We start from the raw sequence: 57671 nt of genomic DNA on the forward strand, positions 1-57671 counted from the left end.
GCTTCAACGGGGCCGCCGCTCATGAGCGGCGGAGAGTGTCGCTCCTGTGTGCTTGCAGAATCAAGGCTTCCATCCGCACTTGGCGAGCGGTTGGGAGGATTGAGTCTGCCGGCACAGAGGGGCGAGCGGGATTGTGGGCCATTGCCTTCATTTTCAAGGCGCGAGCGCGTCCGGGGGCTGGAAGCGCCACCGGGGCGCTCGCGATGAATGATTTGGAGATGTGAAAGATCGAAAACCAAGACGTGGGTGTTCTACACCACGTAGCAGGGCGCATCAAACCGCGAGTAAGGCAGCCCGAGCGAGGAGATCACCCGGTCGCCGCGCCCCTCGGCGGGGCCGAGGGAGACGAAGAGGACTTGATCCTCGTCCTGTTTGATGAGCGCCTTCAGTTCACGCTGGAGCACGGTCAGCTCACGCGGGGTGAGGTCGCACTCAAAGACGGAAAATTGGAGATGGGTGCCGTGGTTTTTGCACACCTTGAAGACCTTCTTCAGCCGCTTGTCGTTCGCGATGTCGTAACACACCAGGTAGGTGTGGCGGGCGCTGATCAGAGTGGAGCGGTCGGACACGAGATTCCAAATTTGAGATTTCAAATCAGCCATCGGACTACCGCGTCACCATGGGCACATAGTCAGGGATTTCACCGGTCAGCCAGCGGGCGAGCAGGCGGGCCTGCAGTTCCAGCACACGGCGGTAGCTCACCTTGTAATCGAAGACCGGGTGCGTGATCAACGCGTTCATGCGTTGCTCGTAGGCATGAAAAAAGGCCTTCCGTCCGTGCGGCGTCAGGTTCACGGCCTCTCCGGCGCGGACAAAGTGACCCGGCGTGACCATGCGATTGTTGATCGCGGTCAGCACGGCGCTTTCGGCGACCAGTGGGCGAAATTCCTCCATGAGATCGAGCGCCAGCGCGGGCCTGCCGTGTCTCGGCTGGTGGTAAAAGCCCACATAGGGATCAAAGCCCACCGCCAGAGCGGCGATGGTGCAATCCTTCGCCAACAGGCTGTAGGCGAGCGATAGCAACGCGTTCACCGGATCAGTCGGCGGGCGGCGTTTGCGATGCGTGAAGTCAAAGGTGAAGGCCTCCGTCTCCGCCTTCCGCCGCTCTTGCGTCTTCGAGTTTGTCTCCAGGCCGGGGATTTCATCCTCCAGGTCGTCCTCGCCCACTTTGATCATCCCGGCGAAGTGCTGGAAGTAGAGCGCCGCCGCCGCGCCTTCCATACCGAGCAACTCGTCCAGCCCACGAGCATTCGACACGCGTCCGGCGATCTCTTTCAGGCCCACCACGGCGGCACTCGGCGGCTGCGTGTGCAGGCGCATGAGCATCGTGCGGTGGTTGCGGATCTTCGCCTGCACGATCTTCTGCGCCACCGCCAGGCATTGCAGCGGGTTCGATGCCACCGCGAACTGCTGGATGCGCGTGTGTACGTTCTTCAGGCCATGCCCGCGAGTCAGACCATAAAACCAGCCGCCCATGCTGAAGTAGGCCACAGGGATTTCCTGCTCGCAAAGTTCCTGCACGGCCTGCGTGCTGAGCTGGATGTTCCCAAACAGCGCCACATGCGTCACATCGTTCAGGCGAATTTCGTCAATCACGCTGTCACCATCCTTGATGACGAGTCGCTCGGACTTGATGCCCACGCGATGCCCCTGCGTGTTCAGGTAGAGCGCTCGCTCGTCATCGCGTGCGGCGATCAGGCGACGTGGGACAGGTGTCCCACCTGTCGCCGGTGTGGCGGGCATTTTGCCCGCCTTTGCTTCGGACACAGCGGGCAGGATACCCGCTTCACTCGTGACAGGCAGAATGCCCGTCCTACCCGCCAGCATCCGTGTCTCGTCCGGCAGACAAACAGGCGCAAGGGAGCAGCGGACGCACTTGGGACTGTTCACCAGCGGCGGCGGGATCGTTGGCGATGCGGCCAGTTCGCGGGCCTCGGCGATCTGGGCGATGATCCACGCCTCCAGCTCCGGCGTCATGCGCAGGGGCACGCGCTGTTTCGTGGCGCGGTAGTAAATGACACCTTCATCGCAGGTGTAGCCGTTGTCCCGCAGGATGAGGATTTGCAGACCGAGCTGCATCTTGTCCGCATCCCACAGCTCGTTCGACTCCAGGCCGACCTTCGGCGCACCGGCTTTGTAGTCCACCGGCGTCACGCTTTGCACCTCACGACTGGCAAAGAGATCCTCGGCACTGCGTGCGGTCATCTTCACTTCGATCAGGTCCATCTTCGCCACCACGCCCAGGCGTGTGGAGCTGAGCATGGCGGAGCGGGAGTGGATCGTCTCTTCCTTGGGCGTGCTCTCCTCTGGCGCGTGCGTTTTCAGGTCGGCGAGGTCGGATGTAGCCGCGCCTGCAAAGGCGTGGTCAGTTGTAGCGTGGCCCGGACCTTCCACCATTCCCCTATCCGCAGGCAGGATGCCTGCGTCACTCGTGTCAGGCGGGACGCCCGACCTACGCCGGGCCTTCGGCAGCGCTCCTTTGCCGCGATCCACCTTCTCATGAATGGCAGAGCCGCGCTCCGTGTCCGCGTTGCTCACGAAGACACCCTCCACCTGCTCATAGTAAAACAGGCGCGGGCAATACACGAACTCGTTGAGCATCCGGGCACGCAGAGGCTCTGCTGAGATTTCAGATTTGAGATTGGAGATTTCAGATGGGGAGCCTGGTGCTGAGGAGATTTCAGATTTGAGATTTGAAATTTCAGATGAGGAATCTGAGATCAGTGATCTGAGATTTGAGATCGTCGGGGCATCCTCGGCCTCATTTTCTCTCCGCACCCGTGTGATGCCCCAGAGGTCCAGCTCGGGATGATCCGCCGGCACCGGCAGCGGCTCCGGGATGAGGAAGTCCTCCCAGCGCACCCGGTCGGGTGGGACCATCGCGCGGGCGGAGCGGGAGTGCATGGATTTCAGATTGAAGATTTCAAATTTCAGCGGGATGCTGAGCCTGTTGGCTTGCGGGTAGGCTTGGTCGTCGAGATGAGATGTCTCTGGCCCTTGATGTCGCTCTTCTGCAAGGCGTCTGCCCATGCGCGAATCTGACGGCTGCAAGACTCCGAGAGGGCTAGGATGTTTGAAATCTGTGGCTTGTAGTGAGTCAAAGCGGGGCGTCGGTCAAAAAAGCGCATCATGCTACGCACTTCTCCGGCAGAACCGCGTGCGATGTAGAGATAGGCCAGCAGCTCCTTCGTTGTCCCTCGCTCGAAACCCTCGGCGATGTTGTTGCTCACCGATAGCGAGCAACGATCTAGCTGATCGTGTTTTCCGCGAGTGACGCGAGCGCCTGCCTCCAATAAAAAATCCTCGGCCATCTCCGCCAAACGAATGGCGTCCTGCCACACGGGCACGTCCTCAAATCGCTTGTAGGTCATAATTAAGGATAATCTGTGATCTTCGATTTCAAATCTCAAATTCACTTGGCCTCTGACGAGATTTCAGATCTCAAATTTCAAATCTGAGATATTCCACTGGGTTCGCAGTCAGATGCCCGTGGGCAAAGATGTGGCGGATGCAGGCATCAGCGGATCTGAAATTTCAAATTTCAAATCTGAGATCCACCTGAGCCCGCCAAAACAGGCCGCCAGCCGCAGCCGGTTCGCGAAGCGGTAAAAATCAAACTTCGTGCCGATGAAGCCCAGCCCTGCCAGCGAATCTCCCGCCGCCTTCACCAACACCCGCCCCCGATGAAACCCCGGCAAGGCTTCCTCCAGGTAAGGGTAGGCGGCGGAGTTCGGAGGTTCAGGTTCAGCATTCATCGGTGACGTCTCCTTCGCTCAGGCCTGGCTGAGACGGCACTCCCAGACTTGCATCAAAGGCTGCCAGTCCTGGCGGTCCGCCGCTTCCAGCGCTGCGAAGTAGGCGGCCCGGCCCTCCTCGGTTTGCGGGGCCAGTTCCACCCGTGGCAGGTCCAGGCGGCGCAGCAGTTCCAGCAGGAACACACGAATCGTCCGCCCATTGAAGTCCCGGAAGGGATGCACGGTGAGAAACCTGCCCTCGGCAAAGGCGAGAAACTCCAGCAGCAGCCCCGGATCACCGGAAACCGCGCCTGCCCAGCGCGCCTGGAGATCCAGCCCATAGTCCCGCATCAGCGTGGCCAACTGCCACGGCGCAGGAGGGGAAAGCCTGCCCACCGTCACTTCGATGTCACGCCAGCGCCCGGCCCAGTCTGGCATCAAGTCACCCGCGATGCCCCGGTGAATGTCCTTCACCAAGTGCTCATCCAGCGCTGCTTCCGCGAAACACTCATGCTCAAACAGCTCCAGCTCCAGCAAGGCCACACGTTCCGCCAGCAGCGGTGCCAGCTCGGCATAGCTCAGGGTTCCGAGCCGGGTTTCGATGAACCGGGTGGCATTTTCCGGGCGTGTGTCGCGAGTGTCTCTCGAATCAGCTCGATGTCCACCGGCTCCCGCTCGAAGGCCATGCTCTGCGCCACATCCAGAGCAATCGCCTCCCGCCGGATTTGAAGCTTGCGCTCCGCCGGAAGACTCCGCCACTGGGCGATGTTCTGGGTCCACGTCATGACTCATGGAGTATGCGGTGCTGGAGGTGAATGTTCAAGAGTTGAAACAAAACTCGCGCCTTCACCCACACCCGCCCCCGATGAAACCCCGGCAAGGCTTCCTCCAGGTAAGGGTAGGCGGCGGTGGAGGATTCAGGCATGATCGACGGGGACGAAGAGGCCGAGGCCGAAGTGGGAGCTGTGGCCTAGGGCTGGCATGGGAAGTGTTACGGGTTCGTCAAAGGTTAGCTGCATGAAGAAGCCGATGCGGCGCTGGTGAGCCTTCATTGAGTCGCTGCTGTTTTGGTGTGCGGCAACCTCAATGGCTTGGTCGAATGGCAACGCGGAGAGGTCATCGCCCTCCGGGGCACGGACGATGTCCCAAGCTGGCATGAGTGGGATCTCATCCGTGCTTGTTGTCGGTACCGAGGAATGCTGAAGCGCCGATAGCCGCTGGATCACGACCGGGGTGCCGACTCCGACTTCCCTCAAAGCCTTGGCAAGTTGAAGCTCCGGTGTGGCGTTGGCTTTGGCCTTCGGATTGGATTTGTCACCACGAAAGAAGTGGCCCGGCGGGATGAAGGGGGTGGTGCTCTGCCAAACGCGGCTGCGAAGCGGTTGTGTGGCACAATCACCCGTGGCGAGCTTGACGTCAGGGGGCGGCTCTTGGCCCATTGCGATGAGGACAGGATTCACCGGGAAGCGCCCCTTGCCCCAACTGAGCTGGCGGATGCGAAGCAGGACATCCACCTCGGCACGGGTGAGGCCCATCGGGCACCAAAGGTGCAGGTCTGTTAGCATTCCTGGTTGCGAGTCATCTTGCGCCATCGGCAGGTAAAAAGCGTGCTGGTGGCCTTCGAGTGGGCCGTTGGTATCCTTGCCGAGCAGAGCCGGACTTTGAGAGCCGTTGCCGTGGACTTTGCAGAGATGATGATTGGCTGCGGCTCGAAACAGCTCTGCCAAAGTGACAGTGAACTTCGGGGCGATAGGCACACGGCATTGCAGGGAGAAGCGCAGGTAGCGGGCAACTTTCGGACCATCCGATGGTGCTGGCTTGCTGGGCTTCTTTTCGGTGCGGGGAGTTTTCACCACCCACTTCTGCGGCCAGCCCTCCGGCATTTCGTAGGACACGAGGCAGCCGCCATCCACCTGCATGTCGGTGGCGAGCATTTGGTTCACGAGATGAATGGGCGCGTTCTCCACTTGGGTGTCGGAGGTTCTGCGCTGCCAAAGGTCGGTGAGTTGAAAGCTTGATGGATCAGGGCAAAAAACGTCACGACAATTTGGGGCGATGCGTCGATGCGGCTCGTCGCCTTCTGAGAGACAGGGCTTGCACCAACCAAACTCTTTGGGTTCGGGCCAGTTGTCAGGCTGAAGCGTGGCTTCGCAGATGGAGTCTGCCCTGCCAAAATAGGAGACGTGTTCCAGCAACGTCGTCAGAAGAGCTTTCTGCGTGTCATCCAAAGTCAAAGCACCCCAGCGGAAGCAAATTGGCAGTGAAGTAGCAGCGAAGTGGTTTTCGTGACGCGTGGTTCCGTAGCTCGCCGTCGCTTTGTCCCCTTTGCCGTAGTTAGGCTGATAGTGAACCGTCTGGGAGAAGCTGACTTTGCCAATGCCGATGAGCGGGAGGCGTTTCCCGAGTGCCTCTATGAGTGCTCTCAACTCCTCGGAATGAGCCATGCCAGGATGAGAGCGGAACCAAGCTGAGGCAAGAGAACGGAGCAGTCGCCAAGGGCTGGGAGGCCATTCAGCCTCCTTAACCCTTCCTGGGTTTTGCCCCCACGGATGCGCGTGGTAGCGATCCCAGTAGAGTTTGATCTGGATTGTGGTCATGGCCGCTTAGAACTGGAGGGTGAGCGGCGAGCGGCCAGTAGGAAGATGAGCGTTGGGGATGACTCCATCAGTGCCGACAAGAGACACTGAGGCGATTGCAGCATAGCCGAAGTCACCCTTTGATGAGGCCGTGCCCTCAATGGAGTATTTTGGAGAGACCTCGTCACCGGCGTCATCCCGCTTGATCCGCAACTTGCACTCTGTCCGCAGACTCAACTCATGTTTGAGCAGATCAAGGAAGGTGGCGACTTTCCAGAGGGCGATGGCAAGCAGCAGTTGGAGTCTCGCGGACTGATGTGGGCCGGGCTGATCATTCTCTCCCACGCTATCGAGACGAAGTGAGGCCAGCAGTCCGACATCAATAGAAAATCTGACTTCGATCTTCTTGGCGGTGATGCGGGCTTTCTGGAAGATGGCTTGGCCTGACGCACTCTCGACATCGTTTTGACTGAATTTGATCCCTGGGACAGTGACTCGATTGCAGTCAAAACCAACGATGGAGGCGCTGAGAGCGCGAGGTAAACGGAGGCCAACGAACTTGATTTGCTCGTTAGAAATCTGGAAGCCGTGAATCAGTGACATCGGGTCGAGACTCATGACCAGAGGGAAGACATTTGGGATGTTTGCCACGGGCATGGACTTGCCCCCGTCAGTCATTGCCAACGTTGTCTTGATGTGGTCAGCAAGGGTGGTTTCACCACCACCTTGAGTGAAGTTTGCTTTTCCTTTCGCAAGGAAATCAGAAGCAAAGCGGTGACCGTCGATGGTTGATGCTGTGGTGAATTCCTTTTTGGTTTCTGCTTTCAAGTAAGGCAAGCCTGCAAAGGTGGGCTTCAAGCTGCCGATGTATTTGTTATCAAAACACACTTCTTCCAAGCGGTTCGCCATGGAGGCTTCGGATTCGATGAGGCAGATGAGTCCGTTTTTGCCGCTGGGGTCTGGATATAGAACGGGACCGAGGTCGGGGAAGCCGGTGGGCTGAATGAGGGAGCCTTCGTTGGAGGGTTCCAGTTCAGCAGTAATGAGGATGCGGCGGCAGCCTGCGGGAACGGTAAAGCCTCCGAAGGTGAAGGGCAGTGCAGGTGCTGGCTGTGTTGTGGGTTCGGTGGTGTTGGACATGACGGATGTGTTTGTTGGAGTTGAGGTGAGATTTAGGCAGAGAAAGGCAGGGTGATCGCCCGGCGGAGTTGCCACTGATCTTCCCAGGCAAGGGGGATGCAGACGGCGGCGGCGAGGCGGGCGGGATCGACGAGAGTGTCAGTGAAATTCAGGTCGGTGGGGTCGAGACGGATGACGTAGCGCCCGCTGAGAATTTCCTTTTCCTGGCGGGATTCGGCTCCCCAGGGATTCTGAACACCCCAGATGCCGATCCAGCGTAGCGCCTCGCTCACGGCCACGGGCAGGCTGCTGGCGGAGCGTTGGCAGAGATGGGAGATCGGCTGCTGGCTGCGGCGTTTTTTCCATGCACTTCGGTTCTGTCTCTGCCACTCACACTCCAACTCCAGCAGGGTGCGCAAGGCAGCGTAGGCTAAGGGTATGGCGGGTGACGTCTTGGATTCACCGTCTTCGGCAAGATCGAGCGGCGCGGCATCGGCTGCTGCAAGAGCTTTAGCTGTCTCCGCTTCACCATCATCATCTCTGCCATCGGCCTTCTTCTCGAAGTGCCAGCCGATGAGACTGAGCGCTTCGATCCAGCGGGCGATGAGGTGATCATCCAGCTCATGATTCAGAAAGGCCATCACATCCGACAGCCGTGCCTGATGCACGCCACGCAAGGCGGGTTGGTCGTCTTTGAGCGAGTCCATGTAACGCCGCTGGAGCACGACGGTGAGGTCGTGGCAGAGATCCGTGCCCGTCCAGACGGCTTGGTAGCTTTTTTCTTCCAGTTGCCAACGTCCAAAACTGTAGGCGAGTGGTAGCAAAGAGCCGAGCATGGGCTGAACTTTGGAGTTCCGCTTTTGATCATGTTGAAGCATCAACCCAGGGATGGATGCGATAGCACGAGCAACGCGGAACTCGGGAATTGCCTCCAGATCCTTCAAAAGCTCATGCCAATCATTAATGGGCAGTTTGTCGAAGAAAGTACCTATACCATGCACCTTCGCACGAAAGGTTTTGGAGATGGCTAGCTGGCGGCTGGCTTTGAAAATCGACTCCAGCAAGGCCATGCAATGATGCGCTGTGGGATCGAGGGCCGCTGTCTCCATTGCGGCATTGATCTCGGCCCGAACAGTGTGGGGGCCATCCTTTTCGATTTCCCCAGTTTTCTTATTTCGGCTAAAATCAAACTGATCAATAAAACAGCTCTCATCCAATGGCGAGAGGGCGCGGTTTAGCTGAGTAGCGGCTTTGTTGTTACTGGCAGCGATGTAGCGTCCGGTTGTAATCCAAGGGACTTTACTGCCTTTCATTCTGAAGCGGAACTCCTGCCACCCTGCGAAACCAGCATCCACTCCTTGAGAGTTCATCGCCCGGACGAATTCTGCCGAAAACCGGGCTTCCTTGCCTGAAAGCCGCGCTTGAGCGTCGGTGATGAAGCTGGCGAGTTCGTCGAAGGTGGTTTTGCGATCCCAGAGCGGAAACCACAGGGAGGAACTGGTGCCCGTTATTGTATTCTCATCATCCACCATTTCTTCGGCAGAATCGAAGACGAAAGGGAAAGCCGCGAATCGCTTGGAGTTGGCCCCGAGCGTGCGGGACGCCCCTCCCCGCATGGCGAAGGCTCCTTCAACAGCGAGAACGTAATCAAGCGGATAGATTGGGTAATCTGACTGGACCCACCCTGAACCGATATTATATGACTTGAATGCGTCGGGGAAGAAAGGTGAAGCACCATCCTTGGGAGGAGCGTCTTCTGAGGCTAACCCAAAGAGCGAGCCTTTGACGTTGTTCTCGGCAGCCACTTTTGCAGAGAGGAAAAAGCCCCAGAAGGCTCTGAATACTTCGCTATTTCCCGCTTTACCTCGATTCAGGAACAAGGGGCTGTCCATGGGCCTTGCCGACGCTCTTGTTGTGAAAACAGAATCCATGGCTTGCGATGCCGAGTCGGGAACTTTATCCCTGAATTGCTCAAGTAGCGCGGTTCCGTTTGTTTCATCAGCTTGGAAGTCGGCGAAGAAATCACGCCCCAAGTTAAGTGACGTCAAAGCATCTGGGTGCGATGCTAGCTCATTTGCCAGCAGAGCCATAACTGCCTTTTTACCTGATTCCTTGATCTGAACTGAATACTCAGCACCGGCCATTGGAGCTAGACTGCTGAGAGCGGATTCGTCCTTGAGGTCAAAAGTGAATTCGCTTTTACCTGGAATAAACTTTTTGATCACAGAGTCGGTAAACTTGATGCAGCGCTCTAAATTTGGGCGCTGATCCGACATTGCCCCAAATAGCTTTGTACGAGCGGCGTCTGACCATGAAATTTGGACCGTAGTTTTGGGCTTCTTTTGTTTCCCGATTGTGACGATGACGGAGATGTCATCTGTTGGTTTTAACTCATTCTCTGCCAGCTTTAACTCGAAAGGCTTTTCAGGCATCTCTGGAACTCCATCTCCCTCAGGTTTTGGAAAGCCGTGTGCTAGTAGCGCCTCTTTGTTGGCTTGCCAATAATCATGCCATGACTTCGGGGCACAGCGAAAGATGACGATTTTCTTCTCATCCATTCCACCGCCAGTGTTCCACGGCGAAAATACTGGTGTTGGCTGATAGTTCTTCTCAAAGAAATCCACCAACGACTCCATTGTGGGATACTTCGGCGAACGGAGGTAGAAGATTGCGTCATCGGGGTTCCACCAGCCTTCGGCATCGGGATCGCGGTGCTCAGGAGCGGCGCATTTCGAGACGACGCGGAGGATGCCCATGGCCTTGAGGTAGTGGCCGAGGATGTCGTGGCGGCAGCCAGGGAGTGGAATGGGTGAGGACATGGAGTTCAAGCAGTTGGGGTGTCCTTGGCGAGAATGGATGCGCGGATGTCCGCAGCACGGAAGAGAGACTCGAGATAGGCGAGGCGGAAGGGTCCGTAATGTTCCAGGAGTCGCAGGACGCCACGGGTGTAACTTTCGTTGCCATCGGCATCGCGGCCCATTTTGCGGCCGTCGGTGGAGAGTGTGGTGGGGCCGAGGGTTTCAGTGCCGATTTGCACGGCTTCCAAGGTGTCGCCGTTAGCGATGCCTCGGACAGAATCGGCGTCTTTGGCCTCTTTGTGGTTCTTGGGTAGTTCGTCGCGCAGGACTTTCCGCACATGACCATGGTGGGCCATGATAAGGTATTCGGATAGGAGGCTGGTGATGGGGCGGGCGGTGCCTGGACCGTGCTTCGCTATCTCTGACTGCCGGAAGGCTAGCGCGGAAGCGACTTCATGGGCGATGCCTGGTTTGAAGCTGCGACGGAGTTTTGTGATCTCACGCTTTAGTTCAGTGCCGGTAAACTTGGGGTTTCCGTCAACGTCTTTGAGTTTGAGGCTGTCCGACAATTGAAATTTGGCAAGAGGCTGATGCTCAGAAGGAATGACGATGTTGGCCTCATTGAGTGCCTTGATGGCTGCGTCTCTCCATGAAGCGTGGTTTTTGCCGAGATCGTGCCAGTGGATGCCCTGAGCGCAGGCTTGACGTTCTTCAGGCAAGAGGAGATCGGTAGGCAGTTCTCGGAGGATGCCATCAAAGGCAGAATGCACTTCTTGTGTGTGTTTTGAGATGCTTCGCCATCCGTTTTCGAGGCTGGATAGCATGTCTTCGTCCGACATTGTAGGGCGGGGCTCGAAGAGATCAGAGACAGGCTGATCTTTCTCATTCCCCGTCCAACCGGCATCCACGGAGTAGCCGCCCGCTGTGGATGGAAGCAGGATGGTCATGCCGGGATACACATCACTGTCTCTGACGCTGATCCAGCCTGCCTCTTTGCCTCGCCAGACCCAGCCTTTGCTGAGAATGGCGCGGGCATCCTTGACCTTGCCGAAAGGCACGGAGCAAAGTTCCTGGCGCTGGAAATCGGGTTGGTAGTTATGATCGGGCTTGGAGCCATCCCATTCACGCCAGAGCACTTGGAAGTCGGTGTCAGTATCGGTGCCGCGAACGAAGGGTGAGACATCGGTGAACCCCAAGGAAAGATTGGCATCCGTGTCGAAGAAGTCGAGCAACTCGTGGCGCTGAAGCGAGTAGGGGCAACGCTCGATGGACTTCTCAATAGCGGGCTGGATGCGCTCTAGTCCTCGTGGGGATGCGTCGGTTTTTAGGGACTTGAGAGCGGTGAATGCGTCGTGACACTTTTCCCAATTGTAAGGGAGGTGGGCAATGGTGGCCGTTTTCGTCTCGTCCGCCATTTGCTCCTTAGTGCGCTTGGCTCCGTCTCTGGGGTCGGGAGCTTCTATGCCAAGCACGACAGCCTGTGGGTCATAGTTGAGTTCATTGAACTCGCCATTGCGATTCAGTCTGCCCAAACGCTGAACGATGGATGCCAGCGGTGCGATTTCCGTCCAGAGAATGGCGCTCGAAACGTCCACGCCAGCTTCGATGACCTGGGTGGCTATCACTATCTGGCTGGAGTGTGCTGCTTTCAGCCGTTGAGTTTGCTCAAGGCGCTCGTTGGGCCGGAAACGCGAGTGCATGAGGAGCAGGTCTTCGGCGTGGTTCTCACCTAGCGCCGCTTTGATGGCGGCATAAACGCGGACTGCACGGTCCACGGTGTTTACGATGATCAGTGTCCGGCGGGGGATGTCAGCGGGAGCTTGCTGCAAACTTTGCACCATTTCACGATGATGCTTCACAATGTCTGCGATGAGCTTGGCATCTGGCTGCTTGTCTTTGCTGCCAAAGTTCTTGTCCTGCTTTGGTACGAGTTTCTTTCTGGCTCCCAATCGTTGAGCGATTGGACCGCTGGTGGCGATCTTTTCATCTTTGAGATTGAAGATGAAATCGGTGGGGCGTTCTATATCACGCCACTCGCGGGTTTTGAGCAGCTCTGCATTAACCGTGGCAGAGGCATACCAAGTGACCGAGCGGCTGCCGGGCATTGAGCCGAACAGCCCCGGCCCTTCGCGGCGAAATGCTTCTAACTGACATGCCGTGCTCAGCCCTGGCCCCATGAGTTGCGTTTCATCCAGCACCCAGAGGCAGTCGTTGTTCAGCAAGCCGAAGTGCATCGGCCAGCGGTAGCGGCTCATGCCGTAGCCGCGATTCAGGGCGCGAGAAAGCAGCATGTCCTGGGTGCCGATGAGGATGGCGTCGCGTTCGGGATGCAGGTCCCACGGTTCGGTTTCCTCGCCACCCATGAGGATGTGGACTTTAGGATGTTCGCCTCTGATGAGTCCTGCGCCGGCGAGGTTGGTGATCCATTTCTCGGCCTCACCCGCCGTTTGCTCCACCAGCGTGCGCATGGGCAGGCAATAGACGAGGCGGCGGGGCCAAGTGGAGTTGGGTTGCTGTCGGTTCCAAAGCCACGAAAGAACGACGGCAGCGGTCTTGCCCAGGCCAGTGGGGACGCTGATCAGGCGGCTTTCGCACGGACCAGACGACCGGAGCCAATCGCTTTCACTTTGGCCTTGCTGCTGTTTGCCACAGGCGAGGCGCTTTTGGTAGTCGTAAGGCTGGCGTTTGTCATCGAACGCAGCGGAGAAGAAGGTTTTGAAGTCTTCGGGCATGGCGAGTCAGGCTTCGGAGGGTTGATTTTGCAGCCAGGCGGCGGTGTCTCGCTCGATGAGGGCTTGCAGATCCTCGGGCTTGGGGAGGGCGACGAGATAGCGTGAGACGAAGAGTTCCTGGTCCAGCCCGGCGGTGGCGTAGTCCACGCGGGTTTGCTTCTTGTCGGTGCAGAGGATGAGTCCGACGGGCGGCTGATCGCCAGGGGCCAGCATGTTGTCCTTCCAGTAGTTGAGGTAGAAGTTCATCTGGCCCGCATCGCCATGTTTGAAGGGGCGGACTTTGAGGTCGATGAGCAGATGGCAGCGGAGGAGGCGGTGGTAGAAGACGAGGTCGAGGTAATCATGCTCGTCGCCGACGGTGACGCGTTTTTGCCGGGCCTCGAAGCAGAAGCCGGTGCCGAGTTCGAGCAAGAAGGACTGCAAGTGATCGAGGAGAGCTGTTTCGAGGTCTTTCTCCAGGTAGTGCGGCTTTTCGGCCAGCCCGACGAACTCGAGAATGTAGGGATCACGGATGAGATCGGCGATTTGCCCGGGTGTTTCGAGTGCCTGCTGGCGGGCGTGCTCAAGGACGGCCCGTTTGTCGGTGGAAAGGCCGGTGCGCTCGTAGAGCAGGGAGCCGATCTGGCGCTGGAGATCACGCACGACCCAATTTCCTTTCAAGCACTCGTTTTCATAGAAAGCACGCTTCCAGGGGTCGTCGATGCGAATGAATTCGAGGAAATGAGTCCATGACAACCGCAACAGAACCTGAGCGGGCAAGGGCGTGGGGGCGGCTCCTGCTCCAGCATCGGCGGGCTGCGGCGGTGCTTCAGTGGCAGGGGCGGTCAAAAGGCCAATCGGTGATTGGCCTTTTTGAAGGTGGGTCAGCAGGGCTTGAAATTGGCCAATCGCTGATTGGCCCATTTGGGGATAGGTGCGGTAGAAAGTGCGGCAACCTTTGAGAGTGCTGAGTCCGAGTCCGGTCATGCCTTTGGCGGCAAGATCGTCGCAGAGGTTCCGCAGCATTCGCTCGCCATAGGCAGCCCGGTCGTCGCCGTGCTGCTCGAACTCAACAATGAGGCAGCCGACCGTCCAATTGCGAAGGACGTGGAGGTGATTGACGGCCTTGGCCGTGCCGCGAAGAGCAGCGCTGTGAACGTTACTGACGGTGGAAAGCAGGTCGGTGTAATTCATGGCTGGAATCGAGGCTTGACGATCCAAACTGGGACTGTATCGGTAAAAGTCAATACTTCCCTAAAACCCATCAATCTACAATGAAATGTTCTTTCCATGATCCCGCACCGATGACGCTTGTCAGCGGTGTTCAAGGTGATGGCCCCGTTGAAGGATTGTTGACTGCTGGGTGGCCTTCCATGCCTCTGAGCACTCTCCGCGCTCCTTCGGGAGCGCGGCCCCTTTCTCATCCTCCCAGCCGCATCTGGCAGGCTCAGGCGGCGGCCAGTTCGAGGGCCTCCACCTCGGCGATTTCGATGCGTTTCGAGGTCGCCGGAATGCCGCGAGGCAGGCGAACCGGGATTTCCTCGCTGACGCCATCCACGGTGAGGGTGACGACGCCTTCCGAGGCGGAACTGCTGAAGGTTTCCTTCAAAATGAGGAAGTCTGGTCCCATCTGGGCCACAGGCACCTCCACCCCACCGAGGCGCAGGATCATGCGCACGATGGAGGAGTGGCCGATGGAATTTTGAGCTGCCATGTGGAAGAAAGATTTGCTGCCTGATGCTGAAGCCTACGCCTGGAGGCGAGGGCTGGAGCTGAGCGGACGGCTCGGGGACGGCGCTGATGGTAATGTCTGGAAGGTGCGCGGCAAGCGCAAGCGTGTCTCGTGGGCGCTGAAATTGCAGGCCGGGACGGCAGGCTACCAGAGGGAACGAGACTGCTACGAGCGCCTGGGCGAGCATGGAGTGAGCGAGATCGCCGGATTTCATGTGCCGCAGCTCATCCGCAGCGATGACGAATCGAACGCCATCGAGATGTCCATCGTGAGCCGCCCTTTCATGCTGGACTTTGCCCAGGCGTATCTGGATGAGGTGCCAGAATTCCCTGACGAGGTGTGGGAGGAGCGACTGGAGACGTGGCAGGAGATCTATGCGGAGGACTGGCCTCAGGTAAGCCGTGCTCTCCGGGAGCTGCGATGCCTCGGGATTCACTACCTGGATGTGCATCGTCAAAACATCGCGCTGGCTGGATGACCACATTCCTGTCTCGCCCACAGGCAGCAGAGAATTCATTTCCTGAGATCGTCGCATGGAATTCACGATGACATTCAAGTCGTAATCTGAGCAATCGTCCATAAGTTTATTATGGTGATCTGGTTCACACCGCCATGACGCGGACGCGCTCTGGGTTGGCTTCGAGGATTTGCAGGTGCGTTCCCTCGGGGAGGAGGACTTGCAGCGGCTGCGGCCAGGGAACGATGGCCGTCTGGCCGCGTTCCAGCCGGATGAGCGGCTCGTCGGGCGAGGGTTTTTCGAGATAGGTGACCACAGGACGCGGAAACCCCGCGTTCTGGCGAACGCGCCTGCACGCCAGGCTGCCCGCCGCCGTCATGCCCAGCAAGGCGGCGAGCAGGGCCAGTCCGGCCATGCCCGCGAGGACCGTCCCGACCAGGCAGAACGCAAAGAATGCTTCAAGCGGCTGAGGATGTTTCATGATGCGTGATTTCAAAAACTGACCCCGCCCGCAGCGATGCGGGCGGGACTTCCAAGCACTGACCCACTGACTCTCTGGCTCACTGACCCACCGGCTCCTCCAGGCTACTGCTTCGCTTCCTCCTCTTTGACGATCTCACTCATGGGCTTGACGGCGTCGGCGAGCACGTCCGGCGGCGGGGGGATGGCCGAGGCCAGGACCCGGGAGGCGCGCACTTTCCGTGCGATGGCCCCACCGGTGGACATCATTCCCGCCGCGCTGGCCGCCACGCTGCCGCTGTGGCTAGCGCTGATGCTGAGGGAGGCGGCGGTGGCGATGGCGTCCTGGTTCGCGGCGAGGAAGTAGAACTCCCAGCCCTTCGCATCGCGATGGTGGGCGATGAGGTCGCTCACGTGCGCGAGCGTGTACTGCCGGGAGGCGTTTTCCTCCCCGTCGGTGAAGATGGCGACGATGACCTTCGCCGGCTGGTGCGCGGGCGGCAGCTTTTGCAGGCGGATGTCGAGCTCCTTGAGGGTGCGGCCGATGGCATCGAGCAAGGCGGTGCCGCCACGCGGCACAAAGGTGGCGGCGGTGAGCTGCGGCACTTCCTGAAGGCGCAGGGCATTGACCGGAACCTCATACTGGTCGTCAAACTGCACCAGCGTGAGCCGTGCCTCTCCCGGCACGGTCAGCTGGACCTTCAGGAAGTCATTGAAGGCGGCGACGGCAGCCTCCTGGAGGGGCTGCATGGACCCACTGCGGTCCAGAATGTAGGCGATTTCGATGTGTTTTTCGGCGGTGACGGAGGGTGCGGAGGATGTGTTGCTCATGACAGGCGCATCTTGCCACATGGGGTTGGACATTTGCTGGCTGACACCCGCGACTTTTCATGCTTATTTACTCCACAGATCTTAAGCTTCCTGCCATGCATGTCCGTGCCCCTTCCCTTCCCGTTTCCCGCCCCAGCCGGGTGCAGCCCGCCGCGCGTCTGGGTGTCCGCCGCACGGTGGACTGGCGCGTGGGCCGCATCATCAGCATCATCGCCTCCGGCCAGTATCCGAACTGCCAGACGCTGGCACGGGAGATCGAGGTGTCAGCGAAGACCATCCAGCGGGACCTGGATCACCTGCGACATCAAAAGGACCTGCCTCTGGAATACGACGAGGTGCGGCACGGCTTTTACTTCACCCGGCCGGTGAGTGAGTTCGCGCCGATGCAGCTCTCCCGTGGCGAGCTGGTGGCGCTGTTTGTGGCGCTGAAGGCGCTGGAGCCGCTGCGGGGCACGCCTCTCTACAAGCAGGTGGCGCAGAGCCTGAACAAGATCGCCGGGGCCTGCCCGGAGGCGGTGTCCATCCACTGGCAGGACCTGAATGCCGCCTGCTCCGTGAAGGATGCCGGTGCCATGCAGGTGGATGCCACGCTCTTTTCCACGCTGCTGGACGCGGCGCTGAACCGCCAGGAGGTGGCCTTCTTCTACCGCAAGCTCAGCGGCGGCGGCCGGGGCGAGCTGCGCCGGCTGCAGCCCCATCACGTGGGGAATCTGATGAACGGGTGGTATGTCATCGGGCATGACCTGGACCGGGGCGGCTGGCGCACCTTTGCCCTCCAGCGCATCAGCGGCCTGGAGGTGCTGAAGACGCGCTTCGTGCGCGATCCAGCCTTCCACATCCGCGATCACCTGAGCACCGGCTTCGGCGTGTGGAGCTACGGAGCGGAGGCGGAGACCTTCGAGGCCTGCATCCGCCTCACCGGCTGGGCCGCCCGCTACGTGGCGGAGGGCCGCTGGCACCGCAGCCAGAAAATCACCCCGCTGAAGGACGATGGCAGCGAGATCGAATTCCGCGCCGAGCTGGCCGGGCTGGAGGAGATCACCCGCTGGGTGCTCGGCTTCGGCCGCCATGCGAAAGTCGTGTCGCCCAAGAAACTCCGCGACGCCGTCCACGCCGAGGCCCGCGCCATGCTGGAATCGTAGATGGGAGCGCGGACGCCCTCGCGCCGTCGTCCGCTGCCCCCGTTCACCTTTTCGGCTGCCGCGTTTGCCGAATCTCCTCACCGCACCTCAAAACGCAGCAGCGTCGCACGTGCGGCCTGCCCGGGCTGGTCGCGGTCCACTTCAAAGGGGTGCTGAAGGTTGTTGCCCGCCAGGTCTTCCAGCAGCGGGTCGATGTGAATCGTGTGCTCACCTGCCTGCCACGCTTGTGCGGGCGTGAAGATCCACGAGCGCGCATCGGCGGCGGCTTTCACCTGCCCTTCGACCGGCTTGCCGCCCAGACTGACCTCCAAAGCGGACAAGAGCATCGCAGAATCGAGCGGTTCATCGAACCGGACGCTCAGAATGTCCCGGCTTCCCGCTTTGGGGGCCATGACCGTCCAACTCAAGGGATCAGGGCAGCCATGATCAGCCGCCCCCGCAGTGACATCGAAGGTGACATCCTTTCCCAGCGCCACTCCAGCCGTGGAACGCCAGTCTCCCGCGACCCTCAGCGAGCACTGTTCCCCTTCCCGCAATACGGGCCCTTCGTCGCGATTGAGGTTCACGCCTGTCTTCTGCCGGCCCGGATGAAACCACAGCGTCAGCCGCCGGCCATCCGGCGACCACAGCTCCGTCTCGCGAAACGCGCCTGCCACGACACCACCGTCCTGACGGTGCAGGAAGATGCGCTCCAGAAACACGCCCTGCTCCATCGGTTGCGTGAAGTGCAGATACACCTTGAGCGCGTTCGCCGGCAAAACAGCGGGCGTGGGTGCCAGGCCCACGGCCGGCACTTCGGTCTTGAGCGGATCGAAGCGCCATGGCTCGCGGTGCCAGCGGCCATCGGCCGTCTGAAACTCGATGCGATAGGTCTCTCCTGCCACCAGCGGCAGCGACGGCACAAACCGCACGGCTTTTTCCTCCCGCGTGATGCTGCCGAACAATGGAGCCTTCGCATCGCCTCGATACACGCGCACATCGACGCCCGGAACCACGATCTGCCCGGATTGATTGATGCGCGCTTCCCCGGCGTGAAGCATCACGCCCCAGAAAAGGGGGACAAACCGGCGGAGGAGCGTGATCACGACATCAAGGAGACGGAGCGGCCCGCTCCGCTGGCTTCCAGAAACGGGACTGGGGACAGTCCCGCTCCTTGGATTCACACCTCACGGCAAGGCGGCGACTTCGAGACTCAGCGTGCCTTCGTTGTCACGCAGCACCACGGCCTCGCTGTTGCTGAGCTTGTCCACCTGCACGGCTCCGAAGAGCGCATCGACGATCTCGATGCCCTCCGGCCCTTCGTGCTGCTTCTCATCGCGACGCGCGGCGTTTTCGTTCGTCTTGTCCGGCGTCTTGCCGTCGAGGTAGTCCATGCTGATGCGCGCGCCCCACATCTTGCTGGGGCCGAAGGCGTTCTGCTTGAAACGCTGCGTGTGCACCACAAGCCAGTCCTTGCCGCTCTTGTCCGTGTAGCTGAACAGGTCCAGCGGACGGTTGCCGCTGCCGAGTTCCACCATGCTGACGCCTTTGACCTGCGCACCGCTTTGAATGTCGTCCACTTTGAACTTCGCCACCGGCGTGCAGGCGAAAGCACCCACCACATAGGTGCCATCCGGCGAATCGTAGGGCACGAAGCTCTGGATCGGAGCCTTCGTCTCCCACTTCCGATGCGCCACATGGTAAGTCTCGGCGCTGAAGACATTCGCCGTCGCGCCATTCTTGATCGGCACCGGAATGGTGAAGATGCGCGAGGCGAACTCCTCATTGCAGGTGCCGGTGGCAAACACGCGGTCCTTGTCGAAGGCGACGTCGGTGATGTTGGTCACCTTGCTGCTGGTGCCGCCGGGCAGCGTCACGCGCACCCAGGGCAGCGGATCGAGATTCAGCGGGGCGACTTTGCCCGCGGCATCGACAGTCACGATCATCACCGCATTGTCCGGACGACGCTGCACCGCGAGGTAGATGCGGCCGCTGGCGGGATTCACCGCCATGTCCTTCACGGTGATGTCCTCCTTCTTCGCACCGAGGCCGTCGGCGATCGCCGCGCCGATGTCCGGCACGGCCTTTTTCAACACCGCCTTCGCAGCGCCGGTGTCACCCGTTTGAATGGCGACGATGCTCGCCGTGCCCGGTTCGGCGGCGAGCAGCAGCCCGCCGGGACCAAAGCTGATGGAACTGAGCGAGCCCAGCTTCAATCCGCCGGTCTGCGGCGATTCGATGAGGGCGGAGGCGGCGACCGGCGCGGCGCAGGCGGCGAGCACGGATGCAAACAGCAGGGCGGAACAGAGTGTTTTCATGAGCGTTGGGTTGGAGTTCGCGTCATGCTACGGAACTGGACGGGCCGATGTCACGAACAAAGATGAAATCGAAGTTCACACGGAGTTCATCGTCTGAGGCTTGATCTTTGGTGGAAAACCAGCGACCCGATGCCCGTCCGCATGAAAAAACAGCCCTCCGAAGCCCGCAAGCCGGCGAAGCGCACGCTCTCGCGCTGGCACTCGTTCAAGCGGCTCGCGATCATCACTTTGATGAGTGGCTCGCTTCTCTGCACGGTCACCGCGGCGGTGGTCATCGGCATCTACAGCAATCTCGCGAAGGACTACGACCTCACCAAGCTCGGCCAGATGCCCGAGCGCACCATCGTGATGGATTACAAGGGCGAGGTGCTCGGCCGCATGCACGGCGAGAATCGCATCATCGTGCCGCTCAGCGAGGTTTCGCCCTGGTTTGTGAAGGCGCTGCTCGCCCGTGAGGACGCGCGTTTCTACAGCCACGGCGGCATCGACTACAAAGGCGTGCTGCGTGCCACGATCCGCAATCTCAAGGACATGCGCGTGGTGCAGGGTGCAAGCACGCTGACAATGCAGCTAGCACGCAACAGCTACCCGGATCTCGATGACCGCAGCCTGCATCGGAAGCTGGTGGAGATGATGCTCGCCCGCCGCATCGAGAAGGCCTGCACGAAGGACCAGATCATCGAGCACTACGTGAACCGCATCTTCTACGGCCCGGGCATCTACGGGGTGCAACGCGCCAGCCAGGTTTACTTCGGCAAACATGCCAGCCAGCTCAATCTGAGCGAGGCGGCGATGATCGCGGGCATCATTCGCAGTCCGGCGCGGTTCTCGCCCTTCCGCAATTACGAGGGAGCCCTCAAGGAGCGTGATGATGTGCTGAAACGCATGGTGGAAACGAAGGTCATCACGCCGGAGGAGGAAATCGCCGCGCGCTATGCCGACATCGCGCTGCATGCCCAGCCTGCCTTTCAAAGCCAGGGCGGCTACGCGCTCGATGCCGTGCGGCGTGATCTCGATCTGATCCTGGAGCAGCAGGAGATCGAGGACGGCGGCCTGCAGGTCTTCACCACCCTCAACAAGGAGCTGCAGGACGCGGCAGATGAATCGGTGGAGAAGCGCCTCAGCGCGGTGGAGAAGCAACGCGGCTACAAACACCCGAAGAAGGCGGATTTCGACCGCACGTGGGACGGCACGCAGGAAATCTCGTCCACGCCTTACCTGCAAAGCGCCGTCATGATGCTGGACAATCAAACCGGCGGCATCCTCGCCGTGGTCGGCGGGCGTGACTATCGGCACAGCAAGTACAACCGGGCCATGCAGGGCGAACGCCAGATCGGTTCGACCGTGAAGCCTTTCGTCTATGCCGCGGGCGTCGCCTCGGGTTTCATGCCCGGCACTTATATCAATGACGCGCCCATCCAGCCCGGCGAGATCGATGGAGCCGATCCTGGCTGGAGCCCGCAGAACTCCGACGGCAAGTTCCTCGGCCTTTCCACCGTCACCGACGGCCTCGTGCGCAGCCGCAACACGATGACCGTCCGCCTCGGCAACTACGCGGGCCTGGATCGCGTCATCAACCTGCTCACCAACGCCGGCTTCAGCAAACCCGCCGAGCGCACGCCGCAGATCTTCATCGGCAATCTGGGCGGCAATCCGCGTCAGCTCACCAGCGCCATCAGCATCTTCCCCAACCAGGGCATCCGCCGTCGCCCCTTTCTCATCGACCGCATCATCGACAAGGCCGGAAACGTCATCTACCAGACGCCCGTCCTCGAATCGGAAGTCATCACGCCGAGCGTGGCGCTCCTGATGCGGCAGATTCTCTCCCAGGTGCTGGATCGCGGGACGGCGGCCGCCTTGCGCAGCACCTACGGCTTCAAGGAGCCGGGCGGTGGCAAGACAGGCACCACCAATGATTACAAGGACGCCTGGTTCGCCGGCTACACCGACCGCTTGAGCTGCGGGGTGTGGGTGGGCCTCGACAAGCCGCAGACCATTGTCGATGAAGGCTACGGCGGCACGCTGGCGCTGCCGATCTGGGCCGACGTGATGAAAAAAGCCGTCGCACTTGGCTACAAGACGGAGGTTCCGAAAGTCCTGCTGCCGCTCACCAAGGTCACGCTCTGCCGCGTGAGCAGCCAGCTCGCCACCGATGGCTGCGGCCACGCCCGCACCGCCTATGAGGAGGCCCTGCCTTACGATCTCGTGCCGCAGGGCTTCTGCATGGAGCACACGGGCTACGCCGCTCCTCGACCACGCACACAGCCGCAGTCTCAGCGCGGCCTGTTTGACCGCATCCGCAGTTGGTTCCGTTGATACCGGCGCCGCCGCTGATCCACCGCACTCTCGCATGAAATCCATCGCGCTGTTCTTTCTCGCCGTCGCCTCCGCCTTTGCGCAAAGCACCACGATCGATGTCGAGTACGGTCGCGTGGGCGAAACGGTGTTGAAACTCGACCTTCATCTGCCGAAGGCCGGGAATGCGCGGCTGATCGTCTATGTGCACGGCGGCGCGTGGCGTGCGGGCAGCAAAGCGGACGTGCCAATCGCCGGTCTGCTCGATCATGGCTTTGCGATTGCGAGCGTGGACTACCGGCTGTCAACGCAAGCGCGTTTTCCGGCGCAAATTCACGACATCAAGGCCGCGATTCGCTTCCTGCGGGCCAAATCGGACCTGTTTCATCTCAACACCGACAAGATCGCGATCATCGGCTCATCGGCCGGCGGGCACCTCGCGGCGCTCGTTGGCGTCACGAACGGCCACAAGGCACTCGAAGGCCAGATCGGCGAGCATTTGGACCAAAGCAGCGACATCGCCTGCATCGTGAGTTTGTATGGCGCGTCGAACTTGCAGTCGATTTTGGGCCAGAGCACCGAGTTCGGCCTCAAGATGCGCGTTCCGGCGCTGCAACTGCTCCTTGGCGATGTTCCCGACCAGGTGCCCGATCTTGCCAAACTGGCGAGTCCCGTGGCTCACCTCGATGCGAAAGACCCGCCGCTGCTGTTGATCCACGGTGACGCCGATCCGCAGATGCCGCCGCAGCAGTCGCAGGAGCTCGCAAAGGCGTATGAGGCGAAGAAACGCCCCGTGACGCTGATCCTGCTGCCAGGCAGCAAGCACGGCGGCGCGGAGTTTTATGATGAAACACGGCTGAAGACGATGGCCGCGTTTTTGACGAAGCATCTTCGATAAGAGCGTCGCCGCAGTCACAATCCAGCCGCATGCATGACGACTCCATCATTCCTGGCGCGCGCCAGTTTGCCACGACGCACTGGACGCTCGTCGGCCGGGCCGCGGCGCAGGACACGCTGGCGGCGGAGGCGCTGGAGCGGTTGTGTCGCGACTACTGGTATCCGCTCTACGCCTTCGTGCGGCGGCGCGGGCACAGCGCGGCGGATGCGCAGGACCTGACGCAGTCGTTCTTTGTGGCGCTGATCGAGAAAAACACGCTCGCGCAGGCGGATCGCGCACGTGGACGGCTGCGGTCGTTTTTGCTCGCGGCGCTGACGCATTTCCTGGCGAACGAGCAGGACAAAAAACGCACGCTGAAGCGCGGCGGCGGCAAGATCCTGGAGTGGGACGCGCTGGACGCGGAGGAACGTTACGCCGCCGAGCCCTCGAGCGCGGAAGGCACGCCGGAGACGGTGTTTGACCGCCGCTGGGCCTTCACCCTGGTGGATCGCGCGCTGAAGCAGCTCCGCGAAGCCTACGCGGCCGCGGGCAAGGCGGAGCTGTTTGACGCCCTGCGCGGCTCTTTGACCGGAAACGAGCCTCCACGGGCCGAAACGATGCAAAAGCTCGGCTTCAGCGAGTCCGCGCTGAAGACGGCGGTTCATCGCCTGCGGCACCAGTATCGCGAAATCCTCCGCGCGGAGGTCTCCCGCACCGTTTCGGAGGAAGGCGAGATCGAGGCCGAGATGCGCCACCTCGCGGCGCTGCTGCGGCAGGGCTGAAAACTTTTTTGCAACCCGCCGCCGCCATTCCTTCAAACAGGAATGCCATGAACTCTCCTGCCTCCTTTCCCTGCCCTCGCTGCCGTGCTCCGCTGCCTTCCGCGGAGGCTGAATGCCCCGCCTGCCTGCTGAGCATGGGCGCGGATGCGGATGCCACGCGCATGCTTGCGGCTGAAAAACTGCCGGAGCGGCGTTTGCAGCCAGGCGAGGTCTTTGGCGGCTACCGCATCGAGCAGGAGCTGGGGCGCGGAGGCATGGGGGCGGTGTATGCGGCGACGGAAGCGGCCACGGGACGGCGCATCGCGCTCAAAGTGCTCTCGCAACGGCTGGCGGATGTGGAATCGCGGACACGATTCCTGCGCGAGGGACGCGTGGCGGCCTCCATCAACCATGCGAACAGCGTGTACATCTTTGGCACGGAGGAGATCGAGGGGCGCAGCGTGATCGCGATGGAGCTGATCGGCGGCGGCACCTTGCAGCAGCGTGTGGCGGAGAAAGGACCGCTGCCAGTGGGCGAGGCGGTGGACGCCATTCTGGACATCATCGCCGGCCTGGAGGCGGCGGAGGCGGCGGGCGTGCTGCATCGCGACATCAAGCCGGCGAACTGCTTCATCGACACGGATGGCATGGTGAAGGTGGGTGATTTCGGCCTGAGCATCAGCACGGAGGGCAGCCGCGATCTGAATGTGACGCAGCACGGCGTCTTCCTCGGCACGCCGGCGTTTTGCAGCCCGGAGCAGCTCCGTGGCGAGCCGCTGGACGTGCGCAGTGACATCTACGCGGTCGGAGTCACACTGTATTATCTGCTCACGGGCCAGACACCGTTCGAAGGCGCGAACGTGATGCAACTGATGGCGAACGCGCTCGACAAGGCGCCGCGAGATCCGGCGAAACTGCGTGCCGGCCTGCCGAGGGAGATCGTGAACGTGCTCACGCGCTGCCTGGCGAAGCAGGCGGGCAACCGCCCCGCCACTTACGCGGAGCTGAAGTCGTTGCTGCTGCCTTTCCGCAGCACCGCGCCGACGCCGACCTCCGTGGGGCTGCGGTTTGCGTCCTGGCTGCTGGACTATTTGATCGAGGCGGCTCTTGGCCTGATGGTCTCACTCTGGCTGCTGGATGCCTCGGAGATCGGCCAGGACATCGGCGGATGGAGCTGGGGCATGTGGGCGTCGTTTTTGTTCCTGGCGGGGCTGCTGATCGTGCCGCAGGGGCTGTGGGGTGCCACGATTGGTCAGGCCTTGGTCGGACTGCGGGTGGTGCGCGGGGATCGCGGCGCTCCAGGCCTGCCGCGTGCCGCGGGACGCTATCTCATCCTGTATCTGCCTGGCCTGGTGATGATGCTGCTGCCGCTGGCGGGCGCGACCTTCAACACGCGCGTGCTGCTGGCCTATGCGCTGCCGGTTTACCGGCTGCTCTTGTTTGTGACGATCCGCCGGCGCAATGGCTACGCGGCCGTGCATGACCTGCTGACAGGCACGCGTGTGGTGGAAAAAGCCGCTGTGCATGCCGAGAAGGCCGCCGCCAGTCCCATCCAGGAGCCGGTGTCCGCGCAGAACGCCTCCGGGCAGGAGCCGATCGGCCCCTATCAAGTGCTCGGCATGCTGGAGGAACGAGCGGAGGACACGCTGCTGCTGGGCTTTGATCCGCGCCTGCTGCGGCGTGTGTGGCTGCGTCTTCATCCAGGTAAAGACGGTTCGCCACGGCATCCGGTCACGCGTTTCACCCGCCTGCGCTGGCTGGCGAGCGGGATGACGGCAGATCATCACTGGGATGCCTATGAAGCACCTGCCGGCACCGCTTTGCTGCAACTCGCGCGCGAGCCGCAGCCGTGGTCGGTGGTGCGAGGCTGGCTGCACGATCTGGCGCAGGAACTCGAAGCTTCGCGCAGGGAGGGCTCCCTGCCGCCAACGCTGGGTCTCGATCAACTGTGGATCACTGCGGAGCAACGGCTGAAGGTGCTGCCCTTCACTGCGCCGGGCCCAGGAAACGCGCCGAAGGTGCAGGCGGCGCATTTTCTCAATCACACCGCGCAGACAGTGCTGGAAGGCCTCGCCGTCCCGCCTGCCGCAGCCATGGAACGTGCCGCTCACGCCCCGATGCCTGCCGCGGCAAGGGCCTGGCTGAACAGCCTGGTGAAGGCAGCGCCAGAGGTCGCGCTGGCCTCTCTCAAACCGCTGCTGACGATGCCCGCGTCCGTGAGCCGGCTGAAACGTGCCATGCTGCTGCTGCTTCCGGCTTCTCCGTCGTTGCTGATGCTGCTGGGACTCCTGGTGACAGGTCCTTTCATGGAAAAAGCCCGTGAGATGCACGCCCGCCATCCACAACTGAGCGAGGCATCGAAAGTCGTCTTCCAGTTCGACACGATGGAGATGATGGCCCGCTTCCTGCCACCGCCGACGGACAACGATCCGCTGTATGCCGTGCTGAAAGAGGACAAGGAGAAGGCCCGGCGCCTGCTGGGCGTGCTGCTCTCCTCCCGCTACGGCCGGTTCGTTCGCGATGAGGCTGAATGGAGCAGCTCGGAGGTGAAAAGCATCCTCATCCAGCATCACGACCGGGTCGAGGAACTGGTGAAGAAACACCCTGCGCCCACGGCGGCGGAAGTGGCGGAGGCGGAACGTGTCTTTGCCCCGACACTCAAGACGGTGGCCCGCTTGGAAAGCTCCCGCCAGTCCGGCCGGAGTCTCATGAGCATGCAGGACATGGTTCGCTTCAGTTGCAGCCTGTTGATGAGCCTGATGTTCTGCAGCCTGCTGCTGACCGTGCTGCTGCGCCGCAGCGTGTTGCCGCGGGCCTTCGGAGTCGATTATGTGCTCATGGACGGGCGTCCTGCGGGTCGCGCCAGGCTTCTGTGGCGTGCATTGCTCGGCTGGCTGCCCGCGTTCGGCCTCGCTCTGCTGCTCATGCTGATGAAATGGCCGCTGATGCCCGGCTCGCTCATCGTTGTGTGCGTGGCGGGAATGGCCGCGCTGTCGCTTTGGCTTCACAGCCTGCTGCGTCCGCGACGTGCGCTGCACGATCAGATCACCGGCACCTGGCCGGTTCTGGCATGAACACGCGATCGGTCTGCGCTGCGAGGTCGCTCAAGTGGGCGGCTTGCGAACTCAATACCCGAGCCAAGGGCCGAGCCAGCGTTCCATCTCCTCGACGCTCATGCCTTTGCGTTTGGCGTAGTCTTCGACTTGGTCTTTGCCGAGGACGCTGATGCCGAAGTAGTGGGACTCGGGGTGGGCGAAGTAGAGGCCGCTGACGGCGCTGCCGGGGTGCATGGCCATGCTTTCGGTGAGTTCGACGCCGGTTTTGGCGGTGGCGTCGAGCAACGCGAAGAGGATGGGCTTCTCGGTGTGGTCGGGCTGCGCGGGATAACCGGGCGCGGGGCGGATGCCGCGGTAGTTTTCCTTGATGAGATCGGCGTTGGCGATGTCGCCGGGCTTTTCGTAGCCCCAGGCGAAGCGGGCTTGCTGATGCAGATACTCGGCGAAGGCCTCGGCGAGTCGGTCGGCGACGGCTTTGGTCAAAATGCCGTGGTAGGGATCGTGCGCGGCATCAAACTCCTTCGCGAGCTCATCGGCACCGTGAATGCCGACGCAGAAGCCGCCGATGTGGTCGGTGCGGCCGCTGGATTTCGGCGCGACGTAGTCGCTGAGCGCGAAGTTGGCCTTGTCCTTCTTGATGACTTGCTGGCGCAGCGTGTGGAAGGTTGTTTTGAGCTTCCCGCCTTCATAGACTTCGATGTCGTCGCCGACGCTGTTGGCGGGGAAGAGGCCAAAGACGCCTTTCGCGGTGAAACGCTTCTCCGCGATAATGCGGTCGAGGAGTGTGTTGGCGTCGTTGTAGAGCTTCAAAGCCTCTGCTTCGGCTTTGAGCTTCATTTCGGCATCTTCATGCGCGGAGGAGAAACGGCCTTCATTCGCGATCCAGCGTCCGCGCAGCTCCCACGAGTGGAAGAAGGGCGACCAGTCGATGAACTCGCGCAGCGTGGCGATCAGGTCCGCGCCTTCATACACCTTCGTGCCGGTGAAGCTCGGCGTGGCGATGTCCTGCGTGCTCCAGTCGAATTTTTGGCCCTTCTCGCGTGATTCGTCGAGGCTGAGGAGCTGGCGGTCCTTCTTCTTGCCATATTCCTCGCGGAGGCGGGCGTGGCGTTCTTCGTTGGATTTGATGAAGCCTTCGCGTTGATCGTCGGAGAGCAGCGAAGTGGTCACCGGCACGCTGCGGGAGGCATCGAGCACATGCACGATGGGTCCGCTGTATTTCGGCGCGATCTTGATGGCGGTGTGCGCGGGGCTGGTGGTGGCGCCGCCGATCAAAAGCGGCTGCTTGAAGCCGAGTCGCTCCATTTCCGCCGCGACGTGCACCATTTCATCGAGCGACGGCGTGATGAGGCCGCTGAGGCCGATGACATCGGCGCCGACTTCGACAGCTTTGTCGAGAATCTTCTGGCATGGCACCATGACGCCCATGTCGGTGACTTCGAAGCCATTGCAGGCCAAAACGATGCCGACAATGTTTTTGCCGATGTCATGCACATCGCCCTTCACGGTGGCGAGGACGATTTTGCCACCACCCTGCTTCGCCGCCTCGGCAGGGATCAAATCAGCGGCGGTCAGGCCGCCAGAGCCGCCTGCATTTCCTTGAACCGAGCCTGAGTGAGCTCGAACGCCCGGATATCCTCCTCCAACCTCGTCTGGTAGTCGATGACCGCCTGCGCCTGTTGCTCCTGTGTCATGGCTTGCGCCTGCGCCAGTTGCTCCATCTGATGATGCTGTCTGCACGCCTCCACGAGACCGTGAGCCTCCAGCTCCCTCAGCCAAGCTTTGCGCAGTGAGAGCATCGGAGCCTGCTCGCTGAGGCTGCGTCGTACCTGCTTCAACTCGTCGCTGGAGAAACCCTTCGAGGATTTCACGACGGTAGAGGTCGGGGCGGCTTGAAGCGTCGAAGTGTTCATGGAGATAAGATTCACCGGTTTGCAGCAGGTTTTCAATAGATTTGTGAAGATGGTCCAGAAGCCAGTCCTGATCGCGTAGGGTTGGCGATCCGAACACGCTGTTATCGATGATGATCAGCTCAAAAAGAGGGTTGTTCTCATTTTCGGAAGCCAGGTGAAGAGTGGTTCGCGCAGCCTGAAAATGTCCGCCAGCAGCACGTCGCAGAGGCACGATGCGGCCACCTTCCTCGACGGAGCGCCTGACCATGTTGGCGACAGCCTGCCGCCAGGGACAGTAAACAAACCTGACTTGCAGATGAATGCCTGACTCCAGGGCGCACTGGATATGAATCCGGCTGCGGCTCAGATTCTGCAAGGTTCCATCCATGACAAGAATGGCATCATCATCAGAGAAGGATCGCGTGGCCGTCGTCTTCCCGCTGCCCTGGCCTCCGGCATTGAAAACGATCACATCGCCCAGTTTGGCGGCGCTCACGATCTTTTCGAACATCCAGTCCACAAACGCACCCGCAGGCTCCAGCGTGGCGACGCTCCACTTTTGGCGGCTTTCGCGGGTGGCGGCGTAGTCGGGGCTGAGTTCCTGGACGTTGTTGCGGTCGAGGACGTTGGCAAAGCGGCGCTTGTACTCGGTGGCGGCAGATTCGAGGTCAGCAGCGAGCTCGGCGGCGAATTTCACCTCGATGCGGCGCTCTTCGAGGCTGAGGCCGGGATAGGGCGTGTACGTGAAGCCTTCGACGGCAGTCACGTCACGGTCGCTTTCGAGTGCCTTCACGGTCTTCTCCGCGATCTCGATGAGCAGCTCGCGTTCGCGGGCCTTGCGGGCTTTTTCGGCCTCCATGTAGGGCTGCAAATACGCGACGCTCTGCTTCATCACGCGGGCGCTTTTCACGACCTGCGGCAGGAACATCTTCCCAGCGCCGAAGAGGTCACCGACGACGCTCATGCCGTCCATGAGCGGGCCTTCGATGACGGAGAGCGGTTTGCCGAGCTTCGCGAGTGCTTCGGCGGTGTCTTCGTTGATGAAATCGGTGATGCCTTTGAGCAACGCGTGCTCGAGTCGCTTCTCGACGCTCTCATTGCGCCAGCTGAGATCGACTTCGGTCTTCTTCGCGCTACCGGCCTGGCCTTTGAACTGCTCGGCGTAATCGACGAGCACCTCGGTGGCGGTGGCGTTGCGGTTGAGGATGACGTCCTCGACCTTCACGAGCATCTCCGGCGGGATTTCCTCGTAAACTTCGAGCATGCCGGCATTAACGATGCCCATGTCCATGCCTGCTTTGATCGCGTGATACAAAAACACGCTGTGCATGGCTTCGCGCACCTTGTTGTTGCCGCGGAAGCTGAAGCTGATGTTGCTCACGCCGCCGCTGACCTTCGCGTAAGGCAGGTTTTCTTTGATCCAGCGCGTCGCGTTGATGAAATCGAGCGCGTAGTTGTTGTGCTCCTCGATGCCGGTTGCGACGGTGAGGATGTTTGGATCGAAAATGATGTCCTCGGGCGGGAAACCGACCTCATCGACGAGGATACGATACGCTCGCTCGCAGATGCGGATCTTGTCTTCGTAAGTCGCGGCCTGGCCTTGCTCGTCGAAGGCCATCACCACCGTGGCGGCGCCGTATTGTTTGATCTTCGTGGCGTATTCCTTGAACTTCGCCTCGCCTTCCTTCAGCGAGATGGAGTTCACGATGCCTTTGCCCTGCAGGCACTTCAGACCGGCCTCGATGATCTCCCACTTCGAGGAATCGACCATGATCGGCACCTTGTTCACCTCCGGCTCGGTTTGCAGGAGGATCAAAAACTTCGTCATCATCGGCACGCCGTCGATGAGACCCTCATCCATGCAGACGTCGATGACGTTCGCGCCGCTCTCGACCTGCTGACGCGCGATGGCGACGGCCTCCTCGAGTTTGTTTTCCTTGATGAGCTTCGCGAATTTCGGCGAGCCGGCCACGTTCGTGCGCTCGCCGATCATGAGGTAGTTCGAGCCGGGGCTCAGCACATACGGCTGCGAGCCGCTGAGTCGCATCGTGTGCGGATCGGCGGGGATTTCGCGCGGCGCGAGTTTTTCGACGGCCTTCGCGATTGCGGCGATGTGCTCGGGCGTGTTGCCGCAGCAGCCGCCCATGATGTTCACGAAGCCGCTGCTGGCGAAGTCGGTGGCGTAACCGGCCATGTCCGGCGGCAGCAAATCGAAGCCGGTGGGCGCGAGCGGGTTCGGCATGCCGGCGTTCGGGTAGCACGAGACGAAGCAATCCGCCTTCGCCGCGAGCTCCGCGAGGAAGGGACGCATCTTGTCCGGGCCGAGCGAGCAGTTCAGGCCGATCGACAGCGGCTTCACATGCCGCATGGCATTCAAATAGGCCTCCGTGACCTGCCCGGAGATCATCGTCTCGCCACCGGGGCCGACGGCGGCGCTGATCTGCACCGGCAGCTCCAGTTTGTCCTCTTCAAAGACCTCGCGGATCGCCACGAGCGCTGTCTTCGCATTCAACGAATCGAAAATCGTCTCGACGAGCAGCGTATCGACGCCACCAGCGATCAACGCACGCACCTGATGCTTATACGCCTGCTTCACCTGATCGAAGGTGACGTAGCGGAAGCTCAAATCGCTCAAGTCCGGGAACTGCGACAGCGACACCGTGAGCGGTCCGATCGCTCCCGCGACGTAGCGCTTCCGTCCCGTCTGCTCAGCCACGATGTCGGCCCATTTGCGGCACTGGCGAGCGGACTCGAAATTGATCTCCCACGCGAGATCATTCAGAAACGTGTCCTCGATGATGCCCTGGAAGAATTCCGGGTTCTTCTTCCCTTCGCGGAAGAATTCCGCCTGCGCGATGCTCGTCGCCGAAAACGTGTTCGTCTCGATGATGTCCGCACCCGCTTCGAGGAAGCGCTTGTGGATGTCCTCAATGATGTCCGGGCGAGTGATCGAGAGGATGTCGCCGTTGTTCAGGATGTCCTTCTCGTTGTCGCGGAAGCGCTCACCGCGAGCGGAGGCCTCATCGAGCACGCCCTTGGCCTTATACTGCCGGATCGTCGTCCCCATCGCGCCATCGATCACGAGGATGCGCTGACGCAGGGCGGCTTCGAGTTCAGGGCGGCAGTTGGGACGGGCAGGCATGGTCGGAAACTACCCAAAGTGCGCGAAGGGTCAACTGTCACATCAACGCATCATGTTTTGAGTATATGTGATGCTTCCAAGGAGGAAAACGGCAGTGAAGCGAGGTCAGTAACCATTCAGTTACTGATTTTCCCTTATCGGCCGCCAGCGGAGACTGCTAGGCTCCAGCCATCTGCCGCACAGCCTCCCATTTAGCCCATGAACATCCTTGTTGTTGAAGACGAGCCGGATCTTGCCCGCCACATCGCGGGTGCGCTGACGCGCAGCGGTCATTCGACAGAAGTTCGGCACGATGGTCAGGAAGCCCTGGAGACGGCGCTGAACCGCCGTCCGGACCTCATCGTGCTGGATGTGAACCTGCCCACGATGGACGGTTTCACCGTGCTTTCGCGGCTGAGACAGTCCCAGTCATCCTCCCGGGTGATCATGCTGACCTCACACGGCGATGTGGAAAGCCGTCTGCGTGGCCTGAATGGTGGTGCGGACGACTATCTGGCGAAGCCTTTCTCCATGGATGAACTGGTGGCGCGGGTGAATGTGCTCGGGCGCCGTGGCGGCACGATCGCCGAGGGAGACGTGATCAAGGCGGGCGATGTGGTCATGGACGTGCCAAAGCGCAAAGTGACGCGGAAGGGCGAGAAGATCGAACTCTCGCCGCGTGAGTTCGAGGTGCTGCAAATCCTTATGAAGGAGCCGGCGCGCGTCTTTTCCCGCAATGACATCTGCGAGCGCATCTGGCAGCGCGAGCACCAGTATGACACCCGCACGGTGGAGATCTTCATCATGCGGCTGCGCAAGAAGCTGGAGCTCGACGACGGGGCGAATTTGATTCGCACCGTGCGCGGCGCGGGCTACCAGATGGCCGTGACCGAATGAGACGGTGGCCGCTCAAGATCAAAACCGGCGCCTACGCGGCGCTGCTGACCATGCTGACGCTCATGGTCACTGCAGTGTTCTTTTTCACCATCCTCTACCACCGCCAGCGCAAGGAGGTGGATGACGAGCTTCTCGACAATGCGGACGAACTGGTGCGTGACCTGCGCAATTTCCGCGGCGCCCCGGTGAACCCGCGGCACCCGCTCAGCGCGAAGTTTGTGCCCCTGGATCTGCGTGAGCACCACCTGATGCTGATGGGACCCGAAGGGCAGCTTTTGTATCACTCACCGAATCTGCAGGGCGCCAGCATCGAGGGGCCGCCAGGGTTCCGCACCGTGACGGTGGCTGGGCAGGCGTGCCGTGCAGGCAGCTTCAAGATGGGTGACTTCACCGTGCATGTGGCGATGAGCCTCGCGCCGCTGGAGGCCTTTCATGCGGATCTGCGTTTTGGACTGCTGATGACGCTGCCCCTCATCGGCGTGATGGTCTTTGCCGGCGGTTTGTGGCTCGGAAATCGTGCCGTGGCACCCTTGGCGGCGCTTTCCTCGGCTGCAGAGGCCATTTCGGTCGAAAACCTCTCCGAGCGCCTGCCGACACCGCCTGCGGACGACGAGATCGCGCGGCTCACCGTGGTGCTGAACAGCGCGTTTGACCGCATGCGTGCCGCCTACACCTCCGCGGCACGGTTTTCGGCCGACGCCTCGCACCAGCTCAAAACGCCGGTGGCGGTGATGCGGGCGGGGTTGGAGTCGCTGCGTGACTCGCCTGAAATCGGCTCCGCCGCACGCGAGGAACTCGACGGCCTGCTGCGTCAGGTGCGGCGGCTCACGGGGCTGATTCAGGACCTGCTGCTGCTGGCAGGCACAGACGCGAGGCGGCTGCGTTTGGAGAGCCAGCCCTTCGATTTGAGCGATCTGGCCGCTGAGGCGCTCGACGACCTCAGTGTGCTGGCTCATGACCGCCTGGAGGTGGAGAGTGCTCTCACGCCCGGGCTCACCGTGTGCGCGGATCGCCGCCACGTGGCAATGGTTTCGCAGAACCTGGTCGAAAACGCGGCCAAATACACCCCGGAAGGCGGGCGGGTGCGCATCACGACGAAACGGGAGGGCAATGTGGCGCATCTGTCGGTGGCGAACACCGGTCCTGCACTTCCCGAAGCGGATCGCGAAGGCATCTTCGAGCGTTTCCGCCGCGGTTCCCAAGTCGGCGAAGGTCAAACCGGTCACGGTCTGGGCCTGAACATCGCCCGTGAACTCGCCCGAGCCCACGGCGGTGACTTGGAGCTGGTGCGCAGCGATGGCGAGTGGACGGAGTTTGCCCTGACGCTGCCGGTGGGTGTGTGATGCGGCCAGAATTGGCGTACCCGGCTACCTCGCCACGATCGGGCGATACTGCTCGATGGTCAGACGTTGCTGCGTGGAGTTGGAAAAGGTGGACCAGTTGGTGGCGAGCCAGTCTTGGGCGGACTGGTCATCGGTTTTGCGCCAGGCACGGTAGTAGCGGGCGAGAGCGTCGTCACGGCCGCGCGAGGTGGAGAGCTGGTTGGCAAGAACGAGCGAGGCACCAATGTCGGACGACGCGAGCATGTCAGCGAGGCTCAGACGAGCCTGATCCATGGAGGGCGCGACCGGGTTGGCGTCCACCCATTGACGGAGGCCGATGGGATCGGTGGCAGCCCAGGAATTGTAGGCTCCGGCGTATCCTTCCGTGGCGAGTTCCCTCGGCTGGGAGTCGAGCCAAGCCAGCGCCTTGTCCGGCTCCATGGCCCCCCACATGGTGCCGATGTGCGTGATGGCCTGGCGGCGCACACTCGCATCGGCCAGCGAAGTGCTCCACGAGGTGGCGGCCTCGATGTCGCTGGCAGCCCAGACGGTGGCGAGCGTGGCGGCGGCTTCGTCCCGGCCCGGCCCTGCCGGAAGGGTGCGAATCCAGTCCGCAGTCGCGGCCGGATCGGTGGTTCCCCAAATATCGGCGATGGCCGCCGCCAGCGCGGCGCCGTCCGGCTGGGAGACGGCCTCGGCATAGTGCTCAGCGGCTTCCTGCGGGTGCTGCAGGGACCATTGACTGGCGACGGAAACCTCCGCAGTGCGTCTTGCGTCGGCGTTGGTCAAAGAAGCGGCCCAGTTTGCAGCAGCGAGGGCGTTTTGTTCGGCCCAAGTGGTGGCCGTGGCGGCAATGAGAGGCTGGGAGAGATATCCGGTGGAGCTGAGCCACTGGGCAGCAGCGGCCGGCGTGCGGCGCGTCCAGCCGATCATCACATCGGTGAGCGCCTGGTCTTTGAGAGGACCGCTGAGATTCTCATCCGCCCACATCCACGCGGCGCGGGCGTCCCGCGCCGCCCACTTGTTCACGGCGATGCCGATGGACTCCGAGCGCATGGTGCCGGCATGGAGCGAGGTGCGGGCGTAATCGAGGGCGGCGATGGGATCCGTGTCGCTCCAGACAGAGTAGATGCCGCGCAGGTAGTCGAGCTTGTCCTGCTCGGAGGAAATCGTCTGCATGACCTGCAGCGCCGTGGCAGGATCCTGCCGCGCAGCTTCGGCACCCGCGTCACGGAGCATCGCTGAACGCTCCTGGGGATCGACCTCCTGCATGGCCGAGGACAGCGAGGGAGCACCGGCCTTGCCCTCGCCGGAAGACCCGCCGGGCGCGGGTGTCGTGAGCGCTTGCCCGCGATCCGGCGAACCTCCTGGCACCGCATCGCGGTGCTGGGATCGCAGGTCGGTGTCGCTCATCATGGGAGAGAGCAGCACCGTCACTCCAGCCCCTGCCGCGGCGCCAATGGCGACGAGCAGGGCGTTCGCCAAAAGCGAGCCGTTGCGGAGTGAGAACATATTTCGACCCTTAAGAGACCATTTTCCCGTTCCATGGGCAATCTGGATTTGGTAACTGAACAGTTACTGTTCGAACTTGGCATCGAAAGATGCGTACTGATAAATTCCACGTCCTGTGAGCCTTTTTGCCCGTGTGTTACTCGTCTGCGCCAGCCTGACGGCGGGGGCGGCGCGTGCCTCAGTGTCGTATGAGGTGCTCTCCAGCTTCCAAAAACCCGGCACCCAGGTCGTCGCCCCGCTGATGCAGCATTCAGACGGTAATTTCTACGGCGTGGCCTCGACCAATGGGGCGTTTCGCCTCGGAACCGTGTTCAAACTGACGCCAGCGGGAGCGCTGACCACGCTTCACTCCTTCAGCGGCACGGACGGCTCCGGACCATCGGCGGGACTGGTCGAGGGGGCGGATCAGGCGCTCTACGGCACCACTTCCAGCGGCGGCACTCACGGGTTTGGCGTGGTTTTCAAGATCACCAGCGGAGGCGTGTTCACAAAGCTGGTCGATTTCACCGGTAGCGCAGGGTCAGCCCCTGGATCGGTCCCCCATGGGCTGATGCGGCATGGAAACGACCTTTTTTACGGCGTGACGCAGGGCGGTGGGGCGAATGGCTTCGGCACCGTGTTTCAAATGACGCCCGGAGGCGTGCTGACGACGCTGCGTGACTTCACAGGAAGCAGCGGGGCCGCTCCTGGAGCCGAAGCGCAGGGCCCGCTGGTGGCTTCAGGCAACCTTCTTTACGGCATGACGAAGCTGGGCGGTGCCACAGGACAGGGCGTGCTCTTCGAAGTGAGCACTGCGGGGGTGTATCGCTCCCTGGGGGAGTTTTCCGGCACCGCAGGCACACGCGCGGGTGCCAATCCGTCGGGTGGACTCATGCTCAACACGGACGGCGCTTTGTACGGTGTCACCGAATACGGCGGCACGAACAGCTTCGGCGTGGCCTTCAAGATCACCACCGCGGCCTCGCCAGTTTACACCGTGCTGCGTCACTTTGCCGACGCTTCCGGCTCACAGCCGGTCGGCCCCCTGGCGCGGGGCAGCGACGGGCAGCTTTATGGCGCGACGGCCAACGGCGGTGTGAGCGCCCGTGGCACGCTGTTCAAGATCACCACCACAGGCACTCACACGCTGCTGGCGAATTTCACGGGCGAAACCGGTGGCGCCTTGGGTTCCGCACCGCGCGCCGGACCATGCCTCGCGACGGATGGCTTGTTCTACCTGCTCACCAGCGCGGGCTCGACGGGGAACATGGGCTCGTTTTGCAAGATCAGCAGCGCGGGAGTCTTCACCGCAGTTTCGTCGCTGTCGCTCGGCGCAGGCTGGATGCCCAGCGGCATGCCTGTGGCATCGGGAAGCGGGGCACTCCTCTTTCCGATGGCTGCGGGCGGCACCGCTGGCGGCGGAAATGTTTCCAGCGTCAGCACTGCGGGCACGGTGAGCCCGCTCGCGGCGCTCGGTGGCACGCTGGGCACCTATGCGGATGGCGGCCTGAGTGCGGTCAGCGGCAGTTTTTATGGTGTGACGGCCCGTGGCGGTGCTTCCGCTCGTGGCACGCTTTACCGCTACACGCCCGGCACAGGCACCGCTCTGGTTCTCGCCTACACCACGTCTGCGGGCTCCCTGGGTGAAGGATCGCTCACGCTCGGCGCGGATGGCTTGCTTTACGGGATAGGGCGTGAAGGCGGCGCATCGAGCCGCGGTTCGATCTATAAAGTGACGACGGCAGGTGTGCGCACGCGCCTCATTTCCTTCACGGGAACCGCCGGAGCGGCCCCGGGCGGGCGACCTTGCGGTCCGCTCGTGCTCGCAGGCGATGGAAACTTCTACGGCATGACGGAGGAAGGCGGCACCGCCAATGTGGGCGTCGTTTTTCGCCTGACACCCGCAGGCGCGTATTCGGCGCTGCATCATTTCACGGCCGTCGGACCGCGTTCGCCTCAAGGCGGCTTCGTCATTGGCAACGACGGCCAGCTTTACGGCACCACCAGTGCTGGAGGAACGGACGATGCGGGCACGCTGATCCGCTTCCTGCCCTCCTCGGGCCTCGTGCAAGTCCTGGGCGAGTTCTCCGGCATCGGAGGAGCCACACCGGGCGCGATTCCGATGGGTGAGCTGACAGTGGCCTCGAATGGCTCCATCTACGGCATGACCGCCGCCGGTGGAAACGCCGATGAAGGAACCGTGTGGCGCTACTCAACCTCAGGCGGCCTGGAAACGCTGCTATCCTTCACGGGGCAGGCGGGCGCCGCGCCTGGCTCCGCAGCAGACACCGACGGGGCGGGACTCATTCTCACGGGCGGGCTGGCCTTCGGCTCAGACGGCCAGCTTTACGGTGTCTCGGCCGGTGGTGGTCCGGAGGGCGGCGGCGTGGTGTTTCGTCTTCAGTTCAGTTCACCTCTTCAGGACTGGAAACTGGCCCTGCTGGGCGATCCCAACGCTCCCGATGCCGGGGACGCAGATGCCGACGGTCTCGCGAACCTGCTCGAATACATCTTCGACACCTCACCGGTGGCTCCACAGACCTCTTCAGCGATGGACTCCGGCCTCAGCAGCTACCCTGACGGAGATTTCCTGACCGTCATCGTGCCCCGCGACCCTGCCCGGTCTGACGTGACCATCATTGTGGAGGCTTCGGACACGCTCGCCCCGGGTTCATGGACGACTTTGGCCACCAGCACCCTGGGTGGCGTCTTCACCGGCCCCGGCTACTACGATGGTGATTCCGCCTCCCCGGGCGTGAAGCAGGTCATCATTCGTGATGTGCAGCCTGTTGCCACTTCCCCCCGGCGTTTTGTGCGCGTGCGGGTCACCCGATGATGCTGCGTGCCACCTCCTAACCAAACCGTTACTGTTGCCCCATTGTTCCCAGCCCGCTTTCCATTCACCATGGCCGCCGAGCGCACCACCCCTACCCTGAACCTCTCATGAAACGCCTACGCCCAGATTTTCTGCCGCTGCTGGTCGCCGCGCTCGTTGTGCTCGCCCTTCACCCGGCCTCCGCGGCCTACTGGAACGGCCACAAATCGCTCCGCGACCTCGACGGCGACGGCATCCCGAACGTCGTCGATCCCGACATCGACAACGACGGCATCCCGAACGCGCTCGACAAGAACATCGACGGCGGCATCGCCAAGACCGGACCCTTTGCCGGCAAATACATCGGTGACCATATCGACAACGACAATCCCGAGGAGGAGGACGCCGACGATGACGGCCTCGCCGACGACTCGCTCGCCGAAAAGGACATCGATGGCGATGGCAAATTCGACGACGACCCGCTGGAGGACGACATCGATGGCGACGGCCGCAAGGATGACTCTGCCGCCGAGCACGACATCGACGGCGACGGTCGCGACGACGATTCTCCCGAAGAGGACGACATCGACGGCGACGGTCTTGATGATGACGATGACCTCGAAGACGACATCGATGGTGACAACAAAAAGGACGACGTGGACGACGACATCGACGGCGATGGCAAGGCCAACGACGACAGCACCGAGCACGACACCGACGGAGATGGCATCGCCAACGATGATCCAGCCGACAAGGATGACGATGGCGACGGAGTTTCCGATCGTCATGACGATGACGACAACAACGACGGCGTGAAGGACATCGACGACCCGAATCACCATCCCGAGGACGGCGAGCAGGAGCTGCAAAACGACCTTTCCCGCGTCGCAGCACCGGGAGGCAGCTCCGCCCGTGTGACGCTGAAATACCTCGCCACCGGAGCAGGCAGCTTCGTTATGGATGTGCGTGATGCCGCTGCAGGCAGTTATGACCTCGTGGTGGGCGGCGTGGTGCGCGGCACCGTCGTCGTCGAGCAGCAGAGCAGCAAGACGCGCGGCACGCTGACCTTCAAGACAACCACTTCTGGCAGCGGCAGCCTTCTTTTGGACTTCCCCGTCGCCGAGCAGCTCGTCGAAATTCGTCAGGCGGCCACGGTTTACTACTCCGGCACCGTTCCCGCCCTGCCACCTCCTTCTGGAGACGACGAGGTCGGGGAGGCCAGTGTGACACTCGCCCGCGGCCAGGGCGTGCCTGCCGATGCTGAGTCGAAAGCAGTCATGGAATTCGACACCACGGGTGCGATCCAGATCGAACTCGAGGTGACCAAGCTGCCCATCGGCGACTACGACGTGTCCATCGGTGAAAGTGTGCGTGGCACGATGTCGGTCGCCGCAGGCTCCAATGGCACGCTCGGTGTGCTGAAGTTCACCAAGCAAGGTGACGCAGGCACGATCCTCATGAACTTCCCCGTCGCGGGCCAGACCATCTCCATCACGCAAGGCGGCACCACTTTCTTCACAGGACAGCTTCCTTCCGCCCCGACGCCTCCGTAAGGCACACCGGCAGCGCATTGATCTCAGGCCATAGAATCAGGCCGCTCATCCGCAAGGGTGGGCGGCCTGTGTGTTTGGTGCGGCAGCAAAGTGGCCACTCGCTCCGCGAGATGAGCGCAGAGCCCTCGCAAGCACTCACCTCATCGCGTGAGTGTGCGTTGTTCATGCTTGAGCGGGCCTCGTGAAACCAATCCCACGCTAAAGCGTGAACAACGTGCTCATCACTTCCTAACCACACTGTTACGGTGCCCGCATTGTGAGATCACACACCGCAAGAGACAGTGCATCACGCTCAAGAAATGAACGATTGCCAGTCAGAAAACCAAATCAACACAACGCCATGAACCTGCACTCACCGCTTCTCTCGCCTGTGCGCCCCGCCTGGGCCCGCAATGGTCTCCTACCGATCATCGCCGCCTTCAGCCTTCATTCCCTCGAAGCACAGACGAGCTACACCGCCGTCGATCTCACACCGACCGCCTCCGGCTCCGCGCAAACCGCGAGCGGTGGTCAGGCCGCGGGTTACACCGGCAGCACGCCGAATGCCTTCAGCGGTCGTGCCACGCTCTGGACGGGTGATGGAGCCATCGATCTGCATCCCGCCTTTCTGGATGGCGCGGGCGCTCGCTCCCAGGTGAACGGTTTCGCCGGCAATCTGCAGGTCGGCATCGGTGCAGGCACCTCCACCGGCAATCGCAACGTGCCGATCGCGTGGAGTGACAGCGCCGCATCCGCCACGCTGCTCAGCATTCCCTTCGTGAATGCCGGCGGCCAGGCCAATGCCACCGACGGCATTCAGATCGTCGGCTCCGCCATCGGTTACGACCGCGATGGCACCACGCTCGGCAGCGCCCACGCCCTCATCTGGAATGTCGCCACCGGCAGCGTGATCGACATCGGCATCGATGCCTCGCTCAACGATGTGGCCGGCGGCATGCAGGTCGGCACCATCAGCAAAGGTATCGCGAACGCCGCCTTCTGGCGCGGAACGAACAAAGCGACCTCTCTGCACCCGAAGACCGCCGTCGTCTCCGTCGCCAACGGCACGGACGGCGTGCGCCAGGTCGGTTACGCGGGTTTTGACATCCGCGTCCGCCGCGAGGCTGTGAACGGCAACAAAGATCGCCGCTTCAACTATGCCCACGTCTGGACCGGCACTGCCGCCAGCGCCTTGAACATCCATCCGTATGCCTCGACGGCCGATGGGAAGCTCCTCGACCACAGCTACGCGCTGAAGGTGAAAGGCCAGTACATCGTCGGTTATGCCAACGTCGCCACCGGCACCACCACCATCGGCCTCGCCCGCGCCATCGTGTGGGATTCGAACTACCAGGCCACCGATTTGCAGGCCTTTGTGCCCGCCGAGTTCATCAGCTCCGTCGCCTACGGTGTGGATGAAAGCGGCTGTGTCGCCGGTGTCATGACCAAGGCCGACGGCACCCGCCACGCCGTCCTCTGGGTGCCGAATCCGTGATCTGAAGACGCCAGTCGTGCCGCAAAACGGCCCTCGTGTTTCGAGGGCCGTTTTTATTTTCCTCCAACATCTAATTTACAAGAAGCGCGTCCGTTATACTGGCGCGCATGCCCGCCAAACGCAAGAGCAGCATCCCCGAATCCAGCCCCGAGGCCATCAATGAGAACCTCGGCAAGCGCGTGAAGAAACTCCGCGCGGATCGAGGCTGGTCGCTCGAAGAACTCGCCAATGCCAGCGGCGTGAGCCGCAGCATGCTCAGCGAAATCGAGCGTGAGAAGGCGAACCCCACGCTCACCGTCACCTTCCGCATCGCGCGGGCCTTTGGGCTCACTTTGCAGGAACTGATCGAGAGCGCGGAGGCCAGCGCTTCGAAGATTCAGGTCATCCGCGCCAATGATCGCGCTCAGGTGTATCGCAGCGACAAACAGTGCGAGATCCGCACGCTTTCGCCGCTGAATTTGGAGAAGGATGTCGAGTTCTACGAGCTCACACTGAAGCCGGGCGGTGCCTTGCGCAGCCAGCCGCACTTTGAGGGCACGCGTGAGTTCCTCACCGTCGAAGAAGGCAGCGTCCGCATCGAATCCGGCGAAGACCACGACGACCTCACCAAAGGCGACAGCGGCACCTACCGCGCCGATGTCCCCCACGCCATCGTCAACACCGCCAAAGGAGCTGCGGTGGTGTTTCTGGTCGTGATTTACCGCTGATTAACCATGACACGACTACTGCTCATATTGTCAATCATCACGGTTCTTCCGAGCTGCCTGATTATGCCGCACTACGAAACGCTGACTAGAAAAGTCAGCGGACGTGTGGTGAACGCGAAAGGGCAGCCGGTTTCAGGAGCCATCATTGATTATCATCTTCGGAGCGACCGAATGTTGGGAGCCACGGTTTCAGATTCGTCGGGCAACTTTGAGTTCGGCCCGTTCCGGCAGTGGTTTTACTTGGTTTATGTTGGCTCACCTGGTGTCTGTCCTGTTCCATACATGTTGTTGGCGGACCCCGACCTGCCCGATGCATTAAAGGTGAGTAATGATGGTGGCATCGCAGTTTACTGCCTTGGGGATTTCGAGACGCATAAAGAAAGGATAAAGGACCATCATGGCTCCTCCGAGTTCGAACGACTCTCCAAAGCACGATGGGCAGGAAACCGCACGCCAATAACTTTGGTGATCACTCCATGGATGCGTGACCGCCTTCCTCCTCGCAGAGTATTTCATCCACCATCAGTGCCAGTTGATACGAAACGCTGAACACCTTTCACCAACCCAACCATGAACAACCGACAGTTCTCCATCCTTCGATTTGTCTCACGCAAAGGCGCAAAGGCGCAAAGGTCTGAAAAAGATCGTTTCTCAAAACTTTGCGCCTTTGCGCCTTTGCGTGAGGCCTTCTTGTTTCTGGCCTGCGCAGCCGTTTTGAACGCCCAAATGCCTCCAGCGCTCGTGAATGCAGAGCGCGCGAAAATCCTCGAAGGCGTCAAATCGGTGCCAAAACTCGGAGCGCCGGGTCCGGTGGGCATTTGGGGCCAGATCGCGTTTCCGATCCTTTCGGCACCGGACAAGGATGGCGTCGAAATCGCGGTCGGAGCGGCCGCGGCCTACGGAAAAGGGCGCATCATCCTGTTTGGCCAGAATGCCTATCTCAGCGGTGACGGCGGCGGTGATCACGCACAACTCATCGAGAACTGCGTGAAGTGGGCGGGCAACAAAGCGAAGCCACGCATCGGCCTCAAAGGCGTGAAAGGCGCTGCTTTGGCCCAGCGCGGGCTGAAGGCGGAGGAATTCGCCACGGTGGAGAAAAAGAACCTCTCCGACTACGACGTGGTCATCATCAATACACAAGGCGTGGTCAGCGTGGAGGAAGGCGCGGCTTTGATCGACTACATCAAAGGCGGTGGCGGCTTCATCGGCGGCATGACGGGCTGGGCGTATGGACAGACGAGCGGTGGCAAGGACCTCGCCATCTCCCACGGCGTGAATCAGGCGCTCATGGCCGCAGGCGTGGCGAACACGGACATGAGCGCTTTCGACCAACTTCGCTCGTTTGAGGCCCGCGTGGAGCTTCCGGCGATGATGAATGCGTCTGACGCCATCACCGCGATCAAAAAGCAGCGCGAAGGCGGACCCGCACTCACGCCGGAGCAGATGAAGCAGGGCATGAACGCGATTCAGATCGCCATGGCCGCGCAACCGCCGGATCGCAGCAATTTGAAGAACGCCGTCGCCGCCGCGCTCGGCAACGCCGGCACCGATGCGCCGATTCCGACCGCCAAAGCACCTCTCAATGACACGCAGCACGCCGCCGCGCGTCTGCGACTCGGCATGGAGACGCGCATGCTGCGCCTCATGAGCGCCGAAGGCATCAAGGCACATCCCGCTCACGCCGAATTCCCCGGCAAAGCGCCTGAAAACGCCCCGCGCACCGGCGCTGAGATCGCCATCACGCCGAGCATCTCTGGCTGGCACAGCACCGGCCTTTACGCCGTCGCGGGCGAGCCGATCACGGTGACGATCCCAGAAAAATACGCCGACAAAGGCTACGCCGTGCGCATCGGCTGCCACAGCGACACGCTTTACCATCTCGACAAATGGGAACGCGCTCCCGACATCACGCGCAGCGATACTTTGGCCACCACCACGACGAAAACGGCCTCCGCCTTCGGTGGTCTTATCTACATCGAGGTCCCCGGTCGCGCGAAGGACGACGAGCCCTTCACCGCCGCCATCAAAGACGCGATCGCCGCGCCGCTCTTCGTGCTCGGCAAGGACGACGACGCCAAGTGGAAGGAAATCCGCCAGCGCCCCGCGCCGTGGGCGGAAATGGCCTGCGACAAGATGATCATCAGCTTCCCGCGCGAGGTCGCGCAGGCCATCAACAACCCCACCGAGCTCATGCAGTTCTGGAAAGCCGTCGTCGAGGCTCAGGATGACGTTTCCAATCAAGCCACCGAACGCACACGGCCCGAGCGCATCGTCGCTGACGTGCAAATCAGTGCCGGTTACATGCACAGCGGCTATCCCATCATGATCCCGACCAGCGCCGGGCCGGAGATGACCACGCTCACGCGTCTCAAATTCCCCGGCTGGGGCTTTTACCACGAAATCGGCCACAACCACCAGCGCCGCACCTTCACATTCGACGGCACCGGCGAGGTCACGAACAACGTCATCGGCATGTATTGCTACGAGGCCGTCCTGAAGAAAGACTGGCTCATAGGCCACGGCGGCATCAGCGAAGAGTCTCGCAAAAAGCATATCAAAGACATCAAGGCCGCCTCCAACAAATGGCAGCTCTGGAAGAGCGAGCCGTTCCTCGCCCTCACCACCTACATCCAGCTCATTCAAGAGTTCGGCTGGGAAAGCTGGCGCAAATACCTGCACAGCTTCGACGGCACCGAATACGGCCCCGAGCCCAAAGGCGATGACGAAGCCCGCGACCAGTTCCTCATCCGCTACTCCAAGATCGCCAACAAGAACCTCGCCCCCTTCTTCGACTTCTGGGGCATTCCGGTGAGTTCGTCCGCGAAAGCGGAGGTGAGCAAGCTGGAAGCGTGGATGCCGAAGGGGCTGTGAAAGACATTTCCATGACAAAGCTTACTCGCGCCGACCTGAATACGTTCCTTCGTCAAACGCCGGTTGCCGTAGTCCACCTTGATGCTGAGTGGGACGGCTATCGTTTTGCAGTGGCCGAACAGATTGCACAAATCGAAAGTCAGTTCGCTGGCGTCGCATCCTTTGGCTACATGGACGTGGATGAAGAGCAAGAATACGCCAGGGAGATTGACCTGCGAAACACGCCAGCTTGTGCCTACTTCAAGCATGGCAGACTGATCGCGGTCGTTATTGGAATCGGTCAAGACATAGCTAAAAACATACAGGTCATTCAAAAAGGTGGCCTCCCAGATACGTCGAACTGGATGAGCCGATTGTAACGATTTATTTCCGGCGTCTGAAAGCTGGTTTGACAGAAAGCTGGGAAACCAGCAATTTAGCTCATGAAGACGACTTTGGAACTCCCCGGTGATCTGGTGCGTGAGGTAAAACTCCGCGCCGTGCATGAAGGCCGCAAACTCAAGGACACAGTGGCAGACTTGCTGCGCCGCGGGCTTGCGGCTCGAAAAACGAACCGCGCTCCAAAAAGTTCGCGGGTTAAACTTCCGCTCATCCAATGCCGGAAGGCTGCCGTGCTGACACCCGAGCAAGTATCGGAAATTTTAAACGGGCAGGAGGCGGAGTGGCATCATGAAGCTGCCTGACACGAATGTCTGGCTCGCGCTGTCATTGTCGAAGCACACGCACCACCGGGCAGCGGTAGAGTGGCTGGAGGAACAGGATTCGCCGGATGAGATCGCCTTTTGCCGCTCCACACAGCAGTCGTTCCTTCGTCTGCTCACCACCACGGGCGTCATGAGCGCCTATGGAATCGCCGCCCTGAGCAACAAGGACGCCTGGGCGGTTTATGAAGCCTTCATTGCCGATGATCGCATTCTCTTCCAGGTCGAGCCGCCAGGTCTGAATCCCAATTGGAAGAAGCTTGCAGCCCGGCGCACCTCGTCGCCCAAACTTTGGATGGATGCCTACCTCGCTGCTTTTGCCATCGCTTCCGGTGCGGAACTGGTTACCACGGACAAGGCCTTCTCACAGTTTCCCGGTTTGGATGTGACCATTATTGAGGTGGTTTGAGCCTTCTCCACCCCGTTGAGGACCCGTGACCAGCATGGACATCTTCCTGCGCGAGTGGTAACCTCCGCGCATGCGCCTGGGTTTGCTCGCTTGTCTTATCGGATGGATCGTTTCGCCGTTGAGGGCGGAATTCACGACGTTGTGGTCGCTCGGGGTTTGGGACGGGGATCCGCAGGATGAGTTTGGGAGCTCAACGTGGGATTACAACGCGGCGCCGGGCAGTGCGACGGTGCTCGACAATGATTTTTACTTCGCGGGTACCTACCCCGCGCCCATCGGCACGGTGGCGGGCGAGCCGCCGACGAACTTTGAGCCGGTGCTGGATACTCAAAACCTCTCGGTGAGGCTGCATTTCAATCTCACACCGGCGCAGGCCACGAGCACGGCCCGCATGCGGCTGAACATGCATCAAGTTTGGGGCGGATGGTGGAACCCGGCGATCGACAATTATGCCGAAGGCTACGGGCGGCACCAGTTTGAGGTGTTTTGGAACGGGGTGCTGATCAAAACCGCCGTTCACACGAAGGCAGACACGTTGATCGTCGAGGTGAATGCACCTGCGTTCACTCCGGTGGCAGGGGCGAATGTGCTCGAAATCCGCCGGGCACCGGCTCCGGCATCCTCGACGGATGGCTGGGTGCAGTTTGATGCGCTGTCGCTGGAGATTGACCCCATCGCTTTGCAAGACGTGGATGGCGATGGCCTGCCGCGCTGGTGGGAGGTGGATCATGGATTCAGCGATGCGGTGGCGAGCGCGGCCCAGGATGTGGATGCCGATGGTCGCACGAATGCGCAGGAGTTCGCCGCGGGCACGGAGCCGACGCAAAAGGACACGGATGGCGATGGTTTGAGCGATGGCGCGGAATTCACCGCGGGCACCAATCCGCTGATAGCGGACACGGATGGCGATTCGCTGAGTGATGGCGAGGAGACAGCATCGAGTCCGCTTTTGGCAGATACGGATGGCGATGGCGCGGGCGATGCATGGGAGCTGCGCACCGGCTATCTCGCGAATTCGGCCGCGAGCACGCCTCCGGTCCAAAGCAGCGTGATCGGCATCAATTTCGTGATGGAGCTGAATCCCGACAATACCATCGCCAGTCATGAGGTGACCGGTTTGGTGCCTCAACGCTTCTGGAACAACACCTGGGCGCTGACGAGCTGGCGCAGCCAAAATGGCACGCAGGGTGACATCCTCTCGCCAACGGCCGATGTGATCGTGGACAGCACCGGCACCGCCACCGGGATGACGATGAACTGGGCTTTTGGCGGCACCTGGGCCAACGGCCAGTCCGGCAACGCCACGCAGAAGCTGCTCGATGGCTACCTGAGTGTCTCGTCGGACACGCCGGGCAGTCTCACGCTGAGCAATGTGCCATTCACTACCTACGATGTGATCGTTTATGTGGGCACCTCGTATGACAGCGCGGTGGCTTACACGCGGCTCAATGACACACCGGCCACGGATCGCTGGTTTCTCAGTGCCAGCACGCCGCCGCAGACGAAGCTGGTTGAATTGATGCACTCGGATGCCGTGAAGCCTTGGCGGGCGAATGCGATCCGCTACCGCGATCAAACTCTTCCAACGGTGAACATCAAAATCGCCCGGACGAGCTGGTATGAGACGGGCATTCACGGCATTCAAATCGTGGACACCACACTCGACAGCGACTCCGATGGCATGCCGGATGCCTACGAGTGGGAGCATGGTTTCAAAACGCTGGTGGCGGATGCCACGCTCGACGCGGATGGCGATGGGCTGACGAATCTGGCGGAGCGTAGCATCTTCACCAATCCTCGCGTTGCCGATACCGATGGCGATGGCTTGAACGATGCGGCGGAGACCACAACCAATCCTCTGCTGGCAGATTCGGATGGCGATGGCCTCAGCGATGGCGCGGAAATCAACGGCGTGCCGGTGGCGACGAATCCGAACAACGCGGACAGCGATGGCGACGGCATCGGTGATGCCGACGAAGTCGAGGGCTGGACCAATCCGACGGCCTCGCAATCGCTCATGCCAATAGTGAGCACGAGCCCTCGCACCTTTGACTGGATCGTCGAGAATGTGCAGATCGTGTGGGACCACGCCCGCGGCGGCGTGACGGATCAGGAGTGGGGCGATCATTCGCTCATGAACTTCCAAATCGTGAACTCGGCGAGCACGGGCAGCGATGCCTTCAACATCGGCATCCGGGTGAAGTCAGGTCGCTTGAGCTATTTCCTGTATTCGAGCCACGGAGGGGGCTTCAGCAACCCTGGTGACGACACGGGGGACATCTGGGAGGCGGACTGGCAGAGCTTTCCTACGGATTTGAAGGCAGCGATGGGCTTCAGCGGCATTAGCAGTCATGACATCAGCGACCGGCTGCGCTTCAAGATCGAAGGGAGCAGCACCGGCAGCCGCACGGCGTGGGATTTCACCTTCAGCATTACCAATCAGGACAAAAATGGAGGCACCGTGCTGTTCAGCAAAGTCTTCACCAACTGCGCCCTCGCTCAGAATGCGCACGATGGTGCCGCCACATGGCAGGATCGTAGCGATCCACCGCTCGTGAATCGGCTCGAAACGTGGGTGCATGATGGCGTGAGTGTTTTCATTCACCCCACGCGGCTGGAGGACATGACCGGCTATGCTGCCTGGAAGGACACGGACGACGACGGCATGCCGGATGTCTGGGAAGATGCGCATGGCCTGAACAAGAACAGCGCCGCCGATGGCATGCTCGATGGCGATGCGGATGGTCTGACGAATGTGCGCGAGTATCTCGCTGGCACGCTGCCAAATGATGCGGACAGCGATGACGACCTCGCCCAAGACGGCCTGGAGGCTGACAGCGGCAGCGATCCGATGCTCGCGACGAGTCTGCCGCCTTTTTATCACGGCCTTCCCGCAGGTGTTTCCGGTGAGGATTTGAATGGAAACGGCATGTCGGACGCCTGGGAGCAATGGACCGGGCAGTTTGGACTGGTGGCGGCCCATGACAACGATGGTGACGGCATGACGAATGGAGCTGAAGCTCTTGCGGGAACCAATCCGTTTGATGCGTCTTCACGGTTGTGGAGTGTGATCGAGAGTTCTGATGGCTTCATGACAGTCCGCTGGCCTTATTTGCCAAGAAAAGCCCATTACCTCGAGTACAGCGCAGATCTGTCTCTCTGGAACCCACTTGGGGACATTCCTGTCTTGAATATCACGCATCCCACACAGCCCGAGAGATGGGTTTATTGGTACTCATTTGCACATGCACACACGCCCTCGACGGCTTTCTTCAGAATGCGTGTGGCTGATCAAGACACTGACGAAGATGGTTTGAGTGATTGGTCCGAGTTTTACGGCTTTGGAACTTCACCAACCATTCCGAACAGCACCCGCAGCAGCGTGAGCATCGACGCCAACCACGATGGCACGCCGGAAAGCACGCTCAGCGGCGATTACGTGGCGATGGTGGAGCAGCTTCAGGGCGCAGGCAGCGCAGGCGGCATGGCTGGAGGAGCGGGCGGCGGTGTGTCGCGACCACAGGCTGCGCGTTTCCTCATGCAGGCAGCCTTTGGTCCGACACTCGAGGACATCCAGCGTGTGCAGACGCTCGGCTATGCCGGCTGGATCACGCAGCAGATGAGCCTGCCGGCCACATGGCACTCAGACTACATCCGGGGCATTTTTCAAAACATGACCTCGCAGCGCCAGCACGAGACTTACAGCCGCGGCGGTGGTGACAGCGATCCGTTCTTGTTCGGCAACAACATGCAGACGGCTTTTGCGCGTGCGGCGATCCAGGGCAGCGACCAGCTTCGTCAGCGTGTGGCGTTTGCCTTGAGCCAGATCCTCGTCACCTCGCGTCGCGATGCGAACCTCGAAAACCGCTGCCTCGGCATGGCGGACTACTACGACATCTTTGTTCGCAACGCCTTTGGCAACTACGAGGACGTGCTGATGGAGGTGACCATGCATCCGGTGATGGGCCGCTACCTTTCGCATGTGGGCAATCAGAAGGCTGATCCATCGATCAATCGCTACCCGGATGAAAACTACGCCCGTGAGGTGATGCAGCTCTTCACGGTGGGCCTTTGGCAGCTCAATCCCGATGGCTCGCGGGTGCTCGTGAGCGGTCAGCCGGTGCCGACTTACTCGAACGAGGAGATCACACAGCTCGCCCGCGTGATGACAGGCTTCTGGTTCGGCGGCGACAACTGGGGCGGCGGCGGCTGGACCGAGCAGGACTACGCCACACCGATGACCCTGCATGCCGATCGCCATGACTTCGGCGCGAAGACACTGCTCGGTGGCTTTGTTATTCCAGCCCGTGCGGCGACGCTGGAGAATGCGCAACGCGATGTGCGGGATGCCATTCATCATCTTTTCGAGCATCCGAACTGCGGTGTGTTTGTCGGCAAGCAGCTCATCCAGTTCCTTGTCACGGACAATCCGAGTCCGGCGTATGTGCAGCGCATCAGCAGCGTCTTTGCGAACAACGGCAGCGGCATGCGTGGCGATCTCGGCGCGGTGGTGCGTGCCATCCTGCTCGATCCGGAGGCTCGCGGCCCGGTGGGGGCGCAGGCCGCGGGCTTCGGTCGCCTGAAGGAGCCGGTGATCCGCGCGATGTCGATGGCTCGCGTCTTCGGCATGAAGCAGGTGCCCGAGCTGCTGTGGTGGGACTGGAGCGAGTTTTACAACGAGAGCCGCCAGGCGCCGACGAACTCGCCGAGCGTCTTCAACTTCTACCGCCCCGAGTATCGCGCTCCGGGTCTGGCGACGCAAAACGGCCTCGCGAGCCCGGTTTTCCAGATCACGGACAGCTACAGCTCGATCAGCTTCCCGAACCGCCTGTGGAAGATGCTCGAAGAAGGGCTGAGCTTTTATGAGCAGTATCGTTTCCCCTTCGATTTCAGGCGCGAGCAGGCCTTCGCGACCTCACCCGAGCGTTTGATGGATCATTTCAATCTCCTCTTCTGCGCCGGTCAGATGAAGGCGAGCACGCGCAGCATCATCTTGAGCACGCTCGCCCAGATCCCCGCCGATCAAACCGCCGCCCGCATCCGCGTGGCCGCCTATCTCTCGCTGACGTGCCCGGAAGGCGCGGTGATGCGGTGAACCTTTTTCGCTCCTTTTTGAAGTCATGAACGCAGCCTCCACCCGCCGCCACTTCTTCGGACGCTCCGCCTGTGCGGCGATGAGCACCGTGCCGGTGCTGAATACGCTCCTCAATCTCCAGCTCGCCAGTCGCGTGGCAGCCGATGGAGCACCGACGGACTACAAGACGCTCGTTTGCGTGTTTTTGAACGGCGGGATGGATTCCTTCAATTTCCTCGTGCCACGCGATTCGACGCGGCATGGCATCTACACGACTACGCGGGGCAATCTGGCGCTTATGGCCGGCCAGCTTCTCAATCTCGATCAAGATGGCGGCGACGGGCAGCTCTACGGCATTCATCCGAGCTGCACGGGCCTGCGGGACATGTTCAACGGCACGGGCAACTTCGCCGGGAAGCGTCGCGCGGCCTTGCTGGCGAATGTGGGCACGCTCATCCAGCAGGTGACGAAGGCGCAATACCTCGCCGAGAGTGTGGCGCTGCCGCGGGCGCTGTATTCGCACAGCGACCAGATCGACCAGTGGCAGACCTCCGTGCCGCAGGGCATGACAGAACTGAGCGGCTGGGCCGGACGCACCGCTGATCTACTGCACAGCACGGTGAACACGAACAGCATCGCGATGAACATTTCCCTCTCCGGGAACAGCCTGTGGCAGGTGGGCAATGCCACGACGCAGTTTGTGGTCACGGATCGCGGGGCGCTGACCTTCACCGGCAGCGAGATCACCGATCCGCTGCATCCGATGAAGCTCAAAAACACCGCGCATCGCAGCATCATCCAGCAAAACTACGCCAACCTGATGCAGCAGAGCTACGGCCAGCTCACGAAGAGCAGCATCGAGCTCCAAGAGTTCTTCCTCCAGCAATACAACAGCTACGACGACAGCGCCGTGGCCTCGCTCTTCCCGACGAACAACTACATCGCGCAGCAGTTCCGTGCCGCGGTGAAGATGATCGCGCTGCGCCAGGCGCTCGGGCTGCACCGGCAGACGATTTTCATCACCTTCGGCGGCTGGGATCATCACGGCGAGTTGCTTAACACGCAGGCGGGCATGCTCAACACCCTCAACACGGCCCTCACCGCCTTCCAGCGGGCGCTGGAACAGCTCACGCTGCAAGACGGCGTGATCACCTTTAGCGCCTCCGACTTCGGCCGCACGCTGCGCAGCAACGGTCGCGGCACCGACCACGCCTGGGGTGGCAATGCGCTCGTCATGGGAGGTCCGATCCAGGGCGGTCGCGTGTATGGCACCTTCCCGGATCTCACGCTCGAAAGCGCCGACGACACCGGCTACGGCGGTCGCATGATTCCCACGACGAGTGTGGATCAATTCTTCGGCGAGATGCTTCGCTGGTTTGGCGTTCCTGCGTCCGGCATGAGCAGCGTGCTGCCGAACATCGGCAACTTTTACAACGTGAACTCGGCGAGTTTGCCGATTGGCATGCTGCGGGCGGGAACGTGGAGCTGAGTTTCAAGTTTCAGGTTCCATGTTTCAAGACAAGCAGATGAGATGGAAGATGGCGGCGCTGATCGCGGTGGCAGCGACGCTGGGGGTCTGGTGGAAGGCGACTTCCAATCGACTGACGACGCGCCAGCCGGTCTTGCCCGCTGACATGACAAAAGTGATCGAGAAGGAGGCGGAGCAGCGCGGGAAAAGCATGCTTCCAGGCGAAGAGCTTCTCAAGGCCTATGCCGGCACGACCACACGGCCGGAGGACGACCTGCACAGCATGGCGCATGTGTTTTCAAACCTGCAACTGCTCGTGAAAGGCGACTCGCCGTTTCGGATGGGAGCGAATGAGGAGTTCGCAGCGGCGTTGATGGGGAAGAATTCGGCGCGAGAGGTGTTCTTGAAGGCGCCGCATCCGTGTTTGAACGCCAATGGCCAGATTGTGGACCGCTGGGGCTCGCCGTTGTTCTTCCATGTGCGTGACCCCAGCCGCATCGACATCCGCAGCGCTGGTCCTGATCGTGAAATGTGGACGGAGGATGACCTGCACCGCTGTTATGACGGCCCGTTTGTGCGGGGAGCGGGCCTGCCCGCCCACGATCTGCCGCCCGGCCCCTGATCGGTCCTGACGCACGGCCTGGAAACAGCTCAAACAGCGCCCGGACAGCGTGAGAAGCGGTGAGACGCCGTTCGACGGGAGGAAATGGCATGCATCAAACCAGTCCAGACTCCGTGTCTCGTGCGATTTGCGTAGAGGCGCCTCCTGCAATCGGAGATTTGAAACTTCCATCGATCCACCATGAACAACGACCTCATCATCGTCACCAATCTCGGCCTGCTCCGCGCCTATCGCGAGGTGAAGGGGCCGATGGATCGCGCATCACACCTTGAACTGATCGAGGAGTTCAAGCCGGAGGCTGCGCACGAGAAGTTGTCCGAGCAACTGACCGACCAGTCGGGCCGTTTCCCGAAGGGAGGTGGAGCCGGCCACGTTTCCGGTGATCTCTCCGCTGGAGAACGGCTCAATCTCGAAGGTGAGCAGGATCGACGCGTCATCGTGGGCCTGGCGCAAAAGATCAATGGTTTACTCGTGGACGGGGAGGTGACACGCTGCCGGTTCGCAGCCAGCGCGCCCGTTCACAAGCAGTTGCTGGATGCCCTCGAACCCGAAGCGCGTGCCAAAATCAGCCAGGTGCTCGCTTCCGACCTCGCAAAGATCGCTCCGTCGGAACTGCTGGAACACTTCAACCGTGCAGCGTCCTGATCCCGCCAGTCTGCGCGGGCTGCAACAGAGCCGCATGTGCCAGCCAGACTCCATCGGCATCAGAGCATCGAAAGTGAACCGGAGGACGCAGGCCATCCATGACCCTCTCATCCACCCAGGGTTCAAAGCGAGGGGTGCCAGCGGGCATTCTCGCCGTGGCATGCCTCACCCTGTTGCTTCTTCCCTCCCTGGCACGGGCACAGGTGACATTCCCCAAGGCGGAGGAACAGGTGGCCAAAGAGAGCCTCCTGCCGCTGAAGCCGGTGCCGGACAACGAGCTTTCAAACCGCCTCCGATCCGTGCTGGATCAGATCGAAGACTTCAAAGACGTGAAGGTCGAGGTGAATGCCGGCGTCGTCCGTCTCAGCGGTGCCACCATGCGGGGAAGCGTGAGGCAGAACGTCGAGGATTTGGTGAAGCGCTTCGAAGGCGTCGCATTTGTGGACAACCAGATCGAGGAGGGAGTCGCCGTCGAGACGCGCGTGGCGCCGTCGGTGGCGCGGCTTGAGGAGCTTGCCCGGCGAGCCGTTCAGCTGGCTCCGGTGGCCGCCGTTGCGCTGCTGATCGTCATCGGGTTTGCCGGTGCCGCACATCTGGTGGGGCGATGGGAGGCGCCGCTGCGCTGGCTGCGGGTCAAACCGCTCCTGCGCGACCTGATTCAACGGCTCGCCGCCTCGATCTTGTTTGTGCTCGGGCTCGTGCTGGCTCTCGATGTGCTCGACGCGACCGCGATTGCCGGCGCGGTTCTCGGTGTCGCGGGACTTGCCGGACTGGCGGTGAGCTTTGCATTCCGGGACATCGTGGAAAACTATCTCGCAGGCATGCTGCTAAGTCTGCGCCAGCAGTTCTCGATTGGCGATCATCTGCGCATCCTGGATCAGGAGGGCAAGGTCATGCGCCTGACCGCCCGCGAGATGGTGCTGCTGACGCTGGACGGCAATCACCTGCGCATTCCAAACAGCAGCGTCTTCAAGAACATCATCTGCAACTACACCCGCAGCCCGCACCGACGCTTCGATTTCTCCGTTGGCATCGCCACGACCGAGGACATCGCCCGTGCCCAGCGTGTCGGCACGCGGGCGCTGGCCGCCCTGAAAGGCGTCATCGACGATCCCGAGCCGCAATCGCTGGTCGAGGAGCTTGGCGATTCCAACATTGTGCTGCGGTTTTTCGCCTGGGTGGATCAGGACAGGGCCGAGTTCGCAAAAGTACGCAGCGAGGCGATCCGCATCGTCAAAAATGCGCTGGATGAAACGGGCATCGAGATGCCCGAGCCGATTTATCGGCTGCACGTTTCAAAGATGGTCCCAAACGGGCGTCCACCTGAGAAAGAATGCGAAACAGCACCGGTCGCCGAACGCGAAGCCGCGAATGCGGAGGTGGCCGTTGAGAACCAATTGGAGGAACAGATCCTCAAGGAACTCGCGAATTCAGCGGACGAGAATCTCCTGGAGCCGGAAAGCGTCCATTGACCGCGCCGGTTACTTCGCCAGCGACACGCACACGATCTCCTCATCATTGCGCATGAAAACGCATTGGTTCGCGAAGGCGGGATGAGACCACACCACCTCACGGCGCGGATCAGTTGTCGTCGGTTTGAGGACATGGGCACGGCTGAGCTCCTCGTAGCCCTTGGGAGTCATTTTCGCGATGATGAGATCGCCTTGTTCATTGGCGAGGAAGAAGCGGTTCTCATGTTTCACGATGAAGGCGTTCGCCCAGCGCACTTCGCCGCCGCCAGTGGTCGCCGCGAAGGTTTCCCAGATGCGTTCGCCGGTTTCGAGCTTCAGGCAGCGGAGCTGGCCGTAGCTGCACACGCCGTAGATGTGGCCGTCCTCGATGAAGGGCGTGCTCATGATGCTGTGGAGCGTGTCGGTGTTCTTTTCACTGATGCTTTTGCCTTCCCACAGCAGCTCGGCGGCCGGTGTGCCCGCATCGAGCTTGAAACACTTCGAACTGGTGTAGAACGACGTCAGGAACAATCGATCTCCCGCGACCCTTGGCGTGGGAATGGTGAGGCCAAAGCGCACCTCCCACGGATAGGACCAGAACACCTTTCCCGTGGCCGGATCGAGCGAGTTCACGGACTGCGGATGCCAGATGAGGAGCTGCCTCGTGCCACCGGCCTCGATCAGTGTCGGCACGCCGTAGCCAGGTTCGCGCGCATCGAGCGCACGCCACAGTTCCTTGCCGGAATCCTTGTCCAAAGCCACGACGACACTGCCAGGACCGCCGCAGAGGCAGACGAGGCGACTGCCATCGAGCAACAACTGTCCGGCGAATCCCCACTGCGGCGTCTTCGCGTTGTATTCCTGCTTCAAGTCGTGCGCCCAGAGCACCTTGCCCGTTGTGGCATCGAGACAGTGCAGGTGTGCCTCCGCACCGAAGGTCCACACCTTGCCCTCATGCACGAGCGGCGTGGCACGCGGACCGGTGGAGTAGCTCATCGTGTAAGTGCAGTCGTAGCGATGCTCCCAAACCTGCCTGCCCGTTTTGGCATCGAGACAAAGCACACGCTCGCTGCCCGGAATGATGCCGCGTGCAAAGGCGTTCGCGGGTACGCTGGTCCTGTCGGCCACTTCACGGTCCATCACATACACTTTGCCATCAGCCACCGCCGGTCCCGCGTAGCCACCACCGATCTTTGACCGCCACAGCGTCTGCGGTCCGCCTGCTGGAAACGTTTCCACGATGCCGGTCTCACGCCACACCGCATCCCGCTGCGGTCCGAGCCATTGCGGCCAGTCGTCAGCGTGCAAAGTGAACGAGGCGAGACAAAGCAGGGTCAGGGGCATGCGCATCCTGCAAACAAACAGGCGGAATCGGCCCGTATTGCAGCGGGACCACGGAAAGCCTCACCGCCCGGAAGCTGAGCGGCCATGAACGGCGGGCGTCGTGAGAACCTTCACGATGGCGAAACTGCCGAACCCGGCGGCAACGATGCTTGCGAGCAGGAGCAGCGCCATGCCGACGTGCCGCCACTCCAGCGCACCGGCACCTGAGCCGCCCTGCGAATGCGACCGCGGGATGTCATCGCGCTCATCGACCGTGGCAGCGCCGCTGTCATTCAGTCCATCCACCGTCGGCAGGCTGCTGGAACGGCGTGAACGCCGCAAGACCGAGCCGCTGACGCGTTGATACTTCGGAATCACGTCCTCCAGCGGCCGGGCACCGCGGCGGAGGGGCATGGGAATGGGAGGACGCGAGTTTTCCCGGCGTTGCGGATCCGGCCATTTCGCGATCTTGGAGGCTTCACGGGCCGCGGCTTTGTCACGCAGGTATTCGGCTTCGAGGAAATCACGCAGCGTCTGCCATTCGCCATCCACCTCGATTTGATGCATGGAATGAATGTCGCCGGATTTCAGCGCCTCCTTGATGGCGGCGAGATCAAGCGGCCCTTTTTTGCTGCCGCGCCACTGAAGCTGGAACTGGGTGCTGTCACTCATGTCAGGGCGTGATGAAGGGTGCGGAAGGGAGACGGCGGCCTGCGGCGTCGGTCTTGGCCATTTCGGTCTGATACTGGCTCAGCAGCCGCCCGCGGTCCACCGGCAGGTAAAACACCGGGCTCAGCGGCAGGGCTCCAGCACCCTTTGCCCGGCCAGCCCCGCTTTTTTCAGATCCGGCTTCCGACAGCAGGAGCGGCCCGCCGCCATCCGCCGTCAGCGTCCAGAGCTCACCGGCAGCACGGGCGGCGTTGTTCAGCACGAGCGATTGATCGACTTCCACATAGCCGCCGTAGCGCAGGCCCACGGTGGCGGCACTGT

The 57671-nt window shown here is 61.4% G+C and carries 44 protein-coding genes and 1 pseudogene (1 of these 45 running past the window's edge); 22 read left to right on the plus strand and 23 right to left on the minus strand.

What is annotated here, in order from left to right; genetic code table 11:
* Positions 1-251: 251 nt before the first annotated feature.
* The 13 genes from cas2 to IAE77_RS07725 form a co-directional block, all read right to left on the minus strand.
* The gene (cas2, locus tag IAE77_RS07665) at positions 252-569 is read right to left on the minus strand and encodes a CRISPR-associated endonuclease Cas2 (protein WP_294224222.1); all 318 of its coding nucleotides are present in this window, start codon (positions 567-569) and stop codon (positions 252-254) included.
* Between the two features lie 37 nt (positions 570-606).
* Positions 607-2904 (minus strand): CRISPR-associated endonuclease Cas1, encoded by a 2298-nt coding sequence (gene cas1, locus IAE77_RS07670; RefSeq protein WP_294224224.1) that lies wholly within the window; start codon positions 2902-2904, stop codon positions 607-609.
* Positions 2905-2930: 26 nt separating this feature from the next.
* Entirely contained in the window at positions 2931-3371 is a 441-nt protein-coding gene (locus IAE77_RS07675) for a four helix bundle protein (protein ID WP_294224228.1), read from the minus strand.
* A 108-nt stretch (positions 3372-3479) separates the two neighbouring features.
* The gene (locus IAE77_RS07680) at positions 3480-3755 is read right to left on the minus strand and encodes a hypothetical protein (RefSeq protein ID WP_294224230.1); all 276 of its coding nucleotides are present in this window, start codon (positions 3753-3755) and stop codon (positions 3480-3482) included.
* 18 nt (positions 3756-3773) lie between these two features.
* Entirely contained in the window at positions 3774-4271 is a 498-nt protein-coding gene (locus IAE77_RS07685) for a Fic family protein (RefSeq protein ID WP_294224233.1), read from the minus strand.
* A gap of 41 nt (positions 4272-4312) precedes the next feature.
* Complete coding sequence (locus tag IAE77_RS07690; RefSeq protein WP_294224236.1) at positions 4313-4519, minus strand: hypothetical protein; 207 nt, start codon at positions 4517-4519, stop codon at positions 4313-4315.
* Entirely contained in the window at positions 4516-4659 is a 144-nt protein-coding gene (locus tag IAE77_RS07695) for a hypothetical protein (RefSeq protein WP_294224242.1), read from the minus strand. The genes IAE77_RS07690 and IAE77_RS07695 overlap by 4 nt, the downstream gene beginning before the upstream one ends.
* Positions 4652-6331, minus strand: coding sequence for a type I-U CRISPR-associated protein Csb2 (csb2, locus tag IAE77_RS07700; RefSeq protein ID WP_294224245.1), 1680 nt, complete (start codon positions 6329-6331; stop codon positions 4652-4654). The genes IAE77_RS07695 and csb2 overlap by 8 nt, the downstream gene beginning before the upstream one ends.
* A gap of 6 nt (positions 6332-6337) precedes the next feature.
* Positions 6338-7450, minus strand: coding sequence for a type I-U CRISPR-associated protein Cas7 (locus IAE77_RS07705; RefSeq protein ID WP_294224247.1), 1113 nt, complete (start codon positions 7448-7450; stop codon positions 6338-6340).
* Positions 7451-7482: 32 nt separating this feature from the next.
* Entirely contained in the window at positions 7483-10248 is a 2766-nt protein-coding gene (gene csx17, locus IAE77_RS07710; protein WP_294224249.1) for a type I-U CRISPR-associated protein Csx17, read from the minus strand.
* Between the two features lie 5 nt (positions 10249-10253).
* Entirely contained in the window at positions 10254-12959 is a 2706-nt protein-coding gene (locus IAE77_RS07715; RefSeq protein WP_294224252.1) for a DEAD/DEAH box helicase, read from the minus strand.
* 6 nt (positions 12960-12965) lie between these two features.
* The gene (locus IAE77_RS07720) at positions 12966-14132 is read right to left on the minus strand and encodes a PDDEXK nuclease domain-containing protein (RefSeq protein WP_294224257.1); all 1167 of its coding nucleotides are present in this window, start codon (positions 14130-14132) and stop codon (positions 12966-12968) included.
* 253 nt (positions 14133-14385) lie between these two features.
* Entirely contained in the window at positions 14386-14652 is a 267-nt protein-coding gene (locus IAE77_RS07725; protein ID WP_294224260.1) for a hypothetical protein, read from the minus strand.
* Here IAE77_RS07725 and IAE77_RS07730 point away from each other — a divergent pair.
* Positions 14651-15148, plus strand: a complete 498-nt coding sequence (locus IAE77_RS07730; protein ID WP_294224263.1) for a hypothetical protein — start codon at positions 14651-14653, stop codon at positions 15146-15148. The genes IAE77_RS07725 and IAE77_RS07730 overlap by 2 nt on opposite strands.
* 124 nt (positions 15149-15272) lie before the next feature.
* On the opposite strand, the gene IAE77_RS07735 is transcribed toward IAE77_RS07730, so the two are convergent.
* Together IAE77_RS07735 and IAE77_RS07740 are read right to left on the minus strand one after the other, a co-directional pair.
* Positions 15273-15608: a hypothetical protein gene (locus IAE77_RS07735; protein WP_294224264.1), complete on the minus strand. Its 336-nt coding sequence runs from the start codon at positions 15606-15608 to the stop codon at positions 15273-15275.
* A 104-nt stretch (positions 15609-15712) separates the two neighbouring features.
* The gene (locus IAE77_RS07740; protein ID WP_294224268.1) at positions 15713-16417 is read right to left on the minus strand and encodes a VWA domain-containing protein; all 705 of its coding nucleotides are present in this window, start codon (positions 16415-16417) and stop codon (positions 15713-15715) included.
* A gap of 95 nt (positions 16418-16512) precedes the next feature.
* Between IAE77_RS07740 and IAE77_RS07745 the strand changes: the two genes are divergently transcribed.
* Positions 16513-17559 (plus strand): WYL domain-containing protein, encoded by a 1047-nt coding sequence (locus IAE77_RS07745; RefSeq protein WP_294224271.1) that lies wholly within the window; start codon positions 16513-16515, stop codon positions 17557-17559.
* A gap of 77 nt (positions 17560-17636) precedes the next feature.
* Here the strand turns inward: IAE77_RS07745 and IAE77_RS07750 are convergent, their stop codons facing one another.
* Both IAE77_RS07750 and IAE77_RS07755 read right to left on the minus strand, forming a co-directional pair.
* Positions 17637-18644, minus strand: coding sequence for a hypothetical protein (locus IAE77_RS07750; RefSeq protein ID WP_294224274.1), 1008 nt, complete (start codon positions 18642-18644; stop codon positions 17637-17639).
* An 81-nt stretch (positions 18645-18725) separates the two neighbouring features.
* A complete protein-coding gene (locus IAE77_RS07755) occupies positions 18726-19856 on the minus strand; it encodes a hypothetical protein (protein WP_294224276.1) in 1131 nt (376 codons plus the stop codon).
* A 141-nt stretch (positions 19857-19997) separates the two neighbouring features.
* Between IAE77_RS07755 and IAE77_RS07760 the strand changes: the two genes are divergently transcribed.
* Genes IAE77_RS07760 through IAE77_RS07775 form a run of 4 tightly spaced genes read left to right on the plus strand, consistent with a single transcriptional unit; the run spans position 19998 to position 26863 of the window.
* Positions 19998-22172 carry a PBP1A family penicillin-binding protein gene (locus IAE77_RS07760; protein ID WP_294224278.1) on the plus strand — a complete coding sequence of 725 codons (2175 nt, stop codon included), beginning with the start codon at positions 19998-20000 and terminating at the stop codon, positions 22170-22172.
* A gap of 34 nt (positions 22173-22206) precedes the next feature.
* The gene (locus IAE77_RS07765) at positions 22207-23049 is read left to right on the plus strand and encodes an alpha/beta hydrolase (RefSeq protein ID WP_294224282.1); all 843 of its coding nucleotides are present in this window, start codon (positions 22207-22209) and stop codon (positions 23047-23049) included.
* Positions 23050-23078: 29 nt separating this feature from the next.
* Positions 23079-23810 carry a hypothetical protein gene (locus tag IAE77_RS07770; RefSeq protein WP_294224285.1) on the plus strand — a complete coding sequence of 244 codons (732 nt, stop codon included), beginning with the start codon at positions 23079-23081 and terminating at the stop codon, positions 23808-23810.
* 47 nt (positions 23811-23857) lie between these two features.
* Positions 23858-26863, plus strand: coding sequence for a protein kinase (locus tag IAE77_RS07775; protein ID WP_294224288.1), 3006 nt, complete (start codon positions 23858-23860; stop codon positions 26861-26863).
* Positions 26864-26914: 51 nt separating this feature from the next.
* Here IAE77_RS07775 and IAE77_RS30900 read toward each other — a convergent pair whose 3' ends face one another.
* Together IAE77_RS30900 and IAE77_RS30905 are read right to left on the minus strand one after the other, a co-directional pair.
* On the minus strand, positions 26915-29596 hold the full coding sequence (locus IAE77_RS30900) for a vitamin B12 dependent-methionine synthase activation domain-containing protein (protein WP_345780967.1): 2682 nt from the start codon (positions 29594-29596) through the stop codon (positions 26915-26917).
* Positions 29579-31879, minus strand: a pseudogene (locus IAE77_RS30905) (homocysteine S-methyltransferase family protein); the annotation flags it as partial. The pseudogene IAE77_RS30905 and the gene IAE77_RS30900, both read right to left, overlap by 18 nt.
* A gap of 198 nt (positions 31880-32077) precedes the next feature.
* Between IAE77_RS30905 and IAE77_RS07785 the strand changes: the two are divergent.
* Positions 32078-32755 (plus strand): response regulator transcription factor, encoded by a 678-nt coding sequence (locus IAE77_RS07785; protein WP_294224295.1) that lies wholly within the window; start codon positions 32078-32080, stop codon positions 32753-32755.
* Entirely contained in the window at positions 32752-34098 is a 1347-nt protein-coding gene (locus IAE77_RS07790) for a HAMP domain-containing sensor histidine kinase (RefSeq protein ID WP_294224298.1), read from the plus strand. Before IAE77_RS07785 ends, IAE77_RS07790 begins: the two co-directional genes overlap by 4 nt.
* 24 nt (positions 34099-34122) lie before the next feature.
* Here IAE77_RS07790 and IAE77_RS07795 read toward each other — a convergent pair whose 3' ends face one another.
* Positions 34123-35589, minus strand: a complete 1467-nt coding sequence (locus IAE77_RS07795) for a hypothetical protein (RefSeq protein ID WP_294224300.1) — start codon at positions 35587-35589, stop codon at positions 34123-34125.
* A 115-nt stretch (positions 35590-35704) separates the two neighbouring features.
* On the opposite strand from IAE77_RS07795, the gene IAE77_RS07800 reads away from it, so the two are divergent.
* From IAE77_RS07800 to IAE77_RS07865, 14 genes are all read left to right on the plus strand, one after another.
* Positions 35705-38404, plus strand: a complete 2700-nt coding sequence (locus tag IAE77_RS07800) for a choice-of-anchor tandem repeat GloVer-containing protein (protein WP_294224303.1) — start codon at positions 35705-35707, stop codon at positions 38402-38404.
* 107 nt (positions 38405-38511) lie between these two features.
* Positions 38512-39936, plus strand: a complete 1425-nt coding sequence (locus tag IAE77_RS07805; RefSeq protein WP_294224306.1) for a thrombospondin type 3 repeat-containing protein — start codon at positions 38512-38514, stop codon at positions 39934-39936.
* 340 nt (positions 39937-40276) lie between these two features.
* Positions 40277-41410, plus strand: coding sequence for a hypothetical protein (locus IAE77_RS07810; RefSeq protein WP_294224308.1), 1134 nt, complete (start codon positions 40277-40279; stop codon positions 41408-41410).
* 107 nt (positions 41411-41517) lie between these two features.
* On the plus strand, positions 41518-42117 hold the full coding sequence (locus tag IAE77_RS07815; RefSeq protein ID WP_294224312.1) for an XRE family transcriptional regulator: 600 nt from the start codon (positions 41518-41520) through the stop codon (positions 42115-42117).
* A 6-nt stretch (positions 42118-42123) separates the two neighbouring features.
* Complete coding sequence (locus IAE77_RS07820; RefSeq protein WP_294224315.1) at positions 42124-42666, plus strand: carboxypeptidase-like regulatory domain-containing protein; 543 nt, start codon at positions 42124-42126, stop codon at positions 42664-42666.
* Between the two features lie 21 nt (positions 42667-42687).
* Positions 42688-44988, plus strand: coding sequence for a M60 family metallopeptidase (locus IAE77_RS07825; protein ID WP_294224318.1), 2301 nt, complete (start codon positions 42688-42690; stop codon positions 44986-44988).
* Complete coding sequence (locus tag IAE77_RS07830; protein WP_294224321.1) at positions 44967-45347, plus strand: thioredoxin family protein; 381 nt, start codon at positions 44967-44969, stop codon at positions 45345-45347. The genes IAE77_RS07825 and IAE77_RS07830 overlap by 22 nt, the downstream gene beginning before the upstream one ends.
* A gap of 63 nt (positions 45348-45410) precedes the next feature.
* Positions 45411-45671, plus strand: coding sequence for a hypothetical protein (locus tag IAE77_RS07835; protein WP_294224323.1), 261 nt, complete (start codon positions 45411-45413; stop codon positions 45669-45671).
* On the plus strand, positions 45658-46098 hold the full coding sequence (locus tag IAE77_RS07840) for a type II toxin-antitoxin system VapC family toxin (protein ID WP_294224325.1): 441 nt from the start codon (positions 45658-45660) through the stop codon (positions 46096-46098). The genes IAE77_RS07835 and IAE77_RS07840 overlap by 14 nt, the downstream gene beginning before the upstream one ends.
* A gap of 70 nt (positions 46099-46168) precedes the next feature.
* Positions 46169-51193, plus strand: a complete 5025-nt coding sequence (locus IAE77_RS07845; protein WP_294224328.1) for a DUF1800 family protein — start codon at positions 46169-46171, stop codon at positions 51191-51193.
* A gap of 25 nt (positions 51194-51218) precedes the next feature.
* A complete protein-coding gene (locus tag IAE77_RS07850) occupies positions 51219-52661 on the plus strand; it encodes a DUF1501 domain-containing protein (RefSeq protein ID WP_294224333.1) in 1443 nt (480 codons plus the stop codon).
* Between the two features lie 19 nt (positions 52662-52680).
* Complete coding sequence (locus IAE77_RS07855; RefSeq protein WP_294224336.1) at positions 52681-53262, plus strand: hypothetical protein; 582 nt, start codon at positions 52681-52683, stop codon at positions 53260-53262.
* Between the two features lie 180 nt (positions 53263-53442).
* On the plus strand, positions 53443-53907 hold the full coding sequence (locus tag IAE77_RS07860) for a host attachment protein (protein WP_294224340.1): 465 nt from the start codon (positions 53443-53445) through the stop codon (positions 53905-53907).
* Positions 53908-54005: 98 nt separating this feature from the next.
* Positions 54006-55379 carry a mechanosensitive ion channel family protein gene (locus tag IAE77_RS07865; RefSeq protein WP_345780966.1) on the plus strand — a complete coding sequence of 458 codons (1374 nt, stop codon included), beginning with the start codon at positions 54006-54008 and terminating at the stop codon, positions 55377-55379.
* A 9-nt stretch (positions 55380-55388) separates the two neighbouring features.
* On the opposite strand, the gene IAE77_RS07870 is transcribed toward IAE77_RS07865, so the two are convergent.
* The 3 genes in view from IAE77_RS07870 to IAE77_RS07880 are tightly spaced (at most 60 nt apart) and all read right to left on the minus strand, a layout consistent with a single transcriptional unit that may run on beyond the window.
* Positions 55389-56702 (minus strand): PQQ-binding-like beta-propeller repeat protein, encoded by a 1314-nt coding sequence (locus IAE77_RS07870; RefSeq protein WP_294224347.1) that lies wholly within the window; start codon positions 56700-56702, stop codon positions 55389-55391.
* A gap of 60 nt (positions 56703-56762) precedes the next feature.
* Entirely contained in the window at positions 56763-57353 is a 591-nt protein-coding gene (locus IAE77_RS07875) for a hypothetical protein (protein WP_294224349.1), read from the minus strand.
* Position 57354: 1 nt separating this feature from the next.
* On the minus strand, positions 57355-57671 hold the final stretch of the coding sequence (locus IAE77_RS07880; RefSeq protein WP_294224352.1) for a hypothetical protein. Its footprint extends 2704 nt past the window's final position; the window shows 317 of its 3021 coding nt (coding positions 2705-3021); the start codon falls outside the window, past its right edge; the stop codon is at positions 57355-57357.

Source organism: Prosthecobacter sp., assembly GCF_014879935.1.
Taxonomy (GTDB): domain Bacteria; phylum Verrucomicrobiota; class Verrucomicrobiia; order Verrucomicrobiales; family Verrucomicrobiaceae; genus Prosthecobacter.

Bases quoted from the DNA above. Each gene is read 5' to 3' on its own strand.
- IAE77_RS07760 (WP_294224278.1), top strand. From the start codon at position 19,998: ATGAAAAAACAGCCCTCCGAAGCCCGCAAGCCGGCGAAGCGCACGCTC.
- IAE77_RS07680 (WP_294224230.1), bottom strand. From the start codon at position 3,755: ATGAATGCTGAACCTGAACCTCCGAACTCCGCCGCCTACCCTTACCTG.
- IAE77_RS07675 (WP_294224228.1), bottom strand. From the start codon at position 3,371: ATGACCTACAAGCGATTTGAGGACGTGCCCGTGTGGCAGGACGCCATT.
- csb2 (WP_294224245.1), bottom strand. From the start codon at position 6,331: ATGACCACAATCCAGATCAAACTCTACTGGGATCGCTACCACGCGCAT.
- IAE77_RS07755 (WP_294224276.1), bottom strand. From the start codon at position 19,856: ATGAAAACACTCTGTTCCGCCCTGCTGTTTGCATCCGTGCTCGCCGCC.
- IAE77_RS07695 (WP_294224242.1), bottom strand. From the start codon at position 4,659: ATGCCTGAATCCTCCACCGCCGCCTACCCTTACCTGGAGGAAGCCTTG.
- IAE77_RS07690 (WP_294224236.1), bottom strand. From the start codon at position 4,519: ATGACGTGGACCCAGAACATCGCCCAGTGGCGGAGTCTTCCGGCGGAG.
- IAE77_RS07765 (WP_294224282.1), top strand. From the start codon at position 22,207: ATGAAATCCATCGCGCTGTTCTTTCTCGCCGTCGCCTCCGCCTTTGCG.
- IAE77_RS07865 (WP_345780966.1), top strand. From the start codon at position 54,006: ATGACCCTCTCATCCACCCAGGGTTCAAAGCGAGGGGTGCCAGCGGGC.
- IAE77_RS07835 (WP_294224323.1), top strand. From the start codon at position 45,411: ATGAAGACGACTTTGGAACTCCCCGGTGATCTGGTGCGTGAGGTAAAA.
- IAE77_RS07870 (WP_294224347.1), bottom strand. From the start codon at position 56,702: ATGCCCCTGACCCTGCTTTGTCTCGCCTCGTTCACTTTGCACGCTGAC.
- IAE77_RS07775 (WP_294224288.1), top strand. From the start codon at position 23,858: ATGAACTCTCCTGCCTCCTTTCCCTGCCCTCGCTGCCGTGCTCCGCTG.
- IAE77_RS07730 (WP_294224263.1), top strand. From the start codon at position 14,651: ATGTGGAAGAAAGATTTGCTGCCTGATGCTGAAGCCTACGCCTGGAGG.
- IAE77_RS07705 (WP_294224247.1), bottom strand. From the start codon at position 7,450: ATGTCCAACACCACCGAACCCACAACACAGCCAGCACCTGCACTGCCC.
- IAE77_RS07795 (WP_294224300.1), bottom strand. From the start codon at position 35,589: ATGTTCTCACTCCGCAACGGCTCGCTTTTGGCGAACGCCCTGCTCGTC.
- IAE77_RS07770 (WP_294224285.1), top strand. From the start codon at position 23,079: ATGCATGACGACTCCATCATTCCTGGCGCGCGCCAGTTTGCCACGACG.
- IAE77_RS07845 (WP_294224328.1), top strand. From the start codon at position 46,169: ATGCGCCTGGGTTTGCTCGCTTGTCTTATCGGATGGATCGTTTCGCCG.
- IAE77_RS30900 (WP_345780967.1), bottom strand. From the start codon at position 29,596: ATGGAGGCCGAAAAAGCCCGCAAGGCCCGCGAACGCGAGCTGCTCATC.
- IAE77_RS07745 (WP_294224271.1), top strand. From the start codon at position 16,513: ATGCATGTCCGTGCCCCTTCCCTTCCCGTTTCCCGCCCCAGCCGGGTG.
- IAE77_RS07860 (WP_294224340.1), top strand. From the start codon at position 53,443: ATGAACAACGACCTCATCATCGTCACCAATCTCGGCCTGCTCCGCGCC.
- IAE77_RS07715 (WP_294224252.1), bottom strand. From the start codon at position 12,959: ATGCCCGAAGACTTCAAAACCTTCTTCTCCGCTGCGTTCGATGACAAA.
- IAE77_RS07785 (WP_294224295.1), top strand. From the start codon at position 32,078: ATGAACATCCTTGTTGTTGAAGACGAGCCGGATCTTGCCCGCCACATC.
- IAE77_RS07815 (WP_294224312.1), top strand. From the start codon at position 41,518: ATGCCCGCCAAACGCAAGAGCAGCATCCCCGAATCCAGCCCCGAGGCC.
- IAE77_RS07875 (WP_294224349.1), bottom strand. From the start codon at position 57,353: ATGAGTGACAGCACCCAGTTCCAGCTTCAGTGGCGCGGCAGCAAAAAA.
- IAE77_RS07720 (WP_294224257.1), bottom strand. From the start codon at position 14,132: ATGAATTACACCGACCTGCTTTCCACCGTCAGTAACGTTCACAGCGCT.
- cas1 (WP_294224224.1), bottom strand. From the start codon at position 2,904: ATGCACTCCCGCTCCGCCCGCGCGATGGTCCCACCCGACCGGGTGCGC.
- IAE77_RS07740 (WP_294224268.1), bottom strand. From the start codon at position 16,417: ATGAGCAACACATCCTCCGCACCCTCCGTCACCGCCGAAAAACACATC.
- IAE77_RS07825 (WP_294224318.1), top strand. From the start codon at position 42,688: ATGAACAACCGACAGTTCTCCATCCTTCGATTTGTCTCACGCAAAGGC.
- IAE77_RS07840 (WP_294224325.1), top strand. From the start codon at position 45,658: ATGAAGCTGCCTGACACGAATGTCTGGCTCGCGCTGTCATTGTCGAAG.
- IAE77_RS07810 (WP_294224308.1), top strand. From the start codon at position 40,277: ATGAACCTGCACTCACCGCTTCTCTCGCCTGTGCGCCCCGCCTGGGCC.
- IAE77_RS07820 (WP_294224315.1), top strand. From the start codon at position 42,124: ATGACACGACTACTGCTCATATTGTCAATCATCACGGTTCTTCCGAGC.
- IAE77_RS07725 (WP_294224260.1), bottom strand. From the start codon at position 14,652: ATGGCAGCTCAAAATTCCATCGGCCACTCCTCCATCGTGCGCATGATC.
- IAE77_RS07855 (WP_294224336.1), top strand. From the start codon at position 52,681: ATGTTTCAAGACAAGCAGATGAGATGGAAGATGGCGGCGCTGATCGCG.
- csx17 (WP_294224249.1), bottom strand. From the start codon at position 10,248: ATGTCCTCACCCATTCCACTCCCTGGCTGCCGCCACGACATCCTCGGC.
- IAE77_RS07790 (WP_294224298.1), top strand. From the start codon at position 32,752: ATGAGACGGTGGCCGCTCAAGATCAAAACCGGCGCCTACGCGGCGCTG.
- IAE77_RS07850 (WP_294224333.1), top strand. From the start codon at position 51,219: ATGAACGCAGCCTCCACCCGCCGCCACTTCTTCGGACGCTCCGCCTGT.
- IAE77_RS07735 (WP_294224264.1), bottom strand. From the start codon at position 15,608: ATGAAACATCCTCAGCCGCTTGAAGCATTCTTTGCGTTCTGCCTGGTC.
- IAE77_RS07805 (WP_294224306.1), top strand. From the start codon at position 38,512: ATGAAACGCCTACGCCCAGATTTTCTGCCGCTGCTGGTCGCCGCGCTC.